This is a genomic window from Achromobacter spanius, from assembly GCF_039673305.1.
Classification (GTDB): Bacteria; Pseudomonadota; Gammaproteobacteria; order Burkholderiales; family Burkholderiaceae_B; genus Achromobacter; species Achromobacter spanius_F.
Genome location: NZ_JBDJLJ010000035.1, coordinates 1 through 54,848, shown reverse-complemented (window position 1 = coordinate 54,848; position 54,848 = coordinate 1). Strand labels below are relative to the sequence as shown.

58 protein-coding genes and 1 pseudogene are annotated in these 54,848 nt (G+C 66.1%); 39 read left to right on the top strand and 20 right to left on the bottom strand.

What is annotated here, in order from left to right:
- The 5 genes and pseudogenes from ABE485_RS22095 to ABE485_RS22075 all read right to left on the bottom strand — a co-directional run.
- Positions 1–394: pseudogene (locus tag ABE485_RS22095) on the bottom strand (flagellar hook-length control protein FliK); the annotation flags it as partial.
- The gene (locus tag ABE485_RS22090; protein ID WP_346517404.1) at positions 391–741 is read right to left on the bottom strand and encodes a flagellar protein FliT; all 351 of its coding nucleotides are present in this window, start codon (positions 739–741) and stop codon (positions 391–393) included. The gene ABE485_RS22090 and the pseudogene ABE485_RS22095, both read right to left, overlap by 4 nt.
- Before the next feature lie 47 nt (positions 742–788).
- Positions 789–1,217 (bottom strand): flagellar export chaperone FliS, encoded by a 429-nt coding sequence (fliS, locus tag ABE485_RS22085; protein WP_346517403.1) that lies wholly within the window; start codon positions 1,215–1,217, stop codon positions 789–791.
- 17 nt (positions 1,218–1,234) lie between these two features.
- A complete protein-coding gene (gene fliD / locus ABE485_RS22080) occupies positions 1,235–2,623 on the bottom strand; it encodes a flagellar filament capping protein FliD (RefSeq protein ID WP_346517402.1) in 1,389 nt (462 codons plus the stop codon).
- Positions 2,624–2,767: 144 nt separating this feature from the next.
- Positions 2,768–3,145, bottom strand: a complete 378-nt coding sequence (locus tag ABE485_RS22075) for a flagellar protein FlaG (protein ID WP_346517401.1) — start codon at positions 3,143–3,145, stop codon at positions 2,768–2,770.
- A gap of 139 nt (positions 3,146–3,284) precedes the next feature.
- On the opposite strand from ABE485_RS22075, the gene ABE485_RS22070 reads away from it, so the two are divergent.
- Positions 3,285–4,022 carry an IclR family transcriptional regulator gene (locus tag ABE485_RS22070; RefSeq protein ID WP_346517400.1) on the top strand — a complete coding sequence of 246 codons (738 nt, stop codon included), beginning with the start codon at positions 3,285–3,287 and terminating at the stop codon, positions 4,020–4,022.
- A gap of 28 nt (positions 4,023–4,050) precedes the next feature.
- Here ABE485_RS22070 and ABE485_RS22065 read toward each other — a convergent pair whose 3' ends face one another.
- The 4 genes from ABE485_RS22065 to ABE485_RS22050 form a co-directional block, all read right to left on the bottom strand.
- Positions 4,051–5,217: an acyl-CoA dehydrogenase family protein gene (locus ABE485_RS22065; RefSeq protein ID WP_346517399.1), complete on the bottom strand. Its 1,167-nt coding sequence runs from the start codon at positions 5,215–5,217 to the stop codon at positions 4,051–4,053.
- The gene (locus ABE485_RS22060; protein ID WP_346517398.1) at positions 5,207–6,448 is read right to left on the bottom strand and encodes a CaiB/BaiF CoA transferase family protein; all 1,242 of its coding nucleotides are present in this window, start codon (positions 6,446–6,448) and stop codon (positions 5,207–5,209) included. The genes ABE485_RS22065 and ABE485_RS22060 overlap by 11 nt, the downstream gene beginning before the upstream one ends.
- The gene (locus ABE485_RS22055) at positions 6,445–7,416 is read right to left on the bottom strand and encodes a Bug family tripartite tricarboxylate transporter substrate binding protein (protein ID WP_346517397.1); all 972 of its coding nucleotides are present in this window, start codon (positions 7,414–7,416) and stop codon (positions 6,445–6,447) included. The genes ABE485_RS22060 and ABE485_RS22055 overlap by 4 nt, the downstream gene beginning before the upstream one ends.
- A gap of 71 nt (positions 7,417–7,487) precedes the next feature.
- Entirely contained in the window at positions 7,488–7,904 is a 417-nt protein-coding gene (locus ABE485_RS22050; protein WP_346517396.1) for a cupin domain-containing protein, read from the bottom strand.
- Positions 7,905–8,068: 164 nt separating this feature from the next.
- Here ABE485_RS22050 and folC point away from each other — a divergent pair, with 164 nt between their 5' ends.
- The 4 genes from folC to purF all read left to right on the top strand — a co-directional run bounded on the left by folC (position 8,069) and on the right by purF (position 12,273).
- A complete protein-coding gene (gene folC, locus ABE485_RS22045; protein WP_346517395.1) occupies positions 8,069–9,379 on the top strand; it encodes a bifunctional tetrahydrofolate synthase/dihydrofolate synthase in 1,311 nt (436 codons plus the stop codon).
- A 72-nt stretch (positions 9,380–9,451) separates the two neighbouring features.
- A complete protein-coding gene (locus tag ABE485_RS22040; RefSeq protein ID WP_346517394.1) occupies positions 9,452–10,234 on the top strand; it encodes an SPOR domain-containing protein in 783 nt (260 codons plus the stop codon).
- Positions 10,234–10,722, top strand: a complete 489-nt coding sequence (locus ABE485_RS22035; RefSeq protein ID WP_346517393.1) for a CvpA family protein — start codon at positions 10,234–10,236, stop codon at positions 10,720–10,722. Before ABE485_RS22040 ends, ABE485_RS22035 begins: the two co-directional genes overlap by 1 nt.
- A gap of 30 nt (positions 10,723–10,752) precedes the next feature.
- Positions 10,753–12,273 carry an amidophosphoribosyltransferase gene (purF, locus tag ABE485_RS22030; protein ID WP_346517392.1) on the top strand — a complete coding sequence of 507 codons (1,521 nt, stop codon included), beginning with the start codon at positions 10,753–10,755 and terminating at the stop codon, positions 12,271–12,273.
- Between the two features lie 72 nt (positions 12,274–12,345).
- On the opposite strand, the gene ABE485_RS22025 is transcribed toward purF, so the two are convergent.
- From ABE485_RS22025 to map, 6 genes are all read right to left on the bottom strand, one after another.
- Entirely contained in the window at positions 12,346–12,867 is a 522-nt protein-coding gene (locus ABE485_RS22025) for a M48 metallopeptidase family protein (protein ID WP_346517391.1), read from the bottom strand.
- 1 nt (position 12,868) lies between these two features.
- Positions 12,869–13,465 (bottom strand): nucleotidyltransferase family protein, encoded by a 597-nt coding sequence (locus tag ABE485_RS22020; protein WP_346517390.1) that lies wholly within the window; start codon positions 13,463–13,465, stop codon positions 12,869–12,871.
- A gap of 6 nt (positions 13,466–13,471) precedes the next feature.
- Positions 13,472–13,957, bottom strand: coding sequence for a disulfide bond formation protein B (locus ABE485_RS22015; RefSeq protein WP_346517389.1), 486 nt, complete (start codon positions 13,955–13,957; stop codon positions 13,472–13,474).
- A 49-nt stretch (positions 13,958–14,006) separates the two neighbouring features.
- Entirely contained in the window at positions 14,007–14,720 is a 714-nt protein-coding gene (locus ABE485_RS22010) for a MarC family protein (RefSeq protein WP_346517388.1), read from the bottom strand.
- Positions 14,721–14,807: 87 nt separating this feature from the next.
- Complete coding sequence (locus ABE485_RS22005) at positions 14,808–17,414, bottom strand: [protein-PII] uridylyltransferase (RefSeq protein WP_346517387.1); 2,607 nt, start codon at positions 17,412–17,414, stop codon at positions 14,808–14,810.
- A gap of 16 nt (positions 17,415–17,430) precedes the next feature.
- On the bottom strand, positions 17,431–18,252 hold the full coding sequence (gene map / locus ABE485_RS22000; RefSeq protein ID WP_346517386.1) for a type I methionyl aminopeptidase: 822 nt from the start codon (positions 18,250–18,252) through the stop codon (positions 17,431–17,433).
- A gap of 890 nt (positions 18,253–19,142) precedes the next feature.
- On the opposite strand from map, the gene rpsB reads away from it, so the two are divergent.
- From rpsB to ABE485_RS21900, 20 genes are all read left to right on the top strand, one after another.
- The gene (rpsB, locus tag ABE485_RS21995; RefSeq protein WP_346517385.1) at positions 19,143–19,892 is read left to right on the top strand and encodes a 30S ribosomal protein S2; all 750 of its coding nucleotides are present in this window, start codon (positions 19,143–19,145) and stop codon (positions 19,890–19,892) included.
- 179 nt (positions 19,893–20,071) lie between these two features.
- The gene (tsf, locus tag ABE485_RS21990; protein WP_346517384.1) at positions 20,072–20,950 is read left to right on the top strand and encodes a translation elongation factor Ts; all 879 of its coding nucleotides are present in this window, start codon (positions 20,072–20,074) and stop codon (positions 20,948–20,950) included.
- 178 nt (positions 20,951–21,128) lie between these two features.
- Positions 21,129–21,845, top strand: coding sequence for a UMP kinase (pyrH, locus tag ABE485_RS21985; protein ID WP_008167708.1), 717 nt, complete (start codon positions 21,129–21,131; stop codon positions 21,843–21,845).
- Between the two features lie 15 nt (positions 21,846–21,860).
- Complete coding sequence (gene frr / locus ABE485_RS21980; RefSeq protein ID WP_346517383.1) at positions 21,861–22,421, top strand: ribosome recycling factor; 561 nt, start codon at positions 21,861–21,863, stop codon at positions 22,419–22,421.
- Positions 22,422–22,601: 180 nt separating this feature from the next.
- Complete coding sequence (gene uppS, locus ABE485_RS21975; protein WP_346517382.1) at positions 22,602–23,366, top strand: polyprenyl diphosphate synthase; 765 nt, start codon at positions 22,602–22,604, stop codon at positions 23,364–23,366.
- Between the two features lie 53 nt (positions 23,367–23,419).
- On the top strand, positions 23,420–24,277 hold the full coding sequence (locus ABE485_RS21970; protein ID WP_346517381.1) for a phosphatidate cytidylyltransferase: 858 nt from the start codon (positions 23,420–23,422) through the stop codon (positions 24,275–24,277).
- Complete coding sequence (locus ABE485_RS21965) at positions 24,274–25,473, top strand: 1-deoxy-D-xylulose-5-phosphate reductoisomerase (RefSeq protein ID WP_346517380.1); 1,200 nt, start codon at positions 24,274–24,276, stop codon at positions 25,471–25,473. The genes ABE485_RS21970 and ABE485_RS21965 overlap by 4 nt, the downstream gene beginning before the upstream one ends.
- Positions 25,474–25,516: 43 nt before the next feature.
- The gene (rseP, locus tag ABE485_RS21960) at positions 25,517–26,848 is read left to right on the top strand and encodes an RIP metalloprotease RseP (protein WP_346517379.1); all 1,332 of its coding nucleotides are present in this window, start codon (positions 25,517–25,519) and stop codon (positions 26,846–26,848) included.
- 53 nt (positions 26,849–26,901) lie between these two features.
- Positions 26,902–29,235, top strand: a complete 2,334-nt coding sequence (bamA, locus tag ABE485_RS21955) for an outer membrane protein assembly factor BamA (RefSeq protein ID WP_346517378.1) — start codon at positions 26,902–26,904, stop codon at positions 29,233–29,235.
- A gap of 109 nt (positions 29,236–29,344) precedes the next feature.
- The gene (locus ABE485_RS21950; protein WP_346517377.1) at positions 29,345–29,905 is read left to right on the top strand and encodes an OmpH family outer membrane protein; all 561 of its coding nucleotides are present in this window, start codon (positions 29,345–29,347) and stop codon (positions 29,903–29,905) included.
- Positions 29,906–29,922: 17 nt separating this feature from the next.
- Positions 29,923–31,017: a UDP-3-O-(3-hydroxymyristoyl)glucosamine N-acyltransferase gene (gene lpxD / locus ABE485_RS21945; RefSeq protein WP_346517376.1), complete on the top strand. Its 1,095-nt coding sequence runs from the start codon at positions 29,923–29,925 to the stop codon at positions 31,015–31,017.
- A gap of 67 nt (positions 31,018–31,084) precedes the next feature.
- Positions 31,085–31,540 (top strand): 3-hydroxyacyl-ACP dehydratase FabZ, encoded by a 456-nt coding sequence (gene fabZ, locus ABE485_RS21940; RefSeq protein WP_008167730.1) that lies wholly within the window; start codon positions 31,085–31,087, stop codon positions 31,538–31,540.
- On the top strand, positions 31,541–32,335 hold the full coding sequence (lpxA, locus tag ABE485_RS21935; RefSeq protein WP_346517375.1) for an acyl-ACP--UDP-N-acetylglucosamine O-acyltransferase: 795 nt from the start codon (positions 31,541–31,543) through the stop codon (positions 32,333–32,335). It begins immediately after the preceding gene.
- The gene (lpxB, locus tag ABE485_RS21930) at positions 32,332–33,528 is read left to right on the top strand and encodes a lipid-A-disaccharide synthase (RefSeq protein WP_346517374.1); all 1,197 of its coding nucleotides are present in this window, start codon (positions 32,332–32,334) and stop codon (positions 33,526–33,528) included. The genes lpxA and lpxB overlap by 4 nt, the downstream gene beginning before the upstream one ends.
- Positions 33,515–34,123, top strand: coding sequence for a ribonuclease HII (gene rnhB, locus ABE485_RS21925; protein ID WP_346517373.1), 609 nt, complete (start codon positions 33,515–33,517; stop codon positions 34,121–34,123). Before lpxB ends, rnhB begins: the two co-directional genes overlap by 14 nt.
- Positions 34,120–34,908, top strand: a complete 789-nt coding sequence (locus ABE485_RS21920; RefSeq protein ID WP_346517372.1) for a TrmH family RNA methyltransferase — start codon at positions 34,120–34,122, stop codon at positions 34,906–34,908. Before rnhB ends, ABE485_RS21920 begins: the two co-directional genes overlap by 4 nt.
- A 124-nt stretch (positions 34,909–35,032) precedes the next feature.
- Positions 35,033–35,503, top strand: a complete 471-nt coding sequence (locus ABE485_RS21915) for a DUF2846 domain-containing protein (protein WP_346517371.1) — start codon at positions 35,033–35,035, stop codon at positions 35,501–35,503.
- 162 nt (positions 35,504–35,665) lie between these two features.
- A complete protein-coding gene (locus tag ABE485_RS21910) occupies positions 35,666–35,998 on the top strand; it encodes a hypothetical protein (protein ID WP_346517370.1) in 333 nt (110 codons plus the stop codon).
- Positions 35,995–36,462: a DUF2846 domain-containing protein gene (locus ABE485_RS21905; RefSeq protein ID WP_346517369.1), complete on the top strand. Its 468-nt coding sequence runs from the start codon at positions 35,995–35,997 to the stop codon at positions 36,460–36,462. The genes ABE485_RS21910 and ABE485_RS21905 overlap by 4 nt, the downstream gene beginning before the upstream one ends.
- 22 nt (positions 36,463–36,484) lie before the next feature.
- A complete protein-coding gene (locus ABE485_RS21900) occupies positions 36,485–36,964 on the top strand; it encodes a DUF2846 domain-containing protein (protein WP_346517368.1) in 480 nt (159 codons plus the stop codon).
- Between the two features lie 45 nt (positions 36,965–37,009).
- Here ABE485_RS21900 and ppsR read toward each other — a convergent pair whose 3' ends face one another.
- Positions 37,010–37,837, bottom strand: a complete 828-nt coding sequence (gene ppsR / locus ABE485_RS21895; RefSeq protein WP_346517367.1) for a posphoenolpyruvate synthetase regulatory kinase/phosphorylase PpsR — start codon at positions 37,835–37,837, stop codon at positions 37,010–37,012.
- Between the two features lie 215 nt (positions 37,838–38,052).
- Here ppsR and ppsA point away from each other — a divergent pair, with 215 nt between their 5' ends.
- Positions 38,053–40,419 carry a phosphoenolpyruvate synthase gene (gene ppsA, locus ABE485_RS21890; RefSeq protein WP_346517366.1) on the top strand — a complete coding sequence of 789 codons (2,367 nt, stop codon included), beginning with the start codon at positions 38,053–38,055 and terminating at the stop codon, positions 40,417–40,419.
- Between the two features lie 114 nt (positions 40,420–40,533).
- Here the strand turns inward: ppsA and ABE485_RS21885 are convergent, their stop codons facing one another.
- Together ABE485_RS21885 and ABE485_RS21880 are read right to left on the bottom strand one after the other, a co-directional pair.
- Positions 40,534–41,379, bottom strand: coding sequence for a bifunctional transcriptional activator/DNA repair enzyme AdaA (locus ABE485_RS21885; protein ID WP_346517365.1), 846 nt, complete (start codon positions 41,377–41,379; stop codon positions 40,534–40,536).
- Positions 41,380–41,483: 104 nt separating this feature from the next.
- Complete coding sequence (locus tag ABE485_RS21880) at positions 41,484–42,224, bottom strand: glutamine amidotransferase (protein ID WP_346517364.1); 741 nt, start codon at positions 42,222–42,224, stop codon at positions 41,484–41,486.
- Positions 42,225–42,416: 192 nt separating this feature from the next.
- Between ABE485_RS21880 and ABE485_RS21875 the strand changes: the two genes are divergently transcribed.
- The 3 genes from ABE485_RS21875 (at position 42,417) to ABE485_RS21865 (ending at position 45,087) form a co-directional block, all read left to right on the top strand.
- On the top strand, positions 42,417–42,851 hold the full coding sequence (locus tag ABE485_RS21875; RefSeq protein WP_346517363.1) for an NfeD family protein: 435 nt from the start codon (positions 42,417–42,419) through the stop codon (positions 42,849–42,851).
- Positions 42,852–42,947: 96 nt separating this feature from the next.
- On the top strand, positions 42,948–43,874 hold the full coding sequence (locus tag ABE485_RS21870; RefSeq protein WP_025138819.1) for an SPFH domain-containing protein: 927 nt from the start codon (positions 42,948–42,950) through the stop codon (positions 43,872–43,874).
- 25 nt (positions 43,875–43,899) lie between these two features.
- Positions 43,900–45,087, top strand: a complete 1,188-nt coding sequence (locus tag ABE485_RS21865) for a GGDEF domain-containing protein (RefSeq protein ID WP_346517362.1) — start codon at positions 43,900–43,902, stop codon at positions 45,085–45,087.
- A 16-nt stretch (positions 45,088–45,103) separates the two neighbouring features.
- Here ABE485_RS21865 and smpB read toward each other — a convergent pair whose 3' ends face one another.
- On the bottom strand, positions 45,104–45,769 hold the full coding sequence (gene smpB, locus ABE485_RS21860; protein ID WP_346517361.1) for an SsrA-binding protein SmpB: 666 nt from the start codon (positions 45,767–45,769) through the stop codon (positions 45,104–45,106).
- Here smpB and ABE485_RS21855 point away from each other — a divergent pair.
- From ABE485_RS21855 to ABE485_RS21825, 7 genes are all read left to right on the top strand, one after another.
- Positions 45,678–46,112, top strand: coding sequence for a type II toxin-antitoxin system RatA family toxin (locus ABE485_RS21855; RefSeq protein WP_008167748.1), 435 nt, complete (start codon positions 45,678–45,680; stop codon positions 46,110–46,112). The two genes, smpB and ABE485_RS21855, sit on opposite strands and share 92 nt — an antisense overlap.
- On the top strand, positions 46,102–46,449 hold the full coding sequence (locus ABE485_RS21850; protein ID WP_346517360.1) for an RnfH family protein: 348 nt from the start codon (positions 46,102–46,104) through the stop codon (positions 46,447–46,449). The genes ABE485_RS21855 and ABE485_RS21850 overlap by 11 nt, the downstream gene beginning before the upstream one ends.
- Positions 46,450–46,677: 228 nt before the next feature.
- Positions 46,678–47,832, top strand: coding sequence for an acyl-CoA dehydrogenase family protein (locus ABE485_RS21845; RefSeq protein WP_346517359.1), 1,155 nt, complete (start codon positions 46,678–46,680; stop codon positions 47,830–47,832).
- The gene (locus ABE485_RS21840) at positions 47,829–49,004 is read left to right on the top strand and encodes an enoyl-CoA hydratase/isomerase family protein (protein WP_346517358.1); all 1,176 of its coding nucleotides are present in this window, start codon (positions 47,829–47,831) and stop codon (positions 49,002–49,004) included. Before ABE485_RS21845 ends, ABE485_RS21840 begins: the two co-directional genes overlap by 4 nt.
- A gap of 89 nt (positions 49,005–49,093) precedes the next feature.
- On the top strand, positions 49,094–49,984 hold the full coding sequence (mmsB, locus tag ABE485_RS21835; protein WP_346517357.1) for a 3-hydroxyisobutyrate dehydrogenase: 891 nt from the start codon (positions 49,094–49,096) through the stop codon (positions 49,982–49,984).
- A gap of 1 nt (position 49,985) precedes the next feature.
- On the top strand, positions 49,986–50,423 hold the full coding sequence (locus ABE485_RS21830) for a PaaI family thioesterase (protein WP_346517356.1): 438 nt from the start codon (positions 49,986–49,988) through the stop codon (positions 50,421–50,423).
- A 76-nt stretch (positions 50,424–50,499) separates the two neighbouring features.
- Positions 50,500–51,189 (top strand): VIT1/CCC1 transporter family protein, encoded by a 690-nt coding sequence (locus ABE485_RS21825; RefSeq protein ID WP_346517355.1) that lies wholly within the window; start codon positions 50,500–50,502, stop codon positions 51,187–51,189.
- Between the two features lie 45 nt (positions 51,190–51,234).
- On the opposite strand, the gene ABE485_RS21820 is transcribed toward ABE485_RS21825, so the two are convergent.
- Positions 51,235–52,233, bottom strand: a complete 999-nt coding sequence (locus tag ABE485_RS21820) for a YgfZ/GcvT domain-containing protein (protein WP_346517354.1) — start codon at positions 52,231–52,233, stop codon at positions 51,235–51,237.
- A 153-nt stretch (positions 52,234–52,386) separates the two neighbouring features.
- On the opposite strand from ABE485_RS21820, the gene mltG reads away from it, so the two are divergent.
- The 3 genes from mltG to holB all read left to right on the top strand — a co-directional run.
- On the top strand, positions 52,387–53,505 hold the full coding sequence (gene mltG / locus ABE485_RS21815; RefSeq protein ID WP_346517353.1) for an endolytic transglycosylase MltG: 1,119 nt from the start codon (positions 52,387–52,389) through the stop codon (positions 53,503–53,505).
- A complete protein-coding gene (gene tmk, locus ABE485_RS21810; RefSeq protein WP_346517352.1) occupies positions 53,502–54,125 on the top strand; it encodes a dTMP kinase in 624 nt (207 codons plus the stop codon). Before mltG ends, tmk begins: the two co-directional genes overlap by 4 nt.
- The coding region (gene holB / locus ABE485_RS21805; protein ID WP_346517351.1) for a DNA polymerase III subunit delta' at positions 54,122–54,848 on the top strand (727 nt) is incomplete at its 3' end. The genes tmk and holB, both read left to right, overlap by 4 nt.

Sequence of the window (54,848 nt, the reverse complement as noted above, 5' to 3'; positions counted from 1 at the left end):
GCGCGCGGCCCTGCACGGGAGGCGCGGCTTCGGGAAACTGGGCAAGCAGGGCGAGAATGGTGCGGGCGGTCGTGCCCAGCGTGGTCGGCGCGGATGCGGTCGTGTCGCTGCTGGTGACCAGGCCGCGGGCGGCCAGCGCCAGCGCCGCGGCGGTTTTGGGGTCGACAACAGTATTCTGGCGGTCGCCTCGGGCGCCGCCAGTCTGTATGCCTTGCCGGGAATCGCGGGCCGATCCGTCCGACGGTCCGGCTTTCTCCGGACTGCCGGGCTGGCTGACCGCATCGGGCCGCGCGCCGGAAACCTGATTGGCGTTCGCGGCGGACATCGTCGTGCCAAGCACGGCGTCCAACCGCTGCACCAGGACGTTGCCGAGCGCGGCGGGACCGATGCTCATTCTTCAGGCGCCTGGTTGCCGTAGGCGGACAGCAGGGTCTGCTGGCGCTTCATGCGCCCCAGCAGTTCGCCCAGCCGCGCCAGTTGCGGCAGCGCCAGATCGCGCGTCATCGCATCGTTTTCAAGGATGCGCACGAGCAGGTCGTACTTCATGCTGCGGCCGGCTTCATCCAGGGGGCTGGAGCGTTCGGCATGGCGCAGGCGCTCGACCTGCTCGCAGTAGAGTTGCCCATGCATGAGCGCGGTATCCCAGTCGCCGGCCTGGGCGGCCGTCAACATTTCGCCCGTGGATATGGCGATCTCCTGATACTGTTCCAGGATGGCGGAGTACTGGGTAAGGGACGTCATAGAAATCTCGGGCGCTGGATGGCTGGCTGAATTCGTCGTGTGGGCCATCAAAGCTGTGCGCCGGGGGCAGGCCGGTCGATGGAGGTCTGCCAGGCTTCGGCCAGATCCGCCAGCAGGCGGTCTGCGATGTCGAGCTGCTCGACGTCCGCTTTCAGGTTCGCCATCAACAGCGTGCGGACGATGTAATCGTAGAGCCGGCTGAGATTGGCGGCGATGTCGCCGCCAGCCTCCATGTTCAGGCCCATTTTCAGGCCTTCGTCGACGATCTTGATCGCCTTGGTGATTGCCGTGCCCCGTTCGGACACGCGGCCTTCCTGCAGGTGAATGCGCGCCTGCCCGATCGCCGCACGCGCACCCTGGTAGAGCAGGGTGATCAGCCTTTCCGGGGTGGCGCTCATTACTTGCGTTTCCAGGCCGATATCGGCGTAGGAGCGGACGGAGTATGAGCCTGTGGGGCGGCGTGCGGCGTACGTCATCTAAAGCATCTTCTTGGTTATGAGTTCGACTTGTTCATGGCCGCAAACTGCTGGGTCAGGTAGTTGGCCGTGACCGACTGCTGTGCAACGAACTTGTCCAACTGGACGAACTGGGCGCGCATCAACTCCAGCTGGGCTTCGCCGGCGGCTTTGGCGCGGGTGTACTGGTTCTTCACGTTTTCGATCGACTTGGCCAGACCGTCGGTCTTGGTCTTGATCGAGCCGGTGTCGCTGAGGATGTCCTTGGTCGCCTTTTCGAAATTGGCGGCCAGGCCATCGGCGCCGGACAGCATGCGGGTGACGTCGGCGCTGTTCGTGGCCAGGGCCTTGTCCAGCTTGGTCTGGTCCAGCGTCAGTTGGCGCGTGTTCGGATTCGTCGTGATGCCCAGGTCGGCCAGCGAACGCATCGAGCCTTCGCCCGTCACGAACTGCAGCGCGCTGGCAAGCGACGACTGGATGCTGCGCGTCGTGCCGTCGCCGGTCAGCGGCTGGTTGGTGGCGGCGGTCGCGTCGAACGCCGTCAGGTTCTTGATCGTCGTCTGCAGCGTGTTGTAGGCGGTGACGAAGCTCTGGATGGCCTTGCTGGCCACCGAGGGATCGCTTTCCAGCTTGAGCGTGATCGGCTTGCCGGCTTCGGTCTTGGTCGTCAGGTTCAGCGTCACGCCGTCGATGGCGGTCGAGATATTGTTCGTGCCGCTCTTGACCGTGATGCCGTTGATGTCGATCTCGGCGTCCACGGCGGCGGTGGCCGTCATCTTGGTGCTGGTGTCGCCGGCGTCGGTGTTGTAGTTCAGGACGTCCTTGAGCGACTGGTCGCCGGTCACGGTGATGGACTTGACCGAGGCCTGCACGCCGGTGTTCTTGGCGGTCAGCATCAGGTAGCTCTTGCCGTCGCCGTCGGTGATGACGGTGGCGCGCACGCCCAGCGTGTCGTCGGCGTTGACCGCCTTGACGATGCCGTTCAGGGAAGTGTCGTCCTTCAGGTCGACGGTTTTCTTGGTGCCGTCGGCCAGTTCGATTTCAAACGAGCCCGTGGCGCCGTTGGATGCCTTGCGGTCGGCGACCGCACCCGATTGCAGCGTCTGGGAGGTGGCAACGCTCTTCACGTTGATCGTGTATTCCCCCGCCACGGCGCCTTCGGCGGCCACGGTCGCGGTCAGGGCGTCGCCGCCGGTCACGCTGCCTTTCACGGCGCCCATCGTTTCGGTCTTGCCCAGCACGGCGGCAGCCTTCTGCACGGCCTCGACGGCGCTTTTCAGCTGGCCGTAGGCAGTGACGCGGGTTTCAAAGCTGGTCTGCCGTACGGTGTACTGCTCCAGCTTCTTTTCCTCGGCTGCCTGCAGCTTCGTGAGGATGTCCTCCAGGGGCAAGCCTGAATTCGAACCGAGGTTGGTGATGGTGGCCATGTGAAATTCCTTCCTAGCGATGCAATTCTGTCAAAAAAGGGATGCCGGCGATTGGCCGGGTAAGGGCATAAGGCAGGCCTAATTCGGCGGTTCTCTCACCGGGCCGCATAAAAACAGGGCGTGAACGGCGTTTTAAGGGCCGTATCAGGCACTGGTCTTGATCCCGTTGCCTTGCATATTCACGATCATTTTGGCGATTTTGAGCACCGTTTCGCTGGGGATGGTGCGAATTACGTCTCCAGACTCAGCGTCGACCACGGACACCACCACTTGGTGCACGTTGGGGTCGATTTCGAACTGAAGCTGGGTCGACCAGGCTTTCATCTGGTCGTTGATTTCGTCGATTGCTTTATCCAGGGGCAGCTTCTGCGCATTGGACTGATCCGACGTGGCGCTGTCGGAGGCGCCGCTGTTCGTGCTTGCGGGCGCCGGCGTGGCGGTTGCTGACGGGTCTGGGGCGGCGATTACCGTCGAAACCGGTAACGACGCGAACGCTGCGGGGGCTAACGGGGTTACGGCCATGATCACTCCAACGGCGAGGGGGCGTCTCGGAGGAACGCGCTGTTTTCAGGAAATTCTCAGTTACCATAACGACACGGCCGCAGGGAACTTTAGCCCCGCGCAAACAGATGGTTCACGTGCTAAGGGTTCGGATCGGTCAATGAGTGTCAAGACGGCGCTGCGAGTCATCGAAATCATCGAAACGTACGCCCGCGAGAAACGTGCGCTGCCCCTGTCGGAACTGGCCCGCCTGCTGGATGTGCCGGTGTCCAGCTGCCTGGCGCTGATCCGCACCCTGACCGGCCTGGGCTATCTCTATGAGACAGGGCGTCGCCAGGGCTATTACCCCACCGGACGTCTCCTGGCCATGGCCCAGCGCATCGCGCGGGCGGATCCTGTCCTGGACCGGGTTTATCCCAGCCTTGTTGAATTAAGGGACGCTACGCGCGAAACCATCGTCTTCGCCAAGCTGGCGACCGACGGCCGGGTCGTCTATCTGGATGTGCTGGATTCGCCGCATACGATCCGATATGCGCCTGTTGCCGGCGAGTTCAAGGACGTACACGCCAATTCGCTGGGAAAAGCACTGCTGTCGCTGTTGGACGGCCCCACCCGGGACGCGGTGCTCGGGCAGGGCGCCATGACCCGCTACAACGAACGCACGCTGGTGACGCGCGAGGCCCTGCTGGCGGACATCGAGGTGTCGCGCCAACGGGGGTGGTTCATGAACAGCGGGGAATCCATCCCGGACGTGGGCGCCATCGCCTGGCCCGTCACGCTCTCGGGCGAGCACTACGCCATTTCGGTGGGCGGGCCGATCTACCGCATCGAGCCCCAGCAGGAAGCCTATGCCCGCATCCTGCGCGCCGCCTGCACCGGCCTGGAACAGCAGGCCTGAGCCCGCCGGCGCGGCGTCGCCCGCCGTTTCAATACGACTTGGGCAGTCCCAGCACCTTTTCCGCGATGAAGCACATGATCAGTTGCGGGCTGACGGGCGCAATCCGGGGGATGAAGCTCTCCCGCAGCAGCCGCTCCACGTGGTACTCCTTCGCGTAGCCCATGCCGCCCAGCGTCATCACCGCGGTCTGGCAGGCGTTGTAGCCGGCCTCGGCCGCCAGGTATTTGGCTGAATTGGCGGCCGGCCCGCAGGGCTTGCCCGCGTCGTACAGGCTGGCCGCCTTGAACACCATCAGGTCCGCGGCCTCCAGCTGCATCCAGGCCTGGGCCAGCGGATGCTGGATGCCCTGGTTCTTGCCGATCGGACGGCCGAAGACCGTGCGCTCGCCGGCATACTTGACCGCCCGGTCGAGCGCCGCGCGGCCGATGCCCACGGCTTCCGCCGCAATCAGGATCCGCTCCGGATTCAGGCCGTGCAGGATGTATTCGAAGCCGCGGCCTTCCTCGCCGATGCGGTCGGCCACCGGAATCCGCAGGCCGTCGATGAACAGCATGTTCGAGTCGACGGCCTTGCGGCCCATTTTCTCGATCTCGCGCACTTCGATCTTTTCGCGGTCCAGGTCGGTATAGAACAGCGACAGGCCCTGCGTGGGCTTTTCCACTTCCGACAGCGGGGTGGTGCGCGCCAGCAGCAGCATCTTGTTGGCCACCTGCGCCGTGGATATCCAGATCTTGCGGCCGTGGACGACATACTCATCGCCCTGGCGCACCGCCCGGGTGCTGAGCTTGGTCGTGTCCAGGCCGGCGTCCGGCTCGGTGACGGCGAAGCAGGCCTTTTCCCGTCCGGCGATCAGCGGTTCGAGCCAGCGGGCGCGCTGGTCGTCGCTGCCGAACACCACCACCGGATTCAGGCCGAAGATGTTCATGTGGACGGCCGACGCGCCGGTAAAGCCGGCCCCCGATGCGGCGATGGTCTGCATCATCAGCGCGGCCTCGGTCATGCCCAGGCCCGCGCCGCCGTATTCCTGCGGCATGGCGATCCCCAGCCAGCCATCGCGCGCCAGGTCGGCGTGCAGCGGTTCCGGAAAGCCGCCCTCGCGGTCGCGCTCCAGCCAGTATTCGTCGGGATAGCGGTCGCAGATGCGGGAGACCGCGTCGCGCAATGCCAACTGGTCTGGGGTGAATTCAAAGTCCATCTTCGTTTCCGTCCTGGGTAATGCCACGGGCGATCATGGCGTCGATATGCGCCGGGTCGTAGCCGGCCTCGGCCAGCACTTCGCGGCTGTGCTGGCCCAGCTTCGGGGCGGGGCGGCGCAGGGATGTGGGGGTGCCTTCGTATCGGCCAAGCGGGCCGGTGGTGCGGATCCGGCCTTCCGACGGGTGGTCCATTTCCTGGATGAAGCCCGTGGCGGCCAGGTGCTCGTCCTGGATCAGGCCGTCGATCGTATATAGCTGCGAAGCGGGAATGTCCGCCCCGGCCAGATCGTCCAGCCAGGCCTGGCTGGGCCGCGTGGCGATCACCTCGGCCACGAAGGCGTAGACCTCGCTGATGTTCGCCGCCCGCGCGCCGTGCGTGCAGAAGCGCGGGTCCAGCGACAGTTCGGGCCTGCCGATCAGATTGAAGAAATTGCGCCAGTGCTTGTCGTTGTAGTTCAGCAGGCAGATGTAGCCGTCGGCCGTCGCGTAGGGCCGGCGATGCGGGGCCAGCAGCCGGGCATAGCCGGTGGGGCCGAGCGGCGGCTCGAACGTGGCGCCGCCCAGGTGGTCGCCCAGCACCAGGTGCGCCATGCCCTCGAACATGGGTATCTCCACCTGCTGGCCGCGGCCGAGAGTCCGGGCGCTCAGCACCGCGGACACCAGCGCGATGCCGACGTGCAGCCCGACGGCGCGGTCGGCCAGCGTCAGCGGCGCGTAGCGGGGCACGTCGCCGCTCTGCTGGGCGGACAGCGCGGCGATGCCGGTCTGGCCCTGGATCAGGTCGTCATAGGCCGGGCGGCCGGCGTAGGGGCCGGACTCGCCGAAACCATAGGCGCCCACGTAGACGATGCGTGGGTTGCGGGCGGCCACCGCCTGGTAGGACAGTCCCAGCCGCGCCATCGCCTGGGGCCGGATGTTGTAGAGCAGGGCGTCGCAGCTTTCCGCCAGCTTCAGGCAGGCGGCCAGACCTTCGGGCGTCTTCAGGTCCAGCACGATGGACCGCTTGTTGCGGTTCAGGTGCAGGTAGATATGGCCCATGCCCGGGTTGCGCATGGGACCGACGGCCCGCATGTTGTCGCCCGCCGGCGATTCCACCTTGATCACGTCCGCGCCCAGGTCCGCCAGGACCTGGGTCGCGTACGGCCCCATCACTACCGAACTCAGGTCCAGGATGCGCACGCCGGCAAGCGGACCGGCGCAGGGCGTATCGGGAAGCGGCTGATCGATCATTGCTGCTCGATCCCCGCGTCGCGGATCAGCTTGCCCCACAGGTCGCGCTGTTCGCCCACGAACTGGGCGAAGGCTTCGGGCGTGCTGGAAAAGGCATCGAAGCCCAGGCCGGCCAGGCGCTTTTTCACCTCGGGCTTGGCGACCACCTGATTGATGGCGGCATTGAGCTTGGCCACGATCTCCGGCGGCATGCCGGCCGGGCCGAAGTAGCCGTTCCAGGAGTTCAGGTCGAAGTCGGCGACGCCCGCTTCGGCCATGGACGGCAGGTCCGGCACGATGGCGCTGCGCTCGGCGGTGGAGACGGCCAGGGCGCGCAACTGGCCCGACTGCACGAAAGGCAGGCCGGAAGCCAGGTCGGTGAACATGAAGTCCACCTGGCCGCCGACCACGTCGGTCAGGCCTTGCGGCGTGCCCTTGTAGGGCACATGCAGGATGTCGACCTTGGCGCGGTTGGCCAGCGTGGCGCCGGCGACGATGCCGGTGCTGTTGCCGCTGGCGTACGTGATGCGGCCCGGATTCTTCTTGGCGTCGGCAACCAGATCGCCCACCGTCTTCCAGGGGCGCTTGGGGTTCACGACCAGGATGAAGGGCAGGTTGCCGCCGCGGGCGATGGGCGTGAAGTCCTTGACCGGGTCATAGGGAACGTTCTTCATCAGCCAGGGGGCGGCCGAATGCGACGTATTGGTCGTGACGAACAGCGTGTAGCCGTCCGGCTTGGCGCGCGCCACATAGCTGGCCGCGATGGTCGCGTTGGCGCCAGGCTTGTTTTCCACCACGACCTGCTGGCCGAGGATGGCCGACAGTTCCGAGCCGAAGATCCGTCCCACGGCGTCCGTCCCGGATCCCGCCGGGAAGGGCACGACCAGGGTGATCGGCTTGGAAGGGTAGTCCGCGGCATGGGCGGCGGGGGCTGCGATCAGGGCGGCGCCGCTGACCAGCGCGGCGCCTAGCAGGCGTAAGGGTTGCATGGGTTTGTCTCCAGTCTTTTATAGGTGGGAAGGGCGCGGCTTCTGCGGCCGCTGCCCGTCAGGTCGCCGCTTCAGGCGGCTGGGGGTGGCGCCGGAAAGTCGCGGATCACGCGATCGGGGGATTCTTCGTAGGGGGGCGTGTAGATCACCAGCAGGCGTGCGGGTTCTTCGCTCGTCACGGTGAAGACGTGCGGGATGTCGGGCGGGAAGTAGCAGCAGTCGCCCGGCCCCATGTCGGCCCATTCGTCCTGCACCTGCGCGCGGGCCGTGCCGGAAATCAGATAACAGACCTGCTCGATGCCAGGGTGCGCGTGGGGCAGCGCGCCCTTGCCCTTGTCGATCACGCCCAGCAGCACTTCGACGCCGCGGGCGCCGACGGTGTCAGGACCGATCAGCCGGCGGTTCAGCGTGCCGGTGTGGTTGGCGGGGTGGTAGCCAGGCACGTCGGCTTCCCGAACCAGCCAGGCGGGGGTCTTTTGCTGCGTCATGTCTCGTCCTTTTATTTTTCATACATGAATTTATTTTTACGTATGAGAAAAACTTGGGCAAGCGTTTTCTTCCACGGTATACCGTGCCGCTCCCTAGGGGATTAGGGAAAACACCGTGCGCGGACTGCTAAAATCGAAGGCTGATTTTCTTTCGCGAATCCGCCATGTCTTCTGCCCGTACGCCTGACGCTGCCGCAACCTTGCCCGATTGGCTGCAGTACCTGGAGTCCATCCATGCCACCGCCATCGACATGGGCCTGGACCGCGTGCGCGAAGTCGCCGGGCGCATGGGCCTGGCGCTGCCCGGCGTGAAGTTCGTCGTCGGCGGCACCAACGGCAAGGGCTCGACCTGCGCCATGCTGGAAGCCATCCTGCTGGCCGCCGGGTACAAGGTCGGGCTGTATACGTCCCCGCACCTCATCGATTTCAACGAGCGCGCCCGCGTCAACGGCCAGATCGCCTCCGACGCGGACCTGATCGCCCAGTTCCAGGCGGTCGAGGCCGCCCGCGGCGACGTGTCGCTGACGTACTTCGAATTCACCACCCTGGCGATTCTGCGCCTCTTCTCCCAATCCAGGCTGGACGCCGTCGTGCTCGAAGTCGGCCTGGGCGGGCGCCTGGACGCCGTGAACATCGTCGACGCGGACTGCTCCATTGTCACCAGCGTCGACCTGGACCACACCGAATGGCTGGGTGACACGCGCGAGAAGATCGGCTTCGAGAAAGCCCACATCTACCGCAGCGGCCGGCCCGCCATCTGCGCCGATCCTGTGCCCCCGCAATCGCTGCTGGACCACGTCCAGGAAATCGGCGCGGATCTGTGGCTGTTCGGGCGCGACTACAACTATTCCGGCGACCGCCAGCAATGGGCCTACGGGGGGCGCGAGCAGCGCCGCAGCGCGATGGCCTATCCGGCCTTGCGCGGCGCCAACCAGCTCCTGAACGCCTCGGCCGCGCTGGCTGCCCTTGAATCCGTGCGCGACCGCCTCCCGGTGCAGCAGCAGGCCGTCCGCCTGGGGTTGCTGCAGGCTTCGCTGCCCGGCCGCTTCCAGATCCTGCCGGGTCAGCCCACCGTGATCCTGGACGTGGCGCACAACCCGCATGCCGCCGCCGTGCTGGCCCAGAACCTGGACAACATGGGATTCCATCCCTACACCCATGCGGTCTTCGGCATGCTCAACGACAAGGACCTCGCGGGGGTCGTGGCCAAGCTGGGATCCCGCGTGGACTACTGGTACTGTGCCGGTCTGCCCGGTCCGCGCGGCACGCCCGGCCAGGCGCTCGCGGACCAGGTCGGCGCCGCGCTTCCCCCGCTGCCCGCCGGCAGCGAAAGTCCGGGCATCCAGGCCTACGCGGATCCGGCCCAGGCCTTTGCCGCAGCGCGCGAACGGGCAGGGGAGAATGATAGAATCGTGGTGTTCGGGTCGTTTCTCACCGTAGCCTCGGTTTTGCAGGCTCTGGGTCGCAAGGCATAGGCAAATCGGGCCATTCGCGTGGTGGCGGCCCGCCGCCGTATTGCCGCAAGGCGCCGCAAGGAATTCTCTTCCATGGGTTTTTTCAAACGCAAAGATCCCGCCGAGCAGGCGCAGGCCTCCAAACGGGCCGCCGTGCCCAGCGAGGTCCAGGCCGCCGAGTTGCGCGGCCGTGCCCGACGCAGGCTTGCGGGCGCCGTGGCCCTGGTGCTTGCCGCCGTCATCGTGCTGCCCATGGTGCTGGACTCGCAGCCCGCGCCCGTGGCCGACAACATCCCCATCAAGGTGCCTGAACGCAACACGCCGTTCCAGCCCCAGATCTCCGAACCGCAGGCTGCCGCGCCCGCCGCGCCGGAATCCGCGCCCGCGGATCATGCGCCCGTGCCCACGCCGCCTGCCGTGACGTCCGTGCCGCCGCCCGTGGCGGCAGCCCCGGCCACGCCGCCCGCGACCCCGCAGCCGGCCGTGCCGCCCAAGCCCGAAGCAAAGCCCAAGCCCGAACCCAAGCCGGCCACGCCGCCCAAGCCGGATTCGCGCTCGGACGACGGCGCCCGCGCCCTGGCGCTGCTCGAGGGCCGCTCCGCGCCCGCTGCCGCGCCTGCGCCCAAGCCGGCGGCGTCCAAAGGCAATTTCGTGCTTCAAATCGCGGCCTACTCCACCTCGGAAGACGCCCAGTCGCGCCGCAGCAAGCTGCATCAGGCCGGCGTGACCAACGCATTCGTCGAGCAGGTCTCGAAAGATGGCAAGCAGCAGTACCGTCTGCGGGTGGGGCCGTTCCCCTCGCGCGAGGCGGCACAGGCGGCCCAGGCGCGTTTGCGCACCCTGGGCTATGACAATGGTTTCATTGCCGCCCAATAGTGACCGGTTTCGACTTCGTCGTGCTGGCCATCCTGGCGGTATCGGGTGTGCTGGGCCTGGTGCGCGGCCTGCTCAAAGAGGTGCTGTCGCTGGTCGCCTATCTGCTGGCCTTCGTGGCCGCGATATGGTGGGGGCCCACGGTCTATACGTGGCTCGAACCCTATATTGAAACGACGCTGCTGCGCATGGGAGTCTCATACGCCGTGGTGTTCATCATCGTGTTGCTCGGCGTCGGGTTGGTCAATATGACCCTCGCCGCCTTGATCCGCAGCACCGGACTCAGTCCGGCCGACCACGGCCTGGGCGGAATGTTCGGTCTGGCCCGTGGCCTGCTGATCGTGCTGGCGCTGGTCGCCGCCGCAGGCTACACGCCGCTGCCGGAAGAGCCATGGTGGAAGGACGCCATGTTTTCGCATTCGGCCATCGAGGCCGTCAAACATATCAAGACGTGGTTGCCGCCAACCTTGGCGACGTATCTGCCGTATTGATTAGCTTCAAATCAACCAGGAAATCTCACCATGTGTGGAATCGTAGGGGTCATCGGGCGCGGGCCGGTCAACCAGCTGCTCTATGACAGCTTGCTGCTGTTGCAGCACCGCGGGCAGGATGCCGCGGGCATCGCGACGTCGCAAGGCAACCAGTTCAATATGTACAAGGCGCACGGCCTGGTGCGCGACGTCTTCCGCACGCGCAACATGCGCGCGCTGCCCGGCACGTCCGGTGTCGGCCAGGTGCGTTATCCCACCGCAGGCTCCAGCGCCAGCGAAGAAGAAGCCCAGCCGTTCTACGTGAATGCGCCGTTCGGCATCATGTTGTCGCACAACGGCAACCTGACCAACTGGCGTGAACTGCGCGAATCGCTCTACCGCGTCGACCGCCGCCACATCAATACGAATTCCGATTCGGAAGTGCTGCTGAACGTGCTGGCGCATGAGCTGCAGTCCGCGGCCAACGGCGTGTCGCTCGACGACGACGCGATGTTCCGTGCGGTTGCCGCCCTGCACAAGCGGGTGCGCGGCGCCTATGCCGTGGTGGCCCAGATTTCCGGCTACGGCCTGCTCGCGTTCCGCGACCCCAACGGCATCCGTCCGTTGTGCATCGGCCGCCAGGAAACCGAAGAAGGCGTGGAATGGATGGTGGCCTCGGAATCCGTCGCCCTGGAAGGCAGCGGCTTTGCCTTCGTGCGCGACGTCGAGCCCGGCGAAGCCGTGTTCATCGACCTGGACGGCCGCCTGGTCGCTCGGCAGTGCGCCGACAACCCGCAACTGGTTCCCTGCATTTTCGAATACGTCTATTTCGCGCGCCCCGATTCCATGATCGACGGCGTGTCGGTGTACGACGCGCGCCTGCGCATGGGCGAATACCTGGCCGACAAGGTTGCGCGCAACATGCGCCTGGGCGACATCGATGTCGTGATGCCCATCCCGGACTCGTCGCGTCCCGCCGCGATGCAGCTGGCCGCCCGCCTTAACCTCGACTACCGCGAAGGGCTCATCAAGAACCGCTACGTGGGCCGCACCTTCATCATGCCGGGCCAGGCCGTGCGCCGTAAGTCCGTGCGCCAGAAGCTCAATGCCATCGGCATGGAGTTCAAGGGCAAGAACGTGCTGCTGGTCGACGACTCCATCGTGCGCGGCACCACCAGCCGCGAGATCGTGGACATGGCGCGCGCCGCCGGCGCCAACAAGGTGTACTTCGCGTCCGCCGCGCCTCCGGTCCGCTTCCCCAACGTGTATGGCATCGATATGCCCACGCAAAGCGAACTGATCGCCACCGGCCGCACCGACGAAGAGATCGCCCGCGCGATCGGCGCCGACAGCCTGGTCTACCAGGACCTGCACGACATGCAGCAGTCCGTGCGCGACCTCAACCCCAAGCTGACGCGCTTCGAGGCATCGTGCTTCGACGGCCAGTACATCACCGGCGACATCACCCCCGAGTACCTGGCCCGCCTGGGCCAATCGCGCTCGGAAGCCGGCCAGGACGAAGGCGCGGGCGGCCTGCGCTTCAACATGGGTTTCACCTCCGACGACGCCTGAACGGCGCCCGCGTTTCGCGGCCAGAAAAATGCCGTCCCTCGGGACGGCATTTTTGTTTGCGGCGCCAGGCGGCTACGCTTTCGGATCCCACAGCGGCGCGCGCGTGGCCTCCAGGTGGGTCAGGTACAGGCGCAGGTCGAACTCGTACTGGTGGTAGTGCGGTTCCATGCGCAGGCACATGTTGTAGAAGGCCTTGTTGTGGTCCTTTTCCTTCAGATGCGCCAGCTCGTGGACCGTGATCATCTTCAGGAACTCTTCCGGCACGCTCCTGAACAGCGTCGCCACCCGGATTTCATGCTTGGCCTTCAGCTTGCCGCCCTGCACGCGCGAAATGTAGGTGTGCTGGCCCAGTGCATGCTGGATCACGTGGATCTTGCTGTCGAACGCCACCTTGTTGATCTGGTCGCCGTTGCGCATGTAGGCGTTCTTCAGGTCCGTCACGTACTGGTACAGCGCCTTGTCGGTGCGCACGCCATGGGGGCCGCCCGGATACCTGGCCAGGAGCGCCGCGCCCAGCTTGTCCTGGTCCAGCAGTTTTTGAGCTTGCGCCAGCAGGGGTTCCGGATAGCCGGTAAGGTATTTCAAGGTTTGCACGTCAAGGATTGCGCGGTGTTTCGACCGCCAGGCGCGGCCAGGTTTCAAGGTGGCGCTTGGCCGCGAGCCGTTGCGCATAAGTCGCGGGATCCGCGGCGGGACTCGGCCGGAGCACCAGCCCGAACAGATCGGCCAGGCCGTGCGGGGCGATGATGCGCAGGCGGTCATCGCGGCCGAGCGCGACGCCCACGCACGTTGCCGTTTCAGGCCAGCCGGCGATGCCGGCGGCAAGGGAATCCGCCGGCGGGGGCGCCAGGCCCCGGCTGTCACGCCGCCACAGGTGAACACGGGCCTGGTTGACGGCCTCCCAGGGTGCATCCGGCGCGGCATCCTGCAGGCGCCGCTTCACGTCTGCTTCATGCGCGGCGGAAAGGTCCGCAGGGTCGAAGTATACGAAATCGACGTCGGCGGGGGTGTGGCTGTCCGGTGGAAAGCCGTGCAGATGGTTCCAGACCAGCGTGCGTATCGCGCCTGCACCGATGCAGCCATCGGCGGGCGCGTGGTCGCGTGCGGCGCGCAGCCAGCGCATGAGCCGCGCATCCGCCAGGACCAGCGCGCGCAGCGTGTCGGCGTGCCGGTCGTTCCCTGGCGTCGACACGGGGCGCTAGTTTGCCCGGCCGCGGCGGAACGCGACCGGCAGCGCCATGAAGAACACGATCACGAAGAGCGCCAGGCTCCACAGCGCGTACTCGATGCCCAGCACGGGCACCTTGGCGTCCATGCAGGTGGCGTAGATGCCGAACAGGGCAGGGATGGCGCTTTCCAGGCCAATGCCGGTCATGAAGCGATCGGCGAAGGTCTGGTCGCAGGACAGCATGTTCGCGGCCACGCTGTACTGGTACCAGGCGGCCACGATGCCCGACAGGGACAGGATGGCGGCCAGGGCGCCGCAGACGCGGGTCAGCGCGCGTCCGCCGCCGAAGCCGCCGATCAGCGCGAAGACGCCGATCACCAGGTAGATCAGGCGCTGCATCACGCACCAGGCGCAGGGCGGCATGTCGAAGACGTGCTGGGAGACGAGGGCCACGCCGACGGCGCCGAAGCAGAAGAGGGCGATCAGGCGGAGCAGGCGTTCGGAGCGAGAGGTCATTGTTGCGATGAAAGAGGTTGGACGGATCCGGGAGCGCGCCCGGCCATGCTTAGGCCTTGGGAATCGGAATTGGTTGCATGACCTGGGTCAGTACGCCCAGCATCAATTCGCGCGCGCCCTCCCAGAAGATCTGCACGCCCAGGCACAGCATGATGAAGGCCGACAGCCGCATGAACACCGCCGTGCCGTTGTCGCCAAGACGGTGCAGCATCTGCGCGGCGAAGCGCAGGCAGACGTACAGCGTCAGCGAGACGACGATGATGCCCGGAATCGAGCCGCCCAGTCGCACCAGGCTCAGCACGTGGTTCTGGTCGCGCAGCGAAACGCCCACCGTGATGGCCGCCGCGATGGATCCGGGGCCGCAGCTGATGGGAAAGGTCAGCGGATAGAAGGCGCGCGCCTTGGCCATTTCCGGTGTGAACGATTCGGCCATGCGGGCAACGCGTTCGGTGTCGGCGTCCGGCGAATTGACCAGGCGCCAGGCGCTGGCGATGACCAGCATGCCGCCACCCACCCGCACGATGGACAGCGAAATGCCGAAAAAGCTCAGGAGGACGTTGCCGGCCACCATGGCCACGACCAGCATCAGGCAGACGTTGATCGCGACCCGCTTGGCCAGCACCACGCGCGTGGACGACGAGGCGCCCTCGGTCAGCGACAGGAAAATGGGCGCGATGGCGGGCGGATTCAGGAAGGGCAGCAGGGTGGCCAGCGCAAAGAAGAAGCTGCCACCGAAAACGCGCAGATAGTCATTTAGCTGCATGAGAGCGAGCATCGCCTGGCCGAAAACCGGATTGTATGCCTTCCGGAGCGGCCATGGCGATGCTTCGGCGCCTTGCGGCGCGGCGGGTCAGGCGGCGCGCTGCTGGGCGTCCTCGCCCGCGAGCGCATCAAGGATGTCGCGCTCGAACTGCATCTGGCTGCGGGGGCGCGCCAGGGCGGACCCGTCCACGATGAAGACGTCCTCCACTCGGTCGCCCAGCGTCATGATCTTGGCCATGAGCAGGTTGACCTCATGGCGGGCGAACACGCGCGCCAGGGCGTGCAGGAGGCCCGGCCGGTCGGTGGCCGTGACGGACAGGCGCCAGGACGTGCTGCGCTCGTCGGGTTGCAGCTCGGCCTGGGGCATCACGGGGAACACGCGCGACACCCGCGACTGCCGGCCGCGGCCGTACCAGCTGCCGCGCGCGGGCTGGGCCTGCGCGGCAGCCTGCGGATCTTTCAGGCGTTCGGCCAGTTCGTGCTCGACCAGCGTGGCCTGGGCCCGCAGGTCGCTCGCGCCTTCCGGCAACAGCACGATGAAGCTGTCCAGCGCCCAGCCGTGGCGAGTGGTGTGGATGCGCGCGTCCTGGATGGACAGCGATTTGGCGTCGAAGTAGCCGCAGATCGCCACGAACAGGTCGGGCGCGTCGCGCGTGTAGACCATGATCTGCAGGCCTTCGCCCTGTTCGGTGGGGCGGGCCTTGACCACGGCCTGGGCCGGTTCGACCTGGTGATACAGGTGGCGCGTATGCCAGGCGATGTCGGACGCGTCGTGGCGCAGGAAATACGCCACGTCCAGCTGGTTCCAGAAGGCCTCGCGGGCGTCGTCGCGCAGCCCGGCCAGCCGGGTCAGGCGCGCGGCCTCTTCCTTGCGTTCCGTCAGCACGGTGTGCGCGTCCGCGTGCGCGCCGCCCAGCGCGGCCAGGGTCAGCTTGTACAGGTCTTCAAGCAGCTTGCCCTTCCAGGCGTTCCAGACCTTGGGGCTGGTGCCGCGGATGTCCGCCACGGTCAGCAGGTACAGCGCGGTCAGGTGGCGCTCGTCCTGCACCACGGCGGCGAAGTCCTGCACGACCGCCGGATCGGACAGGTCGCGCTTCTGCGCCACCGCCGACATCAGCAGATGCTGGCGCACCAGGAATTCCACCAGCTTGGCGTCCTCGGGATCCATGCCGTGATCCTGCGCGAACTTGCGCACTTCGCGGGCGCCAAGTTCGGAATGGTCGCCGCCGCGGCCCTTGGCGATGTCATGGAACAGCGCCGCCACGTACAGCAGCCAGTGCCGGTCCAGACCCGCGATCAGCTGGCTGGCCAGCGGATACTCCTGGGCGTGTTCGGGCATGGTGAAGCGGCGCAGGTTGCGCACGACAGCCAGCGTGTGCTGGTCCACGGTATAGGCGTGAAAGAGGTCGTGCTGCATCTGGCCCACGATGCGGCGGAACACCGGCAGGTAGCGCGGCAGGATGTTGAGCATGGTCATGCGCCGCAATTCATGCACGATGCCGCGCGGCTGCTGCAGGATCTGCAGGAACAGCTTGCGGTTCACCGGATTGCGGCGGAACTGCGCGTCGATGCGGTGCCGCGAATGCCAGATGGCGCGCAGCGTGCGGGCGGACATGCCGGTCAGTTCCGGGTGCTGCTGCATCACCAGGAAGGCGCGCAGGAGCAGGGTGGGATTGCGTTCGAAGCCGTCGTCGCGAATGATGTCCAGGCGGTCGCGCAGGTTGCGGAAATCGTCGTCGATGTCGCGCGCGTCGCTGTCGGGGCGCGGAAACAGCCGTTCCTCGATGTTCTGCACCAGGATGCCATTGAGCTGCGTGACCAGGCGCGCCGCCCAGTAGTAGCGCTGCATCAGCAGTTCGCTGCCGCGGCGCGTGGCCGTGGCGTGGATGCCGTAAACCTCGGCCAACGCTGGCTGCAGGTCGAACAGGACGCGGTCCTCGCGCCGGTTCGACAGCAGGTGCAGTTCGATGCGCAGCCGCTTGAAGGCCTGTTCGGCCTTGCGCAGGTCGCGCGCTTCAGAAGAGGTCAGCAGGCCGGCCTGCGCAACGGACCTCCAGGTGTTGCCAAAGCCCGCCGCGCGGGCCATCCACAGGATGACCTGCAGGTCCCGCAGGCCGCCCGGGGATTCCTTGCAGTTCGGCTCCAGCGCGTAGGGCGTGTCGTGGTAGCGCGCGTGGCGCTGCTGCATTTCCGTGCGCTTGGCCAGGAAAAACGCGCGCGGGTCCAGGCGGGACTTGGTCGCCGCGTCGAACTTGCGCATCAGCACGCGGCTGCCGGCCAGCCAGCGGGATTCCAGCAGCGCGGTTTCGACCGTGATGTCGGCGTCGGCTTCGCGTTCGCAGTCCTCGATGGTGCGCACGCTGTGGCCGGGTTCCAGTCCCAGGTCCCAGAGCGAGGCCACCAGTTGCTCGATGGCGGATTCGTCTTCGGGCGTGGGAACGTGCGGCAGCAGGATCAGCAGGTCGACGTCGGAATGGGGGTAGAGTTCGCCGCGGCCATAGCCGCCCACGGCCGCGAGCGTGGCGCCGACAGGCAGGGGATAGTGCTTGACCAGGTCCCGCAGCGCCGCATCCACGATGCGGCGCAGTTCGGACAGCAGCGTGTCCGGCCGTTCATGTTCCCGGAATTGGGCCACCGCGGCCCGCCGGGATTCCTGGATGCGTTCGCGCAGCTTGGTGAGGATTTCGGCGGTCATGGCTGGCAGCGGCGCTTCAGACGGCGGGGATGACGATGGGTTCGGTGATAAAGGCCGGGGGCTGGGGCATGCCGGGCGAAAGGGTTAGTACTTCATACCCGGTATCGGTAACGCAGACAGCATGCTCCCATTGCGCCGACAGGCTGTGGTCGCGCGTAACGACCGTCCAGCCGTCGGACAGCTGGCGGATCTCACGGCGGCCGGCGTTGATCATGGGCTCGATGGTGAACAGCATGCCCGTCACCAGTTTCACGCCGGACCCCGGCTTGCCATAATGCAGCACCTGCGGGTCTTCGTGGAAGCGCTGGCCGATGCCGTGGCCGCAGAACTCGCGCACCACCGAAAAGCCGTTGGATTCGGCATGCTTCTGGATCGCGTTGCCGATGTCGCCCAGGGTGGCGCCGTTCTTCACCTGCTGGATGCCTTTCCACATGCACTCGAAGGTGATGTCGGTCAGGCGGCGGGACAGAATGGACTGTTCGCCGACCGCATACATGCGGCTGGTGTCGCCGAACCAGCCGTCCTTGATGATGGTGACGTCGATATTCAATGAGTCCCCATTTTTCAGCACCTTGTCGCCGGGGATGCCGTGGCAGACCTGGTGGTTCACCGAGGTGCAGATGGCGCCGCGGAAGGGCGGATAGCCGGGGGGCGCGTAGCCCACCGTGGCGGATTTCACCTTCAGTTCGTCGGTCAGGTACTCCAGGCAGAGGCGGTCCAGCTCCCCGGTTGTGACGCCCGGCTTGACGTGGGGGGTGATGAAGTCGAGGACTTTGGCGGCGTCCTGACAGGCTGCGCGCATCTTGGCCAGGTCGGCCGGATTGGTGATTGTGCCCATGGAGTAGATTAGCGATCTCTCGCTTGAATGTCTGCTTGAAAGAATAGTAGAATTATAGGCTTCCCTAAAAATTTGGGGAGCAATCGGGTTACCGGCAAGAGTTGCAGCCGGTTGTGGCGAACCCACTGGGTACATCGATATCCAATGGGCAGGAACCACGGCCAGCGGCAGCGTAGCCAACCCGGCGGGTGCGGGCCCTCTGGTTCCACGTTCCCGGCAGCAATCCTGGTTTTGCGCGATTCTTTCATGAGATCGGCGGCAAGCCCTGAAGTTTCACCGCAAGCGAAGGTTGTGGAGCGAATTCGGGCAAGCCGCAGAGCTTGGGAAAAGATGGGCGCCGGGCAGGGGTTTCGGCTGGAAGCGCTTGGGTTCTGAAGTCTGGCGCCAGCTGGGCGCGGCGTGCTTGTAAGCCCGGAAGTGTTTTCGAGCGGTGATGCAGGTTCGGTATGGGCGCTGAATTAATTTCTTGAAGGCGGTTCCTGAAAAGGGGCGCTTTTTGAAGAAATGCCCCAGCTGCCTGATGCGCGGCCAGGCCTAGCGGCCATGGATGCGATGAACTGGATTTCGCCGCCAACAAAACAAGTCCGGGTGCGCCTTGAAGAAACTTCCAGGAAACTCCTGGAGTGTCGGACAGGCGCGATGCAAGCCACGCGGCGCAAGGCTCTTGTCGTGGCGGCCGTCTGGGTTTATCGCGGCAGCGTAGTAGTCGTTAAAGGCGTGCCGCTTCAGGCGAAAAGCCTGCAGCGTCATAGTTATTGCGGCAGTGATCGGCCGGCCCGGTTAAAATTTTGTCATCCCGCATGTGCGGGAAATCGCGCGCAACACCACCCAGGGTGTCAGCAAGATGCTGATGCAGGTGCGGCGCAAGAAACCAACCCTTGGAGAATTACATGTCTTTGATGCGCGAAATGCTGGAAGCGGGTGTCCACTTTGGTCACCAGACCCGTTACTGGAACCCCAAGATGTCGCAGTACATCTTCGGCCACCGCAACAAGATTCACATCATCAACCTGGAAAAGACGGTTGATAAGTACCAGGAAGCCACCAAGTTCGTGAAGCAGCTGGCTGCTCGCGGCGGCAACATCCTGTTCGTCGGCACCAAGCGCGCTGCTCGCGAGCTGGTCGCTTCCGAAGCCGCCCGTTGCGGCATGCCCTACGTCGACGCCCGCTGGCTCGGCGGCATGCTGACCAACTTCAAGACGGTCAAGACCTCGGTCAAGCGCCTGAAGGACATGGAAGTCGTTGTCGCCGAAGGCGGCGCCGAGCGCATGATCAAGAAGGAAGGCCTGCTGTTCCAACGTGAACTGGACAAGCTGAACAAGTCGATCGGCGGCATCAAGGACATGAACGGTCTGCCTGACGCCATGTTCGTCATCGACGTCGGCTACCACAAGATCGCCATCGCCGAAGCCAAGACCCTGGGCATCCCCGTGGTCGCCGTGGTTGACACCAACCACTCGCCCGAAGGCATCGACTACGTCATCCCCGGCAACGACGACTCGGCCAAGGCCATCGCGCTGTACGCCAAGGGCATCGCCGACGCCGTGCTGGAAGGCCGCGAGCAGAACCTGAACGGTCTGGTTGAAGAACTGGGCGAAGGCCAGGAAGAGTTTGTCGAAGTGCAAGACAACCAGGCCTAAGCCTGCTGTCATGTCCGGCGGGTAGTGTCTGGGAGCGGCGCCGAAACGGTCCGCTCCCGCCTCGCCGGCGCTGCGAAGGTGGGCTCCCATCTTCCAGGCCCGCCTAATGCGGGCGTCCCATCGAATCAAACCACTGCCCCGGCCCGCCGGGGCGTGTCTTAGCAAAATTTGGAGCAAACATGGCTGAAATTACCGCTGCCCTGGTCAAGGAACTGCGCGAAAAGACTGACGCGCCCATGATGGAATGCAAGAAGGCCCTGACGGAAGCTGAAGGCGACCTGGTCCGCGCCGAGGAAATCCTGCGCGTCAAGCTGGGCAACAAGGCCAGCAAGGCCGCTGCCCGCGTCACCGCCGAAGGCCTGATCGGTCTGTTCATCTCCGCCGACGCCAAGCAAGGCGCCGTCATCGAAATCAACTGCGAAACGGACTTTGTCGCCAAGAACGACGACTTCGTCGGCTTTGTGAACAAGCTGGCCGAGCTGGTCGCCACGCAGAACCCCGCCGACGTGGCCGCCCTGTCGGCGCTGCCGTACGGCGACGGCACTGTCGAGTCCACCCGCACCGCCCTGATCGGCAAGATCGGCGAAAACATCTCGATCCGCCGCTTCGAGCGCATCCAGACCCCGAATTCGCTGGCCAGCTACGTGCACGGCGGCAAGATCGGCGTGTTGGTCGAATACACCGGCGCCGAAGAAGTGGGCAAGGACCTGGCGATGCACATCGCCGCCACCAAGCCCAAGGCCCTGAACGCCGACGGCGTGAACCCGGCCGACATCGCCGCCGAGCGCTCGGTTGCCGAGCAGAAGGCTGCCGAATCGGGCAAGCCCGCCGATATCGTCGCAAAGATGGTGGAAGGTTCCGTTGCCAAGTTCCTGAAGGAAGTCACGCTGCTGTCTCAGCCGTTCGTCAAGAGCGACAAGCACACGGTCGAACAGCACCTGAAGGAAAAGGGCGCTTCGATCAGCAAGTTCGTGCTGTTCGTCGTCGGCGAAGGTATCGAGAAGAAGACCAGCGACTTTGCCGCTGAGGTTGCAGCCGCCGCCGCCGGCGCCGCCTGACCTCTAAGGTAGTGCTTAAAGGCCGGCGCTAGATTAAATTCTAGTCCGGCCTTTTCGCCGCATGGCGGCCCAACGGGGAGCATTCCCCAGGGCCGCAAGCCCGCGCAGCGGGTGCGGCGTTGGGGACTCCCCATTCTTGTCTTACACTTTCGTCGGATTGTTCTTCGGGATATCACCTATGAGCAGCAGAGCATACAAACGGGTTCTTCTCAAACTTTCCGGCGAGGCGCTGATGGGCGACGATGCATTCGGCATCAATCGTTCCACCATCGTCCGTATGACCGATGAGATCGCCGAAGTCGCCGCCACCGGCGTCGAACTGGCCATCGTCATCGGCGGAGGCAACATCTTCCGTGGCGTCGCCCCGGGTGCGCAGGGCATGGACCGCGCAACCGCCGACTACATGGGCATGATGGCCACCATCATGAACGCGCTTGCGCTGCAAGACGCGCTCAAGCACAAGGGCATCGACACCCGGGTACAATCGGCCCTGAATATCGATCAGGTCGTCGAGCCCTACATCCGCCCGAAGGCCCTGCGCTACCTCGAAGAGGGCAAGGTCGTCATCTTCGCGGCGGGCACCGGCAACCCCTTCTTCACCACCGATACGGCTGCTGCCTTGCGCGGCGCGGAAATCGGCGCGGAGATCGTGTTGAAGGCCACCAAGGTGGATGGCATCTACAGCGCGGATCCCAACAAGGATCCCACCGCCACGCGTTATTCGCGCATCAGCTTCGACGAGGCGATCGTCCGCCGTCTGGAAGTCATGGACGCCACCGCCTTCGCGCTGTGCCGCGACCAGAAGCTGCCGATCAAAGTGTTTTCGATCAATAAGTCCGGCGCGCTCAAGCGAGTCGTGAGCGGCGAGGACGAAGGCACGCTGGTACACGTTTAAAGAAAAGGAAATTCCATGAGCGCAGCAGAAATCCGCAAATCCGCCGAGGCCAGAATGGCCAAGTCGCTTAATACGCTCAAGACCAACCTGGCCAAGATCCGCACGGGCCGCGCCCACACCGGCATCCTGGACCACGTGCAGGTCGAATACTACGGTTCGCCCGTGCCGGTTGGCCAGGTCGCCAACGTGAACCTGGTGGATGCCCGCACGATCAGCCTGCAGCCGTACGAAAAGCACATGGCCGGCCCGATCGAAAAGGCGATTCGCGAATCCGACCTGGGCTTGAACCCCATCTCGATGGGCGACACCATCCGTGTCCCGATGCCCGCGCTGACTGAAGAGCGTCGCCGCGACCTGACCAAGGTGGTGCGCAGCGAAGGCGAAGACGCCAAGATCGCCGTGCGCAACCTGCGCCGCGAAGCCAATGAAGCGCTGAAGAAGCTGGTCAAGGACAAGGAAATCTCCGAGGACGACGAACGCCGTTCCCAGGACGACGTCCAGAAGCTGACGGACCGCGCCGTCGCCGACATCGACAAGATGGTCGTCCAGAAAGAAGCGGAAATCATGACCGTATAATCCCAGCACGCTGCGGGGTGCGCCGGCGGTGCCGGCGGCCCTTTGCGTCAGGATTCTCCTGCCCATGCGCCGTCCAGTCCATTGCCTCGCGGTACTTCTACGGAGCAATGGAAGCGACGGCGCAGGTTTTTTCCCGTATTCCTGTTTTTCGCCGGTTCACCGCGCGCAGTCCCCACACTAATGGCAACCAGTTCGACCCAGGCGGTTCCCGACACCCGCGACATCCCCGAGCACGTCGCTATCATCATGGATGGCAACGGCCGCTGGGCGACGCGGCGGCTGCTGCCGCGCACGGCCGGGCATGCCAAGGGCGTGCAGGCGGTGCGGCGCGTGGTCGAGGCCTGCGGCCGCGCCGGTGTCCGGTATCTCACGCTGTTCGCCTTCAGCTCCGAAAACTGGCGCCGTCCGGCCGAAGAGGTCTCCCTGTTGATGCGCCTCTTCGTGCAGGCGCTGGAACGCGAGGTCGGCAAGCTTCAAGAGCAGGGCGTGCGCCTGCATGTCATCGGCGACCTCAGCGCGTTCGAACCCCGCCTGCGCGAACTGATCGCGGCGGCCCAGGAACGCACCGCCCACAACGACCGTCTGCATCTGACGGTTGCTGCCAACTATGGCGGCCGCTGGGACATTCTTCAAGCGACGCGCGCCATGCTGGCGGCCGAGCCCGGCCTGGCGGCCAATCCCGACCTGGTGAACGAAGAGCGCCTGGCCAAACATCTTTCCATGGCATGGGCGCCTGAGCCCGATCTGTTCATCCGCACCGGCGGCGAGCAGCGCATTTCCAATTTCCTGATCTGGCAGATGGCCTACGCGGAGTTCTACTTCACGGACCGCTACTGGCCGGACTTTGGCGCCAATGAACTCACGGCTGCCTTTGATTGGTACCGCACGCGCGAACGGCGTTTTGGCCGCACCAGCGCGCAAGTCAGCGAAAGCAGCACCAAATAGGCGGAAGGCGACCAAGCGCGTCTTTCCCAGGCTGAACACGAGGAGACCGTCATATGTTGGGCCAGCGTATCGTTACCGCCGTCATCTTGTTGGCCATTCTTGCGGCCGCAATGGTCAGCGCCAATCCGTGGTGGTTTGTCGCCTTGCTGGCCCTGGCCGCCGCGTGCGCCAATTGGGAGTGGCTGCGGCTGACGCTGCCGCAACCGCCATCCCCCCTGATTTCCGTCGGCGTCGCCGTGCTGCTGTTCGCGGGCATGCTTGCGCTCGCCAATGCCTGGCTGGCCGGCGAACGCGCCGGCGTGACCGATCCGGACTGGGTATTGCGCTACCTGGTGCCCGCCGTCTCGGCGGTCTGGCTCTTCGGCGGGGTCGCGGCCGTGGTTCGCGGGCGCTCCGACGCGGCGCCCGCAAGCCTGGGCTGGTCCGTATTTTCGGTGCCTGCTGCCTTCGCGGCATGGGCGGTGCTGGCGCAGATGTACATGGCGCGGGGCGCGGGGTTCGTCGTGTCCTTGCTGGCGCTGGTCTGGGTCGCGGATATTGCGGCTTATTTTGCCGGGCGCGCCTTCGGCAAGCGTAAACTGGCTCCGCGGGTGAGTCCGGGCAAAACGATCGAAGGTGCCATTGCCGGCGTCCTGGGCGCCGTGGTGTGGATCGGGCTTTCCAGCCTGTGGGCCGGGACTTTCGGCCACGCGCTGGTGGAGCGCTGGTCGTTCTGGCTTGCGCTGCCGATCGCGGCGTTGCTGGGCGTGCTGTCCATCGTGGGAGACCTGTTCGAGTCGCTGCTCAAGCGCCGGGCCGGCCGCAAGGATTCCAGCACGCTGCTGCCGGGCCATGGGGGCGTTTACGACCGTATCGATGCGATTCTTCCGGTCGCGCCTTTCGCGCTACTTTTGTCTGGAGTTTTGTTTTGACGGCTTTTCAACGCGTCGTGGTGCTGGGATCGACCGGTTCGATCGGCGTAAGCACGCTGGATGTAATCGCGCGCCATCCCGAGCGCATGGCGGTGTACGCGCTGTCTGCGCATAGCCGGATGGAGCGTCTGGCCGAGCAGGCGCTGTCCAGCCGTGCGGCGGTCGTGGTGGTGCCGGACGGCGCCGCGCGGCAGAAATTCATCGATGCCTGGCCATCCGGCCAGAAGACGCCCGAGATCCGCGTGGGTGCTCAGGCGCTGGCCGATACCGCGGCCGATCCCCAATGCGATTCCGTCATGGCTGCCATCGTGGGCGCGGCCGGGTTGCCCGCAGCCCTGGCTGCGGCGCGCGCGGGCAAGCGCGTGCTGCTGGCCAACAAGGAAGCCCTGGTCGCTGCCGGATCGCTGTTCATGCAGGCTATTCGCGATAACGGCGCTGAACTGCTGCCAATAGATAGCGAACATAACGCGATTTTCCAATGCTTGCCCCATCACGGGCGCGCGCTGGCGCCTGACAGCCCGGCGCCGGGCGTGCGGCGCCTGTTGCTGACCGCATCGGGCGGCCCGTTCCGCAGCCGCGATCTGGAAGACCTGCACGAAGTCACTCCGGCCGAGGCTTGCGCTCATCCCAACTGGAGCATGGGCCGCAAGATTTCGGTGGATTCCGCCACCATGCTCAACAAGGGCCTGGAGGTGATCGAGGCTCACTGGCTGTTCGCCATGCCGGCTGACCGGATCGAAGTCGTCGTGCATCCCCAAAGCGTGGTGCACTCGATGGTCGAATACAACGACGGATCGGTGCTTGCGCAGCTGGGGCAACCCGATATGCGTACCCCGATCGCCTACGGCCTGGGATTTCCCGAGCGCCTGGAAAGCGGCGTGGGGCCGCTGGATCTCACGCGGCTCGGTCGGCTGGACTTCGAAAAACCCGATCTGTCCCGATTTCCCTGCCTGGCGCATTCCTTTGCGGCGCTGCGCGCGGGGCAGGGCGCCTGCGTGGCGCTCAACGCGGCCAATGAGGTCGCGGTCGACGCTTTCCTGGATGGCCGCCTGGCCTACACCTGGATTCCGCGAGTCATCGAGGCTGCCCTCGAGTGGCAAGCGCGGCAAGCATCTGTTACGCTCAACAGTCTTGACGACGTGCTTGCACTTGACGCCGAATCGCGCGTCTTTGCGGGTAACCTGGGGCTGGCCTGATGGCCGGCCGCGCTTGCTTCTGATTTCCTAGAATTCCGATCCCATGCTTTTCACCTTGCTGGCCTTTGCGGTGGCGCTTGGCTCACTGATTATTTTCCATGAGCTGGGGCACTATTGGGTCGCTCGACTGTGCGGCGTGAAGGTGCTGCGCTTCTCGGTGGGATTCGGCAAGGTCATCCTGCGCCGCACAGACCGCCACGGCACGGAATGGGCGGTTTCCGCACTGCCGCTGGGCGGCTACGTCAAGATGCTGGACGAGGCGCCCGCCGGCGCCAGCCCGTCGCTTGCGGCAGGGGCCTTCAACAACAAGCCCGTCGGCCAGCGCATCGCCATCGTCGCCGCCGGACCCATCTTCAACCTGATCCTCGCGGTCTTCCTCTATGCGGGCCTGAACATGGCCGGCACCGAAGAGCCGGTGGCCATCATCGCCCAGCCCGCCGCCGACACGCCTGCGGCGCGCGCCGGCCTGCTCCCGGGCGACCGCATCCTGGCGGTCGACGGCGAGGAAGTCGCCTCCTGGTCTGACGCCCGCTGGCGCCTGATGGACGTCATGTCCACGGGCGGCCGCGCGCGGATCGAGGTGAGCACGCCCACGGGTGCGGTGCAGCAGCGCGATCTGGATCTTCCCGCCAACACCATGGACCCGGCCGAAGGCGACCCGCTCGCCGCCGCCGGCATCCGCCTGGCCCAGCCCAAGCCCGCCGTGCGTGGCGTCATCGACGGCGGGGAAGGGCAGGCAGCCGGCCTGCGCACGGGCGACCTGGTCGTGGCCGTGGACGGCCGGCCCGCGCCCGACACGGGCGCACTGGTCAAGCAGATTCAGGAAAGCGCGGGCAAAACCCTGGCGCTCACCGTGACGCGCGACGGCGCCAATATCACCGTGAACGTCACGCCCCGGCCGGAAGTGGTCAATGGCCAGGAAATCGGCCGGCTTGGCGTCCAGCTCGGCGGCAATGTGCCGATGGTGACGGTCCGGTATGGCGTGTTCGAAAGCCTGTGGCGCGGCGCCGTCCGCACCTGGGATACCGCCTGGTTCTCTTTGCGCATGATGGGCCGCATGGTCACGGGCGATGTCTCGTGGCGTAATGTCAGCGGCCCGGTCACCATCGCCGACTACGCCGGCCAGACCGCACGGATCGGCATTGTTGCGTATATCGCCTATATCGCATTGATCAGCATCAGCCTGGGCGTTTTAAATTTGCTTCCCATTCCTATGCTGGATGGCGGCCATCTGCTGTACTATCTCGTCGAAATTGTGCGGGGCAGCCCGCCGCCAGCAAAGTGGATCGACATCGGACAACGCGCCGGCATTGGTTTATTGGCAGGCCTTATGGGGCTTGCGCTGTTCAACGATTTCACGCGTTTGTTCACTTGAACGCGATTTAGCATAAAATCCCCCGCCATTTGCACGACCGAGGATACTCAAGGATGTCTTTTCGCCGGATGTTTCATCACAAAAAGGGTGTACTGCCGGGTCTCATTGCCGCTTTGCTGTTGCCGGCCATGGCCCACGCCTTCGAACCCTTTGTCGTGCGGGATATCCGCGTAGAGGGTATTCAACGAACCGACGCCGGCACCGTCTTTGGTTATCTCCCCGTCAAGGTCGGTGAAAAATTCACCGAAGAAGAAGCCACCGAGGCGATTCGCCGCCTGTACGGAACGGGCTTCTTTACCGACGTGCAGATCCAGACCGACAATAATGTCGTCGTCGTGGTCGTGCAGGAACGTCCCACCATCGCATCCGTGAATTTCAACGGCATGCGCGAATTCGATTCCAAGGCCATTACCACCTCGCTGAGCCAGGTGGGATTTGCCGAAGGCCGCATTTTCGACCGCTCCATGCTCGAGCGCGCCGAATACGAACTGAAGCAGCAGTATCTGTCCAAGGGCAAATACGGCGTCGAAGTGACCTCCACCGTGACTCCGCTGCCGCGCAACCGCGTGGGCGTGAGCTTCGACGTGTTCGAAGGCTCGGTGGCGCGCATCCAGGAAATCCGCTTCGTCGGCAACAAGGCTTTCTCCGAAAGCGACCTCCTCGACGAATTCAAGCTGACCACGCCGGGCTGGCTGACCTGGTACACCGACACCGACAAGTACTCGCGCGAAAAGCTCGAGGGCGACCTTGAAACCCTGCGCTCGTTCTACCTGAACCAGGGCTACCTCGAGTTTTCAGTGGAACCGCCGCAGGTCACGATTTCGCCGGACCGCAAGGACATCCGCATCACGATCACCGTGCACGAAGGCGAACCCTACAAGGTGCGCAGCGTGAAGCTGGCTGGCAACCTGCTCGGCCTGGACAAGGAGATCAACGCGCTGGTGCAGGTCAAGCCCGATGAGACCTTCTCGGCCGCCAAGACCAACGATTCGGCCAAGGCCATCACCGACTACCTGGGTGAGCTGGGCTACGCGTTCGCCAACGTGAACCCGAACCCGCAGCTGGACCGCGCCAAGCACGAAGCCGACCTGACTTTCTACGTCGATCCGAGCCGCCGCGTCTACGTGCGCCGCATCCAGATCGGCGGCAACACCCGCACCCGCGACGAAGTCGTGCGCCGCGAAATGCGCCAGCAGGAAGCCGCCTGGTACGACGCCGCGGACATCAAGACCTCGCGCGACCGCGTCGACCGCCTGGGTTACTTCAGCGACGTCAACGTGAAGACCGATCCGGTGCCGGGTTCACCCGACCAGGTCGACGTCAACGTCGACGTGAAGGAAAAGCCCACCGGCATGATCAACCTGGGCGTGGGCTACGGCTCGTCCGAAAAGGCTATTCTTTCGGCTGGCATCAGCGAAGACAACGTCTTCGGCAGCGGCACCAACCTGACGCTGCAACTGAACACCAGCAAGACGAACCGCGCCATCGTGCTGTCGCACACCGATCCGTACTGGACCAAGGACGGCATCAGCCGCACCACGTCGGCCTACTACCGCGTGACTGAACCCTGGAACAACAACGACGGCGATTACCGCGTCAAGGCGCTGGGCCTGGGCATGAACTTCGGTATTCCGATCTCGGAATACGACCGGATCTTCCTGGGCGCGAACATCGAGCGCAACCAGATCGATCTGTACGACAACTCGCCGCAGGCCTATGACGATTTCGTCAGCCAGTACGGCGACTCCACCAATTCGGTGATCTTCAGCGCCGGCTGGTCCAAGGACACGCGCGACAGCGCGCTGGCGCCGACCAAGGGTTCGTACACGCGCCTGAAGGCGGACGTGTCGACGGTCGACCTGCAATACACCATGCTGACGGGCCAGCAGCAGTACTTCGTGCCCCTGGGCGGCTCCTACACGCTGGCCTTGAACGGCATGGTCGACTGGGGCCAGAGCTACGGCAACAAGGACTACCCCGTCATCAAGAACGTCTATGCCGGCGGCATCGGCACCGTTCGCGGCTACGAAGGTTCTTCGCTGGGTCCGCGCGACGTCAAGACGGGCGATTACCTGGGCGGCACGCGCCGTATCGTGGCCAATGCCCAGTTGTACCTGCCGTTCCCGGGCGCGTCCAAGGACCGCACGCTGCGCTGGTTCATCTTCAGCGACGCCGGCCAGGTGTCGGCTGGCAGCGGCCTGAGCTGCACCCGCGGCCGCGACAACACCGAAGTCGAGGATCCTTGCGGCTGGCGTTTCTCGGCGGGTATCGGCCTGTCGTGGCAATCGCCGATGGGTCCGCTGCAGTTGTCCTATGCGCGTCCGCTCAACTCGAAGCAGGGCGACGACAAGCAAAGCTTCCAGTTCCAGATCGGGACGGGTTTCTGAGCTAGGCGTTACTCTTGAAAACAAGGGCGTGGCCCACCGGCCCGGCGCCCTTGCTGTTTAGTGGCACAATACACACTTTGGCTTTGCCTTACTGGAAGGTGAGATTTTCATGATGTCTGATTTCGCACTTAAATCATCGAAGACGCCGGGCGCGAAGCGCCGTGGCAAGCTGGGCGGCTCCATTGCCCTGGTGGGTGCGCTCATTCTCGGTTCGGCTGCCGCGATTCCCGCGCAAGCTCAAGGCACCAAGATCGGTTTCGTCAACACCGAGCGTATCCTGCGTGAATCGGGTCCGGCCAAGACTGCCCAAAGCAAGATCGAAGCCGAATTCAAGAAGCGCGACGACGAGCTCCAACGCCTGAACAACAGCCTGCGCTCGCAAGCCGAGAAGTTCGACAAGGACGCCCCCGTGCTGTCCGAATCCGACCGCGTCAAGCGTCAGCGTGAACTGTCCAACCTGGATACCGACCTGCAGCGCAAGCGCCGCGAATTCCAGGAAGACTTCAACCGCCGCCGCAACGAAGAGTTCTCGGGCATCGTGGCCAAGGCCAACGAGGCCATCAAGCGCATCGCCGAGCAGGAAAGCTACGACCTGATCATTCAGGACGCCGTGACGGTCAACCCGCGCATCGACATCACCGACAAGGTGATCCAGAGCCTGGGCAAGTAAGCGATACCCGTCTAGTCATGCCGGTTTTACTGGATCTTGCCCGCGCGCCCACACTTGAAGCACTGTTGGGCGCCGCCAATACCCAGGGATTGGACTGGCGCATCAGCGCGGTTCCCGGCGCGGACCCCTTTCGGGTCTGCGGCATCGGAACCCTGTCGTCGGCGGGCAGCCAGGAAATCGCATTCCTGGCCAACCCCCGCTACCAGAGCCAGCTAGGCGCAACCGGGGCAGGAGCGGTCATCGTTTCGCCCGATGTGGCCGAAGCGCTGGAAGCCGACAGTTCCCATCCGCCCTTCGCGCTGGTCGTCTGCAAGCATCCCTACCTGCTTTACGCGCGTGTTGCGCAGTGGTTCGACGCCGCCCGCCGGCCCGCGCTGCCTGCCGACACCCATCCTTCCGCGGTGGTCGCGCCCGACGCGATCCTCGAGGAAGACGTGCGCATCGGTCCCAATTGCGTCGTGGAATCCGGCGTCCGGATCGGCCGCGGCACCGTGCTGGGGCCGGGATGCGTGATCGGCGCCGGCTCGTCCATCGGACCGGGCGGGCGCCTGCATGCCAATGTCACGCTGTACGAAGGCGTGAAGATCGGCGCCCGGGTCATTCTGCATAGCGGCGCGGTGCTTGGTGCGGACGGCTTCGGTTTTGCTCCGGACCCCGCCCTGGGCAAGGGCGCCTGGGGCAAGATTCCCCAATTCGGGGGCGTGTCCATTGGCGACGATGTCGAAATCGGCGCCAACACGACCGTCGACCGGGGCGCGCTCGAAGACACCGTGCTCGCTGACGGCGTCAAGCTGGACAACCAGATCATGGTGGGCCACAACGTGCGCGTCGGCGCGCATACCGCCATGGCGGCCTGCGTCGGCGTGGCCGGTTCCACGACCATCGGCGAGCGCTGCACCATCGGCGGCGCGGCGATGCTGTCGGGGCACCTGGTCCTGGGCGACGATGTCCATATCTCGGGCGGCACCGCGGTGACGTCCAATATTTCCAAGCCTGGCCGCTATACCGGGGTCTTCCCGTACGCGGAGCATGGCGAATGGCAGCACAACGCCGCCGTGATACAACAGTTGGCGCAATTGCGCCGCCGCGTGCGGACGCTGGAAAAGGCCTAGGGCGCGATCGCCGCCCTGGCGCGTCCGCGCCGCCAAATTATTTCATTTCGCAGGAAAGCATAGAAAAATGGAACTCGACATCAAGGGGATCATGGAGAGGCTGCCGCATCGTTATCCGATGCTGCTGATCGACCGCGTCGTTGAAATGGTGCCTGGCAAGTCCATCGTCGCCATCAAGAACGTTTCGATCAATGAGCCGTTTTTCAACGGCCATTTTCCTCACCATCCGGTGATGCCGGGCGTACTTATCGTTGAAGCCATGGCCCAGGCCTCGGCGCTGTTTTCGTTCACCGACGAAAACGGCGGCCTGAAGTGCGAAGGTTCCAAGACGGCGTATTACCTGGTCGGCATCGATGGCGCGCGTTTCCGCCGCCCCGTGGTGCCGGGCGACCAATTGCGCATCGAGGTCGAAGCAGAGCGCCTCAGCCGCAGCATCTGTAAGTATCAAGCACGCGCGACGGTCGACGGCCAGGAAGTGGCGTCGGCCAAGCTGATGTGCGCGATTCGCAGCCTGGAAGAGTAAATGGCAGGAAATATCCATCCCACCGCTGTCGTCGATCCGGCGGCAAAAATCGACCCGACCGCGGTCATCGGCCCGTTCGCAGTGGTGGGGCCCGATGTGACCATCGGCGCGGGGACCGAAATCGGCCCGTACTGCATGGTCGATGGTGTGACCACCATCGGGCGCGATAACCGCTTCTACCGCTATTGCTCCATCGGGGGCATGCCGCAGGACAAGAAGTACGCGGGCGAGCCCACGCGGCTCACCATCGGCGACCGCAACACGGTGCGCGAGTTCGTCACCCTGAACACCGGCACCACGCAGGACGGCGGCGAAACCACGCTGGGCGACGACAACTGGATCATGGCGTACGTCCACGTGGCGCACGACTGCCATATCGGCAGCCACACGATCCTGGCCAATTCGGTCCAGCTGGGCGGCCACGTCCATGTGGGCGATTGGGCCATCATCGGCGGCCTGACTGGTGTGCACCAGTTCTCGCGCGTGGGCGCCCACACCATGACGGGCGGCAACAGCTCGCTCATGCAGGATACGCCTCCCTTCGTGCTGGCCGCGGGCAATCCGTGCCGTCCGGTTGGCGTCAACGTCGAAGGCCTCAAGCGCCGCGGCTTTACGCCCGCCGCCATTTCGGCGCTGCGGGAAGCCTACAAGATCATCTACCGCCGGGGGCTGCCCCTGGACGCGGCGCGCGCCGAGCTGCGCGAGCGCCAGCAATCCATCCCCGAGGCCGCGGAGCACCTGCAGACGATGCTCGATTTCCTGGACGTCGCCTCCCGCGGCATCATCCGTCCATGAGCACGCGGATCGGCATGGTGGCCGGCGAGCCTTCGGGCGACCTGCTGGCCGGGCGCATCATTGCCGGTCTGCAAGCGCGAGACGCCGGCGTCCGGTGCGAGGGTATCGGCGGGCCCCAGATGGAGGCCCATCAATTCGAAGCCTGGCATCCCATGCATGCCTTGACGGTGTTCGGGTACGTCGATGCGCTCAAGCGCCTGCCCAGCCTGCTGGGCACCTATCGCGACGTCAAGCGCCGCTGGCTGGCTGAACCGCCGTCGGTCTTCGTCGGCATCGACGCGCCCGATTTCAACCTGAGGCTGGAGCATCAGCTGCGGCAGGCAGGCACGCCCACGGTGCATTTCGTCGGCCCGTCCATTTGGGCATGGCGCTACGAGCGCATCCACAAGATCCGCGAATCGGTGTCGCACATGCTGGTGCTGTTTCCGTTCGAGGAAGAAATCTATCGCAAGGAAGGCATTCCGGTGACGTACGTGGGCCACCCGCTGGCCGGCGCCGTCCCGATGCAGCCTGACCGCGCGGCGGCGCGCGAGCGCCTGGGTATCGACCAGAACGCCCGCGTGCTGGCGATATTGCCGGGCAGCCGCTCGTCCGAGATCCGCCTGCTGGCGCCGCGCTTCCTGCAGGCGGCCCAGATGCTGCTGAAGAAGGATCCGGCCCTGCAGTGCGTGGTTCCCATGGTCAATGATCAGCGGCGCGCGGAATTCCTGGCCATTCTGGCCCAGTATCCCGTGCCGGGGTTGCGCTGCATCACCGCGCACGATCTGCACGGCGAGGGCGGCGACCGCAAGGCGCCCGTGGCGTGGTCGGTCATGGAAGCCGCCACGGCCGTGCTGGTGGCCAGCGGCACCGCCACCCTGGAAACGGCGCTGTTCAAGCGTCCCATGGTCATTTCCTACGTGCTGTCGCCCTGGATGCGCCGTATCATGGCCTGGAAGTCCGGGCAGGAGCGGCCGTATCTGCCGTGGGTCGGCCTGCCAAACGTGCTGTTGCGGGACTTTGCCGTGCCGGAACTCTTGCAGGACGACGCAACGCCGGAAAAGCTGGCCGAAGCGACGTGGCAGGCGTTGACCGACGACGTGCTCACGGCCCGGGTAGAGGCCCGGTTCACGGCCATGCATCAAGAGCTTTTGCGAGACACGCCGGCGCTTGCGGCGCAGGCGATCCTGGAGGTGGCAGGTGGAGCAGCCTGATCTGTTCGCGGCCCCGGTGCAGCCGGCGCTGCTGACGGCCGGGGTCGACGAGGCCGGCCGCGGCCCGCTGGCGGGCGAGGTCTATGCCGCGGCGGTCATCCTGGACCCGGCCCGTCCCATCGACGGCCTGGCTGATTCCAAGGCACTCACGGCAGCGCGGCGCGAGGCGCTGGCGCTCCAGATCAAGGAACATGCGATGGCCTGGTTCATCGCCAGCGCCACGGTCGCGGAAATCGACAGCCTGAACATCCTGCGCGCCACGATGCTGGCGATGCAGCGCGCCGTCCAGGGCCTGGCGATGATGCCGCAGCTGGCGCTGGTGGACGGCAACCAGGCGCCCAAGCTGAGCTGCACGGTGCAGACGGTGGTCAAGGGCGATGCGCTGGTGCCCGCGATCTCGGCGGCATCCATCCTGGCCAAGACGGCCCGCGACGCCGATCTGCTGCGCCTGCATGCGCTCTACCCGCAGTACGCCTTCGATCAGCACAAGGGCTACGGCACCGCGCTGCACCTGCAGCGGCTGCGCGAACACGGCCCTTGCGCCGAGCATCGGCGCAGTTTCGCCCCCATCAAGGCCTTCGGCCTGGCGTCATGAAGCACATCAGTTCCCGCGACAACCCCGCGGTCAAGGCGCTGGTCAAGCTGGCTGGCGCCGCGGGCAAGCGCGGCGCGCCGGTGCTGCTGGACGGCGTGCACCTGTGCCAGGCCTGGCTGCAGCATCATGGCGCGCCCGATCAGGCGATCTTCGACGTGGAACGCCTGTCTCAACCCGATATCGCGGCGCTGGCCGCGGCCGTCCCCGACCGGGATTGCCTGGCCCTGGACGCGCGGCTGATGCATTCCCTGGCCGCGGTGGAAAGCGGGCAGGGTGTGGCGTTCCTGGTCACGCCGCCGGTCCCGCTGGCCCCGGCGCAGGTGGACGAAACCTGCGTCCTGTTCGATCGCATCCAGGATCCCGGCAACGTGGGTACGCTCCTGCGCACCTGCGCCGCCGCGGGCGTGAAGCGCGTGTTCCTGGCGACGGGGACCGCGGCGGCCTGGTCTCCCAAGGTGCTGCGCAGCGGGCAGGGCGCCCATTTTGCGCTGGCCATCCATGAACACGTCGATCTTGCCGCCTTGCTGCCCGGCTTGCGGGTGCCTTTGGTGGCCACCGCGCTGGACGGTTCGCGCGACCTGTACGCCGGCAGCCTGCCGGAGCGCTGCGCCTGGGTCTTCGGGCATGAGGGCCAGGGCGTGGCCCCGGCGCTGCTGGCCGCGGCAAGTCTCAAGGTGCGCATTCCACATGACATGGCGGCGGTCGAGTCGCTGAACGTCGGCGCGGCCGCGGCGATATGCCTTTTTGAGCAACGCCGTCAGGCGCTGGCCGGCAAGGCCGGCTGATCAGGCCGCGTTTTCCCGCTTTTCGCTGGATTGCCTGCACTGTCCCCGCTTTATACTCCCCCGTTTTGCGTGGTCCGCGCTCGCCGCTGGCGAGTGCCCGCGCGCAAGCCAAAGGAGGCGAAGCGTGAAGAGCTGGGTCAAATCGAGTCTTGCCGCCGCGGGCGTGGCGTTGCTGCTGGCCGGCTGCGCCGGTCCCCGGTACGTCGACGTTGCTGCGCGCATCCCCGCGCTGGAGGCGGCCGAAGGCCGGATCTACTTCTATCAGCCCAAGACGCCGAATGGCGGCAAGATCGCCCAGCCCACCATTTTGGTGGACGGCGCCAAGGTTGGCCGCTCCAAGCCGGGCAACTTCTTCTTTGTGGACCGGGCGCCCGGGCAACTCGCCGTCATTACGGCGACCGACCGCAAGGAGCGCAAGGAACCGCTGACCGTGCCGCTGGCCGCCGGGCAGACGCAGTACGTGCGCGTGGATATCTCGGGCGGCAGGCAGGTTCTGCAGCTGGAGGCCTCGCCCGAGGCGGCTCAGCAGGCGTTGTCGGATCTTCGGTACTGGGGCGCAAGCCGCCGGGAGCGCGAGCAACTGCGCTACGAATGATGCGCCACGTTTTGTAATTTACTGACGCACTCATATACTTACGCACTTTAATTTGCCGAGGTATCTATGGCGTCGTCGGTAATTCCAAAGTTCGCACGCGCGTCGCGCGCGGGCAGGACTGTTGCTGTGGCTTTGGCTGGCGCCCTGGCGCTGGGCGCATGCATGTCCGTCTCGACCCAGAAGGCCAGCCTTGTGCCGGTCGCGTCGGCGGACAGGGCTAGCGTGATACAGCTTTCGCGCATGGTGAGCGTCCGGCTTCCCAACGACAGCGCCGCCACCTTGCCTGCGGCGTCGCAATGGGAGCGCGTGGGCGCCTTGCCTCAGGGCGACGTCTACCGCTCGCTGAGCGGGCTGTTCACGGTCCAGACCCGCCGCCAGGGAGAGGCCTATCTTGTCGCCTCTTCCGGAAAGCTGGTGGGCTTCTATCTGCCCGGTGAATCCGCCTACATGCCTTTGACCCGCCCTGTGTCGCTGCCCGTGGAGATGCGTCAATGAACGTTTTGCTGAAAGTGGCGGCGGCTACGGCCGCTGCCGTCGCGCTGGCCGGCTGCGCCGGTCCCAAGTATGAGTCGCTGCAGGGCCGCATCCCGCCGCTCGCGCAGGGGCAGGGCCGTATTTATTTCTATCAGCCGCAGGCGTCGATCACCGCGGCAGCCCAACAGAAACTGCGCGTGAACCAGGACGTGGTCGGTCGCAACAAGCCGGGCAGCTTCTTCTTCGTGGACCGCCCGGCGGGCAGCTACGTAGTGACCAATCTGTATTGGACCCAGGACGGCGTGAGCTTCAAGCTCGATCCGGGGCAGACCCGCTATGTGCGCATCATGGCCGAATCGCTGGGAAGCACGGGCGCCGGCAAGCTGTCCATGGAGCTGGTGGATCCGCCCGAGCAGGCCGAGAGCGAGCTGTCGCGGATGCGGTACTGGGGCGCTGCCTCGTCCGAACAGGTGTCCGGCCTGTGAGGCCCGGCCTGGAGAAGCAAGCATGAAACGCAGCATCAGGATGATTGCCGCCGTGGCGCTGGGCGCGGCGCTGCTGGCGGGTTGCGGCGGCGCGCGCTACAAGGATGTCGCGGGCACCATACCGTTCATGGTCCCGGACACGGGCCGGATCTATTTCTACCAACCGCCGGCGCCCGTCGGCGTGGTGTCGAGCCAGCCGTATTTGCGGGTAAACGGCGTGAAAGTCGGCCGTTCCAAACCCGGCAGCTTTTTCTTCGTGAACCGGCCTGCCGGCAAGTATGAAATCGACACGCTGCGCGACGACGACACGCTGTCGTTCACCCTGGCGCCCGGCCAGACGCGCTACGTGCGGCTGAGCATCGAAGGCGTGAGCGGGAATTCGTCAAATATGGGCCGGCAGGACATGCGGCTCGAGGAATCCGAGGCAACCGCCCAGCAGGAGATGGGCCCGCTCAAGTACTGGGGAGCCGGTTCGCGCGAACGCGTGAAACTGCGTCCCTGATACGGGGAGGGTTCAAGCAGGGCGCGCCATGGCGCGCCCTTTTTTTCAGCCGCGATCCAGTCCCACTTCCTGCAGCACCGTCGTCGCGATTTCCTCGATCGATTTCGTGGTGCTGGACAGCCACGAAATGCCCTCGCGGCGCATCATGCGTTCGGCCTCGGCCACTTCGTAGCGGCATTGCTCCAGCTGCGCATAGCGGCTATTGGGGCGGCGTTCGTTGCGCACTTCGGCCAGGCGTTCCGGCTGGATGGACAGGCCGAACAGCTTGCCGCGGTGCGGGGCGATGGTGGAGGGCAGGGTGCCGCGCTCGAAGTCGTCGGGCGTCAGCGGGAAGTTGGCCGCCTTGATGGCGTACTGCATGGCCAGGTACAGGCTAGTCGGCGTCTTGCCGCAGCGGGACACGCCCACCAGGATCACGTCCGCCTGGTCCAGCTGGTTCACGAACTGGCCGTCGTCGTGCGCCAGGCTGAAGTTGATGGCGTCGATGCGGTTCCGGTACTTTTCGGAATTGGCCTGCATGTGCGAGCGGCCGATGGAGTGGCTGGACTTCAGGCCCAGCGCCTGTTCGATGTGGCTGACGAAGGTGCCGAACAGGTCCAGGAAAATGCCGTTCGCCTGCCGAACACGCGCCAGGATTTCCGGGTTGACCAGGGTGCTGAACACAATGGGCGGAACGCCCGCGTCCTGGGCGCTGCGGTCGATGCGCATGGCGACCTCCGCCGCCTTTTCCAGCGTGTCGACAAAAGGCAGCCGGACAGGCTTGAAATCGACCTCCTCGAACTGCGAAAGCACCGACTGGCTGAAGGTTTCCGCGGTGATGCCGGTACTGTCGGAAACGATGTATACCGTACGTACGATAGGGGTAGATGTCATGTGTAAAAAATTCCAACCAGGCAGATGGCCGGACGTACTCCACCGAGTACAATCAGGCCCCTATAAGTCACCCCAAGGGCGGTCCAAGGCCAGTTTGGTCAGCGTCTGAAAAAGCCCCTTTTGCATGCCGGCAAGCGCATCCGCCGGCGCCGCAAAACAGCGCTTTTCATGCATTGACCAAACTCGCTTTCATTCCATTGTAAAAGGTGACTTCAATGTCGTATGTTGTTTTGTTCGAGCAGCTCCGCATGACGGACGTGGACTCGGTAGGAGGCAAGAACGCATCACTGGGCGAAATGATCAGCCAGCTGTCTGGCGCGGGAGTCCGCGTGCCGGGCGGCTTTGCCACGACCGCCGACGCCTTCCGCGATTTCCTGAAGGCCTCCGGCCTGGACAAGCGGATCGCTGAACGCCTGACCACGCTGAACCCCGAAGACGTGCGCGAGCTGGCTGCCGCCGGCGCGCAGATCCGCCAATGGATCGTCGATGCGCCGTTCTCGTCGGAATTCGAATCCCAGATCCGCGACGCCTTCGCCAAGCTCGACGCCGACGGCAAGGGTTCGTTCGCCGTGCGCTCGTCCGCCACGGCCGAAGACCTGCCCGACGCCTCGTTCGCCGGCCAGCAGGAAACCTTCCTGAACGTCGTGGGCATCGACGACGTGCTGGACAAGATCCGCCACGTGTTCGCATCGCTGTACAACGACCGCGCGATTTCCTATCGCGTGCACAAGGGCTATGCCCACGCCGATGTCGCCCTGTCGGCCGGCATCCAGCGCATGGTGCGTTCCGACAAGGGCAGCGCCGGCGTGATGTTCACCATCGACACCGAATCGGGCTTCCAGGACGTGGTGTTCATCACCTCGTCCTACGGCCTGGGCGAAACCGTGGTGCAGGGCGCCGTCAACCCCGACGAGTTCTACGTCTTCAAGCCCACGCTGGCCCAGGGCCATTTCCCGATCGTCGGTCGTCGCATCGGTTCCAAGCTGATCAAGATGGAATTCGACCCCGAGCGTCCCGAAGGCCGCGCCGTGCGCACGGTCGACGTGCCGGTTTCCGAGCGCAACCGCTATTCGCTGACCGACGACGAGGTCAATGAGCTGGCCCGCTACGCCGTCATCATCGAAAAGCACTACCAGCGCCCGATGGACATCGAGTGGGGCCGCGACGGCGTCGACGGCAAGATCTACATCCTGCAGGCGCGCCCGGAAACGGTGAAGTCGCAGCAGGGCGTCAACGACGTGCAGCAGCGCTACCGCCTGAAGGCCACCGGTCAGGTCCTGATCACCGGCCGCGCGATCGGCCAGAAGATCGGTTCCGGTCCCGTGCGCGTGGTGGGCGACATCTCGGACATGGACAAGGTCCAGCCGGGCGACGTGCTGGTCACCGACATGACGGACCCCAACTGGGAACCCGTGATGAAGCGCGCCTCGGCCATCGTGACGAACCGCGGCGGCCGCACCTGCCACGCGGCGATCATCGCGCGCGAGCTGGGCATTCCGGCGGTCGTGGGTTGCGGCAACGCCACCGACCTCCTGAAGGAAGGCCAGGCCGTGACCGTGTCTTGCGCTGAAGGCGACGAGGGCCGCATCTATGACGGCCTGATCGAAACCGAAGTGGAAGAAGTGCGCCGCGGCGACATGCCCGCCATCGATCTGAAGATCATGATGAACGTGGGCAATCCGCAGCTGGCATTCGACTTTGCCCAGATCCCCAACGGCGGCGTCGGCCTGGCGCGCCTGGAATTCATCATCAACAACAACATCGGCATCCACCCCAAGGCGGTCCTGGACTACCCGAATGTGGACGGCGAACTGAAGAAGGCCGTGGAATCGGCGGCCCGCGGCCATGCCAGCCCGCGCGCGTTCTTCGTCGAGAAGATGGCCGAGGGCGTGGCGACGATCGCCGCCGCCTTCTACCCCAAGCCCGTCATCGTGCGCATGTCGGACTTCAAGTCGAACGAATACCGCAAACTGGTCGGCGGTTCGCGCTACGAGCCCGAGGAAGAGAACCCCATGCTCGGCTTCCGCGGCGCGTCGCGCTACATCGCCGAGGACTTCGCCGAGTGCTTCCGCATGGAATGCGAAGCGCTCAAGAAGGTGCGCGATGAAATGGGCCTGACCAACGTCGAGATCATGGTGCCGTTCGTGCGCACCCTGGGCCAGGCCGAGAAGGTGGTGAACCTGCTCGCCAAGCACGGCCTGGCGCGCGGCGAAAACGGCCTGAAGCTGATCATGATGTGCGAGGTTCCGTCCAACGCCATCCTGGCCGAGGAGTTCCTGCAGTTCTTCGACGGCTTCTCGATCGGTTCCAACGACATGACCCAGCTGACGCTGGGCCTGGACCGCGATTCGGGCATGGAACTGCTGGCCGCGGACTTCGACGAACGCGACGAAGCGGTCAAGTTCATGCTGCGCCGCGCGATCAAGGCTTGCCTGGCCGCCAACAAGTACGTGGGCATCTGCGGCCAGGGCCCCAGCGACCACCCGGACTTCGCGCAATGGCTGAAGGACGAGGGCATCCTGTCGATGTCCCTGAACCCCGACACCGTTGTCGACACCTGGCAGCGTCTGGCCAAGAACTGATCTGACGGCTGATCAAAAAAGCCCCGCGCCTGGGAAGGCGCGGGGTTTTTTTTCGCCATTCGTGGCCGGGGGGCTGGAGTTTCCGCCCTGAGCGAGTCATCAGGGAAGGTGGGGCTATGCAGCCTGCGCTTCCCGCGCGATGAGTTCGCGCTTGCGGTCGATGCCCCAGCGGTAGCCGGCCAGCGAGCCGTCGGTGCGAACCACGCGGTGGCAGGGAATCGCCAGCGCGATGTTGTTGGTGGCGCAGGCGCGTGCCACGGCGCGCACGGCGCGGGGCGAACCGATGCGTTCGGCGACCTGCGCGTAGGTCGCGGTGGCGCCCAGGGGGATCTCGCGCAGCGCCTCCCAGACTTTGCGCTGGAAGGCCGTGCCGCGCACGTCCAGCGGCAGGTCCAGGCCGCGGGAGGGGTCTTCGACGAAGCCGATCACGGCCGCCACCCAGCGTTCAAATCGCGGATCGGCGCCGATGAGGCGGGCGGCCTTGAAGCGGTCCTGCAGGTTCCTGACGAGCTGGTCGGGATCTTCGTCCAGGGCGATCTCGCAGATGCCGGTGTCGCTGGCCGCCACCATCAATGCGCCCAGCGAACACTGCGCCACCGCGAACCGGATGTCGACGCCTTCGCCGTTCTTGCGGAAGGCCGTGGGCGTCATGCCCAGGATGGCCGGCGCGGCCTCGTAGAAGCGTCCGCTGGAATTGAATCCGGCGTCGTACATCGCGTCGGTGACGCTGGCGCTCTGCTCGAGGTGCTGGCGCGCCCGGCTGGCGCGCAGGGCGTTGGCGTAGGCCTTCGGGGTGATGCCGGTGGCGGCCTTGAAGACGCGGTGGAAATGGAACCGGCTCATGCCGGCCTGCTCGGCCAGCGTGGACAGGTCTGGCGGCTGCTCGGCTTCGAGCGCGCGGCAGGCGCGCTCGATCGCGGCGGCGTGCTGCTTGCTCAGGGGGGCGGCGGCGGGGCTCATGACGGGACTCCTGACTTGCGCGTGATTGGGTACGCTTGCCGCTATCGTCTCAAGGGCCGCCGGGCGCCGCACTCCGCTTGTTGCGCAGGCCGGCGCGAAGGGCCTCAGGCGGCCGGCGCGTAGGTTTCCAGGAAACGGCGCAGCAGCCCTGCGGCCACGGGCGTGGCGCGCACGTTCGCGGTCAGTCCGGGCACATCGAGATTTTCGGCGGCGTAGCGGCGGCCGAAGCGGTCCAGGTGGGCGCGGATGAAGTCCGGGCCGAATTCGGGATGGAACTGGGTGGAAAAGACGTTGCGGCCGATGCGGATCATCTGGTGTTCGTCCAGGTCCGAGCGCGCCAGCACCGCCGCGCCGGGAGGCGGCTGCAGCACGGTCTGCGCATGCAGCATCTGGGCGGGAAAGGTGGACGGCACGCCGGCCATCAGCTTGTCGCCCGCGGCAGTCGGAAGAAGCTCGACGGTCTGGGTGCCCACTTCGCGCCCGGCGGGGTTGTAGCCGACCTTGCCGCCCAGCGCGTGCGCCAGCAGTTGGTGGCCGTAGCAGACGCCGAACATGGGCAGGCCGGCGGCGGTGGCTTCGCGCAGCCAGGCGGCGGTGTCTTCGCTCCAGGGTTCGCGGTCGGAGACCATGGCGGGCGATCCGGTGATCAGGGCGGCGCGGTAGCTGGCGGGCGCCTGCGGGCGCTGGCCTTCGTAGACGGCCACGATTTCGACGGCATCGGCGGCCAGGCCGGCCGCGCGCACGAGTTGTTCGGCATAGCCGCCGAACTGGCTTTTGAGCGTATCGTCCGGATCGCCGGTGTGCAGGATCAGGACGGGCAGTGCAGAAGGAGTTGCAGCGGTCATAAAGGGATGTGCATTGATGAGGTCGGCGCGGCGAGCCGCCAGTCGGGCGGTCCGGCGGTACGGCGGTCGGGTGCGCCAGGGCACATCATAATCCAGCGCGATTGTTCCCGAGGGCGCGCGGCGTCTCCCGTTCCGTCCCGGAAATACGTACAATCCGCTCAGAGACTCATCCTTACAGGCGATAAGAAGACTATGTGGATCTGGCTGGGATTGGCCGCGCTTGCCCTCATCGGGGAGCTGGCGACGGGAACCTTCTACTTGCTGCTGGTCGCCCTGGGGTTGGCGGCGGGCGGCATTGCGGCCTGGTTCAGCGCGGGCCTGCAATGGGAACTGGTGGCTTGCGGCGTGGTGCTGCTGCTGGGCCTGCTGGTCCTGCGCAAGACCCGCGTCCTGAAAAAGCGCGAAGTCAATTCCGCCCGCAACGCCGACGTCAACCTGGACATCGGCCAGACCGTCATGGTCGAGGCCTGGTCCGACAACGGCGCCGCGCGCGTGTGGTACCGCGGCGCCCACTGGCAGGCCGAACTGGCCAAGGGGTGCGCCCCGCAGGCCGGCGAACACGTCATTACCGAATTGCGCGGTTCGATCCTGGTGCTGGCCCCCAAGGGCGCGCCCGGCTCGGCATAGCAGTACCGCCCCGCGCTGCGGCGCGGGCAGCCGTTGGACCCCTGGCCGGCATTGCAGGGAACGCCAGCGCATCCATCCGAAAAGAGGCTTCAAATCATGATCGATACTTCCACTATCGTCCTGCTCGTCATCGTTGCGCTGGCGATCCTGATCGTCATCAGGGCGATCGCCATCGTTCCCCAGCAGCATGCCTGGGTGGTCGAGCGGCTGGGCAAGTTCGACCGCGTCCTGTCGCCGGGCGCCGGCTTCGTCATCCCGTTCATTGAGCGCGTCTCGTACAAGCACTCGCTCAAGGAAATCCCGCTGGACGTGCCCAGCCAGGTCTGCATCACGCGCGACAACACGCAACTGCAGGTCGACGGCGTGCTGTACTTCCAGGTCACGGACCCGATGCGCGCCTCGTACGGGTCGTCGAACTATATTTCGGCGATCACCCAGCTGGCCCAGACGACCCTGCGTTCGGTCATCGGCAAGATGGAACTGGACCGCACCTTCGAAGAGCGCGATTCCATCAATAGCAACATCGTTTCGTCGTTGGACGAGGCGGCGCTGAACTGGGGCGTGAAGGTGCTGCGCTACGAGATCAAGGACCTGACGCCGCCGAACGAGATCCTGCGTTCGATGCAGGCGCAGATCACCGCGGAACGCGAGAAGCGCGCGCTGATCGCCGCGTCCGAAGGCCGCCGCCAGGAGCAGATCAACATCGCCACCGGCGAGCGCGAAGCCGCGATTGCGCGATCCGAGGGCGAGAAGCAGGCGCAGATCAACCAGGCGCAGGGCGAGGCCGCGGCGGTGCTGGCGATCGCCGAAGCCACCGCCAAGGCCATCACCCAGGTGGCCGACGCGGTGCGCCAGCCTGGCGGCATGGAGGCCGTGAACCTCAAGGTGGCCGAGCGCTACGTCGAGGCGTTCGGCAACGTGGCCAAGGAAGGCAACACGCTGATCCTGCCGGCCAATCTGGCGGACGTGGGCGGCATGATCGCCTCCGCCATGACCATTGTGAAGTCCACGCGCAACACCTGATACCGCGCCCCCAGGCGCCCGGCCCATGATCGCTCCCGTTAATTTGCTTCTGATAGCAGCGCTGGCGGGGGTGCTATCCCTGTGCGTCCTGGGGTCCCTGGCGCGCAGCGGCATGGCCGGCATTCGCGAGACCATCCGCGCCAACCTGCTCACGCTGTTGGCGTTTTCCACATTTGCCCTGCAGAACACCAAGGCGCCGCTGTGGCTGTCGGTGCTGGTGCCCAACACGGCCATCGCCCTGGCCCTGTGCGCCTATTACGCGGGCGTGCGCAGGCTGCTCGGGCTTTCGGTGCCCAGGCACCTGATGACGCTGGGCTGCGTGGCGGCGCTGGCGGTGGTGGCGGGCTACACCTACGTGAACTGGCAGGTCGAACCGCGCATCGTGGCGATGTCGCTGCTGCAGATGGGTTTCATGCTGGGCGTGGCCGTCATCGTCCAGCGCAACATGCCGGCGCACCGGTCGCGCTACAGCTACCGCTTCGTGTGGGCGGTGACCGTGATTTCCGCCCTGGTCTGCGCGGCGCGGGCGGGCGTCTATCTGTACGGGCTGGATTCGGTCTCGGCGTTCCTGGACCCCACGATCTGGAGCGTCGCCTTCCTGACGCTGGGCGTGCTGATCATGCCGTGCCTGACCCTGGGCACCATCATGATCATCCACGACCGCATGCTGGCCGACCGCGAGCAAGAGGCCAACACCGATTTCCTGACCGGCCTGATGTCGCGCAAGGCCTGGTGGCTGCAGGCCGAGCGCTATTGCGCGCAGGCCCTGCGCATGCGCCGCCCGCTGACCTTGCTGCTGCTGGATATCGACCATTTCAAGCGCATCAACGACACGCATGGCCATGCGGCCGGCGACGCCGTGCTGCGCCATTTCGGCCTGCTGGCAACGGCCACGCTGCGCACGGGCGACCACGTGGGCAGGGTGGGTGGCGAGGAATTCGGCGTGCTGTTCGCCGACATGCGCAGCGACGCGGTGCTGGAAGTGGCGGAGCGGCTGCTGGACTCGGTGCGGCGCACGCCTTGCGCGCACGGCGGCAGCACGATCTCGTATACGTTTAGCGCGGGGGTCGAGGACTGGATCCCCGGAGAGAACCTGCAGGTGTTCTTCGAGCGGGCCGACCGCAAGCTCTACGCGGCCAAGGCGGCGGGACGCAATCGCATCGCGGGTCCGGGACAGGAAGCGGAACGCCCGTTGCTGCCCGTGGCCGCCTGAGCCTGCCGTTCTGGGGTCAGTCGTCCTTGCTCTTGCGCGGGGCGCGCGTGTCGTGCTTCATGATGCGTTCCTTTTCGCGCGCCCAGTCCTTTTCGCGCGCGGTGTCGCGCTTGTCGAACAGCTTTTTGCCGCGGCCCAGCGCAAAGTCGAGCTTGATGCGCCCGTTCTTGTAGTGCAGGTTGAGCGGCACCAGCGTGTAGCCGCGCTGTTCGACCTTGCCGATGAGCTTGCTGATTTCCTCGGCCTTGAGCAGCAGCTTGCGGGTGCGCATGGCGTCGGGATGGATGTGCGTGGATGCCGTGGGCAGGGGGCTCACGTGCATGCCAAGCAGGTACAGTTCGCCATCGCGCACGATGACGTAGCTTTCCTTGAGCTGCACGCGGCCGTCGCGGATCGCCTTGACTTCCCAGCCTTGCAGGACAAGGCCAGCCTCGTAGCGGTCTTCGATGAAATAGTCGTGCGTGGCCTTGCGGTTGTCGATGATGCTCATAAAGCCTTCTTGCTTGGGATCCTGCGGATTTTGCTTGGTTTTAGGTCCAGGACGCGCTGAGCCGGTAAAATCTTGCCATTCTAGCCATTTGCGATAGTCGATGCACAAAGTACAACGATCCGTCCTGGTGCCGTACAGCGCCGCCCAGATGTTCGACCTGGTCGCCGACGTGGAGAAGTACCCCGAGTTCATGCCGTGGTGCGGCGGCGCCGAGGTCCAGACCCGCGACGAGCACGGCATGCAGGCATCCATCCTGATCAGTTTCGCGGGCATGAAGCAGCGCTTCACGACGCGCAACAAGCATGTCTATCCCGACCGGATCGACCTGGAACTGGTGGATGGCCCGTTCTCCAGCCTGGTGGGGCATTGGGTGTTCCAGCCCCTGGCCGAGGACGCCTGCAAGGTGCTGTTCACCATGGAGTACGCGTTTTCGAACCGCGCGCTAGAGATGGTGGTGGGGCCCGTGTTCAACCGTATCGCCACCAGCTTCATCGATTCCTTCACCAAGCGCGCGCAGGCCAAGTATGGCGAATGAGCCGTCCGCGGCGGGGCAGGTCTGCGTGACCGTCTGCTACGCCTTGCCCGGGCACGCGTGGCAGCGAGAGGTGCGCCTGCCTGAAGGCGCGATCGTGGAAGACGCGCTGGCGGCCAGCGGATTTGCGCAGGCCTTTCCGGTCGTCAAGCCGTGGGAGCGGGGCGTGGGCATCTTCGGCCGCGCCACCGAACCGCATGCGCGCCTGGCCGACGGCGACCGCGTCGAGGTCTACCGGGGCCTCACGTTCGATCCCAAGGAATCGCGCCGCCGCCGCGCCGAGCACCGGCGCGCCAAGACTGCCAGGAACGGCCGGGTGCGGCCCGCAGGGCTGCTGTAGGCCGGGGCCGGCCTGATCTGGCCTGACTTGACCCGACCTGGCCGGGCCGCGCCTGTCCGACGGCCCACATTGTCACCATTGAGACAAAGCGCGCCGTCGCTTCCGGCGTAACATAAAGCCGGGTTTCCGTTTACGTTTACGTCAACGTCATGTCAAAATCGGCGGGCCGACGTTCACGAGACGGCAGCAACGCCAGCAGACAATACTCAATACAACAGGAGACAGGCTGTGGACTTGGAACTGACCGACGAGCAGCGCGCGTTCGCGCAGGCCGCGCGCGACTATGCCGAGGGCGAACTGGCCCCCAACGCCGCGCGCTGGGACGCCGAGGGCATCTTTCCCCGCGAGGCCTTTGCCCGCGCCGGCGAAATGGGCTTTTGCGCCATCTATGCCAGCGAGGACATCGGCGGCCTGGGCCTGCCTCGTCTGGACGCCACCCTGGTGTTCGAGGAAATGGCGGCCGTCGACCCGTCCACCACGGCGTTCCTGACGATCCACAACATGGCCACCTGGATGGTCGGCAAATGGGGCCAGCCGGCGCTGCGCGAAGCCTGGGGCCCCTTGCTCGCCAGCGGCGAGAAGCTCGCCTCCTACTGCCTGACCGAGCCGGGCGCCGGCTCCGACGCGGCCTCGTTGTCCACGCGCGCGCAGCGCCAGGGCGACGACTACATCGTCAACGGCGCCAAGGCCTTCATTTCGGGCGGCGGCGACACGGACCTGCTGGTGGTGATGGCGCGCACGGGGGGCGAAGGCGCGGGCGGCATCAGCGCGTTCGCCATTCCCGCCGACAGCGAGGGCGTCGGCTACGGCCGCAAGGAAGAAAAGATGGGCTGGAACAGCCAGTCCACGCGCCCCATCACGTTCGAGAACGTCCGCGTGCCGGCCGCGAACATGCTGGGCCAGGAAGGCGAAGGCTTCAAGATCGCCATGAAGGGCCTGGATGGCGGACGCATCAACATCGGCACCTGCTCGGTGGGCGCGGCGCAGGGCGCGCTGGACGCCGCCCGCCGCTACATGGATGAGCGCCGCCAGTTCAACCGCCGGCTGGCCGAGTTCCAGGCCCTGCAGTTCAAGCTGGCCGACATGGCGACCCACGTGGTGGCCGCGCGCCAGATGGTGCGCCTGGCGGCGTGCAAGCTGGACGCCGGGGCGCCGGACGCGGCGACCTACTGCGCGATGGCCAAGCGCTTTGCGACCGACATGGGCTTCCAGGTGTGCCTGGACGCGCAGCAGATCCATGGCGGCTACGGATACCTGAAGGACTATCCCTTGGAGCGTCTGGTGCGCGATACTCGCGTTCATCAGATTCTGGAGGGCACCAACGAGATCATGCGCGTGATCATTGCCCGCCAATTGTTGGAAAAAGGAGCCGACATAAGATGAATGCACCGGTGTTGTTCGAAGAAAGATCCGCCGCCAATGGAATGCGTTTCGGAATCGCGACGCTGAATGCGCCGCAGACGCTGAACGGCCTGTCGCTGGAAATGGTGGAGCTGCTGGCCGATCGCCTGGACGCCTGGGCGCGCGATCCCGGCGTGGCGCTGGTGGTGCTGCAGGGCGCGGGCGAAAAGGCGTTCTGCGCCGGCGGCGACCTGCACGGGCTGTACCGCAGCATGGCCGAGAACGCGGGCAAGCCCGGCTGGCACAACGACTATGCGCGGCGCTTCTTCGAGCACGAGTACCGGCTGGATTACCGCATCCATACCTACCCCAAGCCCGTGCTGTGCTGGGGCAACGGCATCGTCATGGGCGGGGGCATCGGCCTGATGATGGGCGCGAGCCACCGCGTCGTCAGCGAGACCTCGCGCCTGGCCATGCCGGAAGTGACGATCGGCCTGTTCCCGGACGTGGGCGGAAGCTGGCTGCTCAATCGCATGCCGGGCCGCAGCGGCGTGTTCCTGGCGCTGACGGGCGCCCAGCTAAACACGTCCGACGCCTTCTTCGCGGGCCTGGCGGACTTCCGCCTGGACCAGGCGGACTGGCCGGCGCTGCTGGCGTCGCTGCAGGAGCAGCCCTGGGCGGGGCAGGCGTCGGGCGGCGCCGAAGACGCGATCCCGCCGCGCTCCATCAATGACGGCCTGCTGCGCCGGGCGCTGACCGCGCTCGAGCCGCGTACCCCGCTGGAACCGGGTCCGCTGCGCCAGCATTCGTTCCTGATCAACAACCTGTGCAACGGGAACCGGCTGGACGACATTTACGAAGAACTGGCGCTGCTGAAAGACCACGAGGATCCCTGGCTGTCGCGTGCGGCCAAGACGATGCTGGCGGGCTCGCCGGGGTCGGTGCGCCTGGCTTTCGCGCTGCAGCTGCGCACGCGCCTGCGTTCGCTGGACGACGTGTTCCGCGTCGAATACATCGCGGCGCTGGCCTGCACGTCGCACGGCGATTTCGCCGAGGGCATCCGTGCGCTGCTGGTCGACAAGGACAAGACTCCGCGCTGGAATCCGGCCGTCATTGACATGGCGACCGACGCCTGGGTGCAGAAGTTCTTTGAAGAGCCTTGGCCCGAGGACGAGCCGCATCCGCTGGCCGACCTGGGCCGGGAAGGGCGCTGAGACGCCGGCCGGTCCCCGGGGCCGGCCACCCTTCGCGCAGATCACGATGAATCCATACCTACAGCAATAGCAACAGGAGACAAGACATCATGAGCAGCATCGCGTTTATCGGTTTGGGCAACATGGGCGCGCCCATGGCATTGAATCTGGTCAAGGCCGGCCACAGCCTGAAGGTGTTCGACCTGGTGCCGGCGGCCGTCAAGCTGCTGACCGACGCCGGCGCCACGGCGGCGGCGTCCGCGTCCGATGCCGTCCAGGGGGCCGAGGTCGTGATCTCGATGCTGCCCGCCAGCAAGCACGTCGAAGGGCTGTACCTGGGTGAAGACCTGCTGGGCAAGATCGCGTCCAGCGCGCTGGTGATCGAATGCAGCACCATCGCGCCGGATTCGGCGCGCAAGGTGGCGCAGGCCGCCGAGGTGCGCGGCATCGCCATGATCGACGCGCCGGTCTCGGGCGGCACCGGCGGCGCGGCCGCGGGCACGCTGACGTTCATCGTCGGCGGCGCGCAGGCGTCGCTGGAGCGCGCCCGTCCCGTGCTGGAAAAAATGGGCAAGAACATCTTTCACGCGGGGCCGGCGGGCGCCGGCCAGGTGGCCAAGATCTGCAACAACATGCTGCTCGGCATCCTGATGGCCGGCACGTCGGAAGCGCTGGCGCTGGGCGTGGCCAACGGCCTGGACCCCAAGGTGCTGTCCGACATCATCGCCAAGAGCTCGGGCCGCAACTGGGCCACCGAACTCTACAACCCGTGGCCCGGCGTGATGGATCACGCGCCGGCCTCCAAGGGGTACGCGGGCGGTTTCGGCGTGGACCTGATGCTCAAGGACCTGGGCCTGGCGGCCGAGTCGGCGCTGTCGGCGCGGGCTTCGATTCCGCTGGGCGAACTGGCGCGCAACCTGTATTCGCTGCACAGCGCGGGCGGTTCCGGCAAGCTGGATTTCTCCAGCATCGTCAACCTGGTCAAGCGCGAGCAGGACTGACGTGGCGGCCGACCAGACCTCCGTGGATCCCGCCGGGCGGGTCCGGGCCAGTTTCGGCCAGCAGAGCATCATGGCGTTGCTGGGCGCCCAGTTGGACGTGGTCGAGCCGGGCAGGGTGGATATCGTCCTGCCTTATCGGGCCGACCTGTGCCAGCAGAACGGCTTTCTGCATGCGGGCATTTCCACCACCATCGCCGACAGCGCGGGGGGCTACGCCGCCTTCACGCTGTTTGGCGCGGGCGAGGACGTGCTGACGTCGGAGTTCAAGATGAACTTCCTGGCGCCGGCCAAGGGCGACCGTTTCGTGGCCAGCGGGCGCGTGGTCAAGCCCGGCAAGCGCCTTTCGGTCTGTCAGGTGGAAATGCATGCGTACGATGGCGAGCAAGCGACGCTATGCGTGATAGGCTTGCTCACCGCGGTGCGCGTGACGCCGCGATGAATGGTGCGCGTGGGGCGTCCGGCCAACCGGCCTGGCGCGCCGCGCGCCTGTCGCGTGTCGCAGGGATGTACCGGCAATGCCAGCAAAAGAACATCATCGGATTTTTCGCAGCAACTGGCTGCGCGCCGCGGTGCTGGGCGCAAACGACGGCATCGTGTCCACGGCCAGCCTCATCACCGGGGTGGCGGCCGCCCAGGCCTCGCATGAAGCCATCCTGACCTCCGGCGTGGCCGGGCTGGTCGCGGGGGCGCTGTCGATGGCGGCGGGGGAATACGTGTCGGTGCGCACCCAGGCCGACACCGAAGCCGCCGACCTGCGCCTGGAGCAGCGCTCCCTCAAGCGCAATTCCGGCGAGGAACTGGCCGAACTGGTGGATATCTACGTGGCCCGCGGGCTGACGCGAGACCTCGCGGAGCAGGTGGCGCGCCAGTTGACCAGCCATGATGCGCTTGACGCCCATGCGCGCGACGAGCTCGGCATCTCCCTTCATAACCGCGCGCGGCCGGTGCAGGCGGCCGTGGCGTCGGCCGCATCGTTTGCGGCGGGCGCCGCGGTGCCGCTGGCCGTGGCGGCCGCCTCGCCGGGGCCGCACCTGATTGGTTGGGTCATCGGCGCGTCGGTGCTGTGCCTGGCGTCGCTGGGCGCCATGGCCGCCAAGGCCGGGGGCGCGCCCAGGCTGCCGGCCGCGCTGCGCGTGACCGTGCTGGGCGCGGCGGCGATGGCCGTGACGGCGGGCGTGGGCGCGCTGTTCGGCGTGGCTGTCTAGGGCCCGAGACAGGCTGCTTTCGGGGCCGACAGGCCCCGAGCCCGATCAGGGATTGATCGAATAGGGCAGCGGGGCGGCGGCGATGCGCGGGCCGTCCACGGCGCTCAGGCGCAGATCGCCTTCCGGCAGCGCGGCCAGGGTGGTTTCGAACAGCACGGACACCACGCCGCCGTCGTTGGCCGCCTGCACCACGCGGCCGATGGCCTCGCCGGGCTGCGCCGCGTCGAACACGTCCACGCCGGCCAGCGCCGCGCCCTGCAGGCTGGCGTCGGCGACGGTGCCGAATGCCATGCGCCGCTTGACGGTGCCGCGGTAGTGGCTGCGCGCCACGACTTCCTGGCCGGGATAACAGCCCTTGGTGAAGCTGACGCCCTGGATCAGGTCCAGGTTGACGGTCTGCGGGATGAATACGTCCTGGGTGGCGGCGCCGATCCACGGAATGCCCGCGGCCAGGTCGGCCGCCTGCCAGTGTTGCGCGGGGGCCAGTCCCAGCGCCTGGACCAGCGCGGCGGATTGCTCGAGCTGCGCGTCGGACGCGATCCACCACCAGCGCATCCGCGCATCCGCGGACGGGGCCGCGATCCAGGTGCCGGACGGCAGGTCGGCGCGCTGCCACGTGGCGCGTGGCAGGGGGCCCGCCGCGGCTTCCAGCGCGGCTGCCTGTTCCGGGGTAGCCTGGACGCCCGCCACGTGCAGCGGCGCGGCGGCCAGCTTGACCTTGGCGCGCAGCACGAACATCGACAGGCGCTTGACCAGCGCCTGGGACAGGTCCTGGCGGACCATGCCGTAGAAGCGGGGGGCATCGTCGGTGTCGGCGGCGCCGCGCCACATCACCAGCGTGGCCAGCAGGCGGCCCTTGGCGGTGCAGTAGCCGGCGAGGCGGGCGGCGTCGGGGGGCAGGCCCGTGACGTCCTGCGTGAGCTGGCCGTGCAGGAAGGTCAGGGCGTCGGCGCCGGCGGCCGTGAAGACCGTCAGGTCATCCAGGGGCGCGCATTGCGCGCAACCTTCGGCGCGAACGGGAATCGAAGCATAAAAGGCGTGCATGGCGGCGGACTTATCGCGTCATCAAAGTGCTGATGATAGCCGTGTTCTCGCGTCGCCCCGGCCATGTCCCCGATGCGCAAAGGGGTGCGCCGTGCGATCCGGCCCCTGTTGCGGCCCGGGAAGGCTCCGCGATCCATTAAACTTCCGACACTTATGAAGAAGCGACTCCGAAATCTCGTCCTGTGGTTCTTCCTGCTCATCGTGCTGGCCGCCGCCGCGGCGGTGGGCGGCGCCTGGAGCTGGATGCATCGTCCCATTGCCCTTTCGGCCGACAGGGTCGACTTTGTGGTGGACCCCGGCAGCAGTCCGCGCACCGTTGCGCGCGCGCTCAACGCGGCGGGGGTTCCCATCTGGGAGCCCGGTTTTGTCTGGATGGCGCGCCTGTCCGAACGCGACAAGCTGATGAAGGCGGGCGGCTACCAGGCCATCAATGGCGATACACCCTGGCTGCTGCTCGAGCGCCTGGCGCGCGGGGACATGACGCAGCGCCAGATCACCTTCCTGGAAGGCTGGACCTACCGCCAGATCCGTCAGGCCCTGCGCGAGAATCCCGACGTCAAGCAGACGCTGGGCGACACCAGTGACGAAGCCCTGATGGAGCGCCTGGGCTCTGAAGTGAAGCATCCCGAAGGCATGTTCTTTCCGGACACGTATGTCTTCACGCCCGGCAGCACCGATTACGATCTGCTGCGCCGCGCCTATCAGGAAGGCCAGCGCATCCTGGCCGATACCTGGGACAAGCGCCAGTCGGACGTGGCCGTGGCCACCCCCTACGAAGCGCTGGTGCTGGCCTCCATCATCGAAAAGGAAACCGGCCATGGCCCGGACCGCCGGCGCGTGTCCGGCGTGTTCACCAACCGGCTGAAGATCGGCATGCTGCTGCAGACCGATCCCACCGTGATCTACGGTATGGGCGACGCCTACCAGGGCCGGATCCGCAAGCGCGACCTCCAGACCGACACGCCCTGGAACACCTACACGCGTCCGGGCCTGCCGCCCACGCCGATCGCGGCGCCCGGCCGGGCGGCGCTGCTGGCGGCGGTGCAGCCCGAGCAGCACAAATTCCTCTTTTTCGTGTCGCGGGGCAACGGGACCAGCGAGTTCTCGGTGAACCTGTCCGAACACAACCGCAACGTTTCCCGCTATATCCTCGGACAGGGCCAGCGCACCGCGCCCGCCGCAGCACCTGCGCCAGCCGCCGCACCCGCGCCGGCCGGCCCCCCGGCCGACGCCGCCCCTGAATCCGAACCAGAACAAGGACAAGATCAATGACCTCTCGCGGACGCTTCATCACGCTGGAGGGCGTGGACGGCGCGGGCAAGAGCACGCATACCGACTGGATCGCCGACTTCCTGCGCGCGCAGGGACTTGAGGTGGTGTCCACGCGCGAACCCGGCGGCACGCCGCTGGGCGAAAAGCTGCGGGCGCTGGTGCTCAACGACGCCATGGGGCTGGACACCGAGACCCTGCTGATGTTTGCCGCCCGCTGCGAGCACGCGCGGCAGGTAATCGAGCCGGCGCTCGAGCGCGGCGCCTGGGTGGTCTGCGACCGCTACACGGACGCCACCTACGCCTACCAGGGCGGCGGGCGCGGCCTGGGGGCCGAGCGCGTGGCGGTGCTGGAAGACTGGATGCGCGCCGGCCGGCCCGACCGCACCTGGCTGTTCGACGTGCCCTTGGAAGTGGCCCGCACGCGGCTGGCCGACGCCCGCGAACCCGACCGCTTCGAGCGCGAGGGCGCGGCGTTCTTCGAGCGCACCCGCCAGGCCTATCACGCCCGCGCCAAGGCCGACCCGGACCGCATCCATATCGTCGATTCCACCCGATCCATCGCCCAGATCCGCACTGAACTCGAAGCCGGGCTGCGCGAACTGCTGGCCCGCCACGCATGAGCGCGCCCCAGTTCCTTCCCTGGCAGATGGACACGGCCCGCGCCTGGCTGGGCAACCGCGACCGGTTCGCGCACGCCTGGCTGGTGCACGGGCTGGCAGGCATCGGCAAACTGGACTTCGCGGTCGCCGCGGCGGCCAGCCTGTTGTGCGAAACGCCCGAAAACGGCCTGGCTTGCGGGCATTGCGCGGCGTGCGCCTGGTTCGCCAGCGGCAACCATCCCGACCTGCGCCGCATCCGCCCCGAGGCGGTGGCCGTGGAAGAGGGCGCCGATGCGGCCGAGCAGGCGGAAGATGCGGAGCCCGCCACCGGCGCCGCCAAGCGCGCGCCGTCCAAGGAAATCCGCATCGACCAGATCCGCTCGCTGGAGTCCTGGTTCAATACCGCCACCCACCGCGGCGGCTGGCGCGTGGCGTTGCTGTATCCGGCCCATGCATTGAATGTGGTGTCGTCCAACGCCCTGCTGAAGGTGCTGGAGGAGCCGCCGCCCCATACCGTGTTCCTGCTGGTGGCGGACGCGCCCGACCGCCTGCTGCCCACGCTGGTGTCGCGCTGCCGGCGCCTGCCGCTGCCCGCGCCGGATGCGGACACGGCCCTGCAATGGCTGCGCGACCAGAACGTGGAGCCGGCGCGGGAATGGCTGGCCGCCGCGGGCGGCGCGCCGTTGGCCGCGCTGCGCCTGGCCCAGGCGGGTGAAACCGCCTGTCCGCCCTGGCTGGCGCAGC

Excerpts from the sequence above, each read along its gene's own strand:
- ABE485_RS22090 (WP_346517404.1), bottom strand. The coding sequence starts at position 741 with ATGACGTCCCTTACCCAGTACTCCGCCATCCTGGAACAGTATCAGGAG.
- fliS (WP_346517403.1), bottom strand. The coding sequence starts at position 1,217 with ATGACGTACGCCGCACGCCGCCCCACAGGCTCATACTCCGTCCGCTCC.
- fliD (WP_346517402.1), bottom strand. The coding sequence starts at position 2,623 with ATGGCCACCATCACCAACCTCGGTTCGAATTCAGGCTTGCCCCTGGAG.
- ABE485_RS22075 (WP_346517401.1), bottom strand. The coding sequence starts at position 3,145 with ATGGCCGTAACCCCGTTAGCCCCCGCAGCGTTCGCGTCGTTACCGGTT.
- ABE485_RS22070 (WP_346517400.1), top strand. The coding sequence starts at position 3,285 with ATGAGTGTCAAGACGGCGCTGCGAGTCATCGAAATCATCGAAACGTAC.
- ABE485_RS22065 (WP_346517399.1), bottom strand. The coding sequence starts at position 5,217 with ATGGACTTTGAATTCACCCCAGACCAGTTGGCATTGCGCGACGCGGTC.
- ABE485_RS22060 (WP_346517398.1), bottom strand. The coding sequence starts at position 6,448 with ATGATCGATCAGCCGCTTCCCGATACGCCCTGCGCCGGTCCGCTTGCC.
- ABE485_RS22055 (WP_346517397.1), bottom strand. The coding sequence starts at position 7,416 with ATGCAACCCTTACGCCTGCTAGGCGCCGCGCTGGTCAGCGGCGCCGCC.
- ABE485_RS22050 (WP_346517396.1), bottom strand. The coding sequence starts at position 7,904 with ATGACGCAGCAAAAGACCCCCGCCTGGCTGGTTCGGGAAGCCGACGTG.
- folC (WP_346517395.1), top strand. The coding sequence starts at position 8,069 with ATGTCTTCTGCCCGTACGCCTGACGCTGCCGCAACCTTGCCCGATTGG.
- ABE485_RS22040 (WP_346517394.1), top strand. The coding sequence starts at position 9,452 with ATGGGTTTTTTCAAACGCAAAGATCCCGCCGAGCAGGCGCAGGCCTCC.
- purF (WP_346517392.1), top strand. The coding sequence starts at position 10,753 with ATGTGTGGAATCGTAGGGGTCATCGGGCGCGGGCCGGTCAACCAGCTG.
- ABE485_RS22015 (WP_346517389.1), bottom strand. The coding sequence starts at position 13,957 with ATGACCTCTCGCTCCGAACGCCTGCTCCGCCTGATCGCCCTCTTCTGC.
- ABE485_RS22010 (WP_346517388.1), bottom strand. The coding sequence starts at position 14,720 with ATGCAGCTAAATGACTATCTGCGCGTTTTCGGTGGCAGCTTCTTCTTT.
- ABE485_RS22005 (WP_346517387.1), bottom strand. The coding sequence starts at position 17,414 with ATGACCGCCGAAATCCTCACCAAGCTGCGCGAACGCATCCAGGAATCC.
- map (WP_346517386.1), bottom strand. The coding sequence starts at position 18,252 with ATGGGCACAATCACCAATCCGGCCGACCTGGCCAAGATGCGCGCAGCC.
- rpsB (WP_346517385.1), top strand. The coding sequence starts at position 19,143 with ATGTCTTTGATGCGCGAAATGCTGGAAGCGGGTGTCCACTTTGGTCAC.
- tsf (WP_346517384.1), top strand. The coding sequence starts at position 20,072 with ATGGCTGAAATTACCGCTGCCCTGGTCAAGGAACTGCGCGAAAAGACT.
- pyrH (WP_008167708.1), top strand. The coding sequence starts at position 21,129 with ATGAGCAGCAGAGCATACAAACGGGTTCTTCTCAAACTTTCCGGCGAG.
- frr (WP_346517383.1), top strand. The coding sequence starts at position 21,861 with ATGAGCGCAGCAGAAATCCGCAAATCCGCCGAGGCCAGAATGGCCAAG.
- uppS (WP_346517382.1), top strand. The coding sequence starts at position 22,602 with ATGGCAACCAGTTCGACCCAGGCGGTTCCCGACACCCGCGACATCCCC.
- ABE485_RS21970 (WP_346517381.1), top strand. The coding sequence starts at position 23,420 with ATGTTGGGCCAGCGTATCGTTACCGCCGTCATCTTGTTGGCCATTCTT.
- rseP (WP_346517379.1), top strand. The coding sequence starts at position 25,517 with ATGCTTTTCACCTTGCTGGCCTTTGCGGTGGCGCTTGGCTCACTGATT.
- bamA (WP_346517378.1), top strand. The coding sequence starts at position 26,902 with ATGTCTTTTCGCCGGATGTTTCATCACAAAAAGGGTGTACTGCCGGGT.
- ABE485_RS21950 (WP_346517377.1), top strand. The coding sequence starts at position 29,345 with ATGATGTCTGATTTCGCACTTAAATCATCGAAGACGCCGGGCGCGAAG.
- lpxD (WP_346517376.1), top strand. The coding sequence starts at position 29,923 with ATGCCGGTTTTACTGGATCTTGCCCGCGCGCCCACACTTGAAGCACTG.
- fabZ (WP_008167730.1), top strand. The coding sequence starts at position 31,085 with ATGGAACTCGACATCAAGGGGATCATGGAGAGGCTGCCGCATCGTTAT.
- lpxA (WP_346517375.1), top strand. The coding sequence starts at position 31,541 with ATGGCAGGAAATATCCATCCCACCGCTGTCGTCGATCCGGCGGCAAAA.
- lpxB (WP_346517374.1), top strand. The coding sequence starts at position 32,332 with ATGAGCACGCGGATCGGCATGGTGGCCGGCGAGCCTTCGGGCGACCTG.
- ABE485_RS21920 (WP_346517372.1), top strand. The coding sequence starts at position 34,120 with ATGAAGCACATCAGTTCCCGCGACAACCCCGCGGTCAAGGCGCTGGTC.
- ABE485_RS21910 (WP_346517370.1), top strand. The coding sequence starts at position 35,666 with ATGTCCGTCTCGACCCAGAAGGCCAGCCTTGTGCCGGTCGCGTCGGCG.
- ABE485_RS21905 (WP_346517369.1), top strand. The coding sequence starts at position 35,995 with ATGAACGTTTTGCTGAAAGTGGCGGCGGCTACGGCCGCTGCCGTCGCG.
- ABE485_RS21900 (WP_346517368.1), top strand. The coding sequence starts at position 36,485 with ATGAAACGCAGCATCAGGATGATTGCCGCCGTGGCGCTGGGCGCGGCG.
- ppsR (WP_346517367.1), bottom strand. The coding sequence starts at position 37,837 with ATGACATCTACCCCTATCGTACGTACGGTATACATCGTTTCCGACAGT.
- ppsA (WP_346517366.1), top strand. The coding sequence starts at position 38,053 with ATGTCGTATGTTGTTTTGTTCGAGCAGCTCCGCATGACGGACGTGGAC.
- ABE485_RS21885 (WP_346517365.1), bottom strand. The coding sequence starts at position 41,379 with ATGAGCCCCGCCGCCGCCCCCCTGAGCAAGCAGCACGCCGCCGCGATC.
- ABE485_RS21880 (WP_346517364.1), bottom strand. The coding sequence starts at position 42,224 with ATGACCGCTGCAACTCCTTCTGCACTGCCCGTCCTGATCCTGCACACC.
- ABE485_RS21875 (WP_346517363.1), top strand. The coding sequence starts at position 42,417 with ATGTGGATCTGGCTGGGATTGGCCGCGCTTGCCCTCATCGGGGAGCTG.
- ABE485_RS21870 (WP_025138819.1), top strand. The coding sequence starts at position 42,948 with ATGATCGATACTTCCACTATCGTCCTGCTCGTCATCGTTGCGCTGGCG.
- ABE485_RS21865 (WP_346517362.1), top strand. The coding sequence starts at position 43,900 with ATGATCGCTCCCGTTAATTTGCTTCTGATAGCAGCGCTGGCGGGGGTG.
- ABE485_RS21855 (WP_008167748.1), top strand. The coding sequence starts at position 45,678 with ATGCACAAAGTACAACGATCCGTCCTGGTGCCGTACAGCGCCGCCCAG.
- smpB (WP_346517361.1), bottom strand. The coding sequence starts at position 45,769 with ATGAACTCGGGGTACTTCTCCACGTCGGCGACCAGGTCGAACATCTGG.
- ABE485_RS21850 (WP_346517360.1), top strand. The coding sequence starts at position 46,102 with ATGGCGAATGAGCCGTCCGCGGCGGGGCAGGTCTGCGTGACCGTCTGC.
- ABE485_RS21840 (WP_346517358.1), top strand. The coding sequence starts at position 47,829 with ATGAATGCACCGGTGTTGTTCGAAGAAAGATCCGCCGCCAATGGAATG.
- mmsB (WP_346517357.1), top strand. The coding sequence starts at position 49,094 with ATGAGCAGCATCGCGTTTATCGGTTTGGGCAACATGGGCGCGCCCATG.
- ABE485_RS21825 (WP_346517355.1), top strand. The coding sequence starts at position 50,500 with ATGCCAGCAAAAGAACATCATCGGATTTTTCGCAGCAACTGGCTGCGC.
- ABE485_RS21820 (WP_346517354.1), bottom strand. The coding sequence starts at position 52,233 with ATGCACGCCTTTTATGCTTCGATTCCCGTTCGCGCCGAAGGTTGCGCG.
- mltG (WP_346517353.1), top strand. The coding sequence starts at position 52,387 with ATGAAGAAGCGACTCCGAAATCTCGTCCTGTGGTTCTTCCTGCTCATC.
- tmk (WP_346517352.1), top strand. The coding sequence starts at position 53,502 with ATGACCTCTCGCGGACGCTTCATCACGCTGGAGGGCGTGGACGGCGCG.